The sequence below is a fragment of the Haladaptatus salinisoli genome (assembly GCF_020614375.1).
Taxonomy (GTDB): Archaea; Halobacteriota; Halobacteria; order Halobacteriales; family Haladaptataceae; genus Haladaptatus; species Haladaptatus salinisoli.
Window position 1 is genome coordinate 2791478 of sequence record NZ_CP085327.1, and the last position, 53483, is coordinate 2844960.

The window sequence follows — 53483 nt, forward strand, 5'->3', positions numbered from 1 at the left end:
TCGATTATATACAATTAGAAAAATCAGACAGTTTCGGCGTCGTCGAACCGTCGAGGTTATCGATGTGGCGGAAAGGACCTCCGTGGACCGATATCACGGCTGATAATTGGATACGTAGTTTTAATACAGTCCTTCGATTCGTTCCCGATAACGTCCGAGTCATGATACGTAACGATTCGGACATGATGTGAGAAATCATGAAAGACGCACTCAAAGAACGCCTCGACGCCGTTTTCCGCTTCGTCCGCTATCTCGAAGTTCTCCTCCAGAATCTCGCGCAGCAGATTCCGCATAAACTCCGAATCGTCGACAATTAGTACGTCATTAGCCATTCATATTTCACCTGATAGGGGTTTTGAAAGGGGGTGAAATAAATGCTCCCCCGCGATTATCACAGTTGATGATTGTTCGGTGACGCTAGTGCAAGCTGTCGATCATCATGTCGACGTCGACCCAGATGACGAGGTCGAGTCCGTCGTCGCCGGGTTTCCGGATGATACCGCGGGCGACTCTGTCGCGGATACTCCGCGTATCGAGGTTGTCCAATCGGTCGCCCGAATCGACCTGCGCTTCCGTGTGCGCGGTCACGTCGAGCACCTCGTCCACGCGGATGCCGATCTTCTGTTTATCGTCGGGTCTGTCCAACACGAGGACGCTCTCGCCCCCGTCGCCCGACGCGACCGAGAGGAACTCCTTCGGGTCGATGATGGCCGTCGTCTCTCCGCGGAGGTCCATCACGCCCTCGATGGAGTCGGGCGTGCGCGGAATCCGCGTGACCTTCCTCACCTCGACGATGCTGTCCACCTGGTCGATGTCGATGGCGCACACGTCGTCGCCGAGTCGGAACTCCACGACTTGCGTCTCCTCGCCCCCTTCTTCGGCCGATTCCTGTTTCTGAACGCTCATGGTCAGCTATCGGATACATCGACTCACGGAACATAAAACCCCACTCTCGCCTATCGCGACGGATAATTCGCGGCGGCTACGGGGTGGGAGGACTCACCGGTCGGTCTCAGGCGGAAAGACCAGTCCGTTCGCGCCTCGCATCGCCTCGAAGAGGTCGGCGATGGAGTCGTCGGGAGAGAGGTCGTGGGTTTCGAGGACGCCGCGGAAGCAGCGCGGCGAGTAGCGCACGCGGACGTTCGACTCCATCAGGAGGATTCCGAGCACGTCCTCGACGGGCGTGCTCCCGTCGACCTGCTGGGCGTACCACATGAGCAGGCCGTCGAAGACGGTTCCCACGTCGTCGGAGAACAACCGCTGGTGGCCGACGGCGTCTTCGGACTTCGCGGAGATGTGAAAGCCGTACCGGGACTCCACGTCGTCGAGATCGTCTTCGAGCCATCGGCGAACGTCCTCGGAGTCGATTCGGGGTCGCTCGTCGGTCGAATCCGACCCCTCGCTCGTCTCGTCGGCCGTCGATGCGAGGGCCGGTTCCTTCGGAACCGACGGTTTCTCCCCGGCACCGATGACGTACCGCCCTTCGTCCAGCGGAACGACGCTGTCGCTGTCCTCGATGTCGAGTTCGTCGGGCGAGAGGACCGTTCCGGTCTCCGCCTCGGAGTCGTCCCGCGCTGGGCTCATAACCGACCGCTACCACGGGTCGTCACATAAAATCTCCGGCGATTCACCTCGGTGAGAACACGTCTCTAGAAAACTACCCATCCGCGCAATCTTCGACAATCGTCGTTAGGTGGATTTATTATCGTCGAATGTCTGGGTCGGAGCACCGACATGAGTATCAGAACTACGTCCGTTTCGTCGCTTCCCGACGAACTGGTTTCGCCGCGCGCCAAACTCGTTTACCTCTACCTCGCGACCGCACAAGGCGCGACGCTCGACGAACTACAGGCCGGTCTCGACCTGCCGAAGATAGCGCTCTACACCATCGTTCGCACGCTCAGGGAGCGCGGACTCGTCGAAAAAGAGGGGAACGCGCTGACGGTAACCGGCTAATCGGATTCCTCGTCCTCGGAGGGACAGAGCTGGTCTGGAGTACGTTTGTATCGCGGCGTGTTCGCAAACCGTTTTATTCGCTCGCGGTCGTCACTGGATAACTTGCCACCCATGAAAAGTCGCTACGACCTCGACAGTAAAAAAACAGCGGTTAAGGGTCTTCAGGCTGGTACTACCACAATTCGGTCATCTTCTGGAGTCGATTACCGGCCGTTCGAGAACTCCCTACGCCGATTCGGTCGGCGGTACGCTCACCCTCGAAACGAGGTGGAGCGCTTCTCGTCCCCGCTGTCGGCCACTTTCACTTTCACCCCGCTAGGATCGGATTCATTATCTGACGGGACAACGTTCGAACATGAACGTCGAGATAGCCCCGGAGCGCGCCGAATCGCGGTCGTGGAACTCTGCGGACGTATCTCGCCTGTCAGCGAGCGAAGTCGCGGATTTCGTCCGAAGTTCCGCCGAGGACGGCGAGGTTCACCTGGAACGGAAGGGCGGACGAACGTTCGTCGTGGCGGGCGACTGACTCCGTAACGCAGTTCGTCGCGCGATGCGAAGCGATGGACATGCTCGAACCCGGCCGACAGGCACCATCGTTCGAACTCCCGAATCACGCGGGCGAAACCGTCTCGCTCGAAGATTTCGAGGGTCGAGTCGTCGTCTACTTCTACCCGCGCGCCGACACCCCCGGCTGTACCGCCGAAGCGTGCGGCTTCCGCGATTCGTGGGACGAGTTCGCGGCGCGCGGCGTACCCGTCCTCGGAATCAGCGACGATTCGGTCTCCGACCTCGCCGACTTCCGCGAGAAGCACGACCTCCCGTTCGAACTGCTGAGCGACGAGTCCGGCGAGGTCGCCGCCTCCTACGACTCCTACGGCGAGAAGAAGATGTTCGGTCGAACCTTCGACGGCGTCTTCAGGAACACGTTCGTCGTCGCTCCCGACGGCACCGTCGAACGCGTCTTCGAGAACGTCTCGCCGGACGGTCACGCCGCGGAGGTGCTCTCGGCGCTCGAATGACGTACGTCTCGCGTCCGGTTCGCGCGATCCGGGACGAACCCGACCCGGGCGAGTCGGTGACCCTTCTGCTTCGACTCGCCGACGCGGACGCCGAGCGGGTCGGCGCGAGCGTCGAATCGCTCGGCGGCGAAGTGGACGCGGAACTGGCGTTCGAGACGCTCCGAGCGATCGTCCCCGAGGAGTCCGTCGCCGACCTCTGCGAACTCGACGGGCTCGACGCCGTCGAAACCGCCGGCACGCTCGATGCGGGCGACGCGGGCGAGGACGTGGAGTTAAACGACTCCTAAGGCCGGCGATAGTCCGCCTCCGCCGACGGTCTTCGGAATCGGTCGTCGGTTCTTTCGGGCGGTCGGTTCTTTCGCACGGAGAGTTGGACGAAGTAGCCGGTGCTACGGTTTCTTCATTCGATTTCGGCGGCTGTGTTGAGACCCTCAATCGGTGGTAGGTTCCAACGACCGTGGCGAATAGACGGCGCGTAGCTACCGTGCGTTCTGCATCAGTTGTCGCGGTCACGGGATTTTGGAGCCGTGATAAGTGTGGAAACCGTCCGCGGTAGAACTCCCGAACGTCCCGGACTCTCCCCGAAAATCGAATTTGTAGCGCAGTACGGGAATTTCGGTGTGTAAAATGCCAAATATCGCTCCCTGTGTTGAGTTAATAAATGTTTGGACCGTGGGATGCCGGTTAACCCATCACGATTTGGAACACGACGAACCCGGTGACGAAGAAGAGGACGATGCCGACGAGCGCGTGCAGCGATGGGTGCATATCGATATTGGCCAGCAACAGGTAGTGTGCTCCGGTGGCCAGAACGATCGAGATGAGAACGGCGAGGCCGATCTTTCCCCATTCTGCGTCCTCGCCCGTCGTGGATTCGGTGGGTGCTTCTCCGCTAGCGGTGTTAGCTGACATGATCAGTCCTCCACCTGACCGGCGAGTTTTTCGAGGGAGTCTTCCCAGGCCTCCGCGACCCCGTATTTCTCGGCGACGTCCTCGGGGATCCCTTCTAAGCGGAGAGTGACCTCGGTCCCGTCGGCGATCGTATCTAAGGTGACCGTTACGGTACTGTGGTCATCACCTTCCCCGGACTCGTCGGTCCAGACTATCTTCTCGCCGCGTTTCAGTTCCTGGTAGGTGCCTTGGAACGTGTGGGAGTATTGTTCCGTCTCCTCAGTTTCACCAATGTTCTCGATTCGGAAGGACCCGCCCTCTTCGGACTCGACCTCCTGAACATCAGCGCGGAATCCTTCCGGGGGAGCCCACACCGCGATATCAGCAGGATTGAGAAACGCCTCGTAAACTCGCTCGGGCGGCGCTTCGACCACGCGAGTTACTGTTACGCTCCGCTCCTTGTCAGCCGTTTTCTCTGCCGTTGACGCATCGCCTTCGTTGGGTTTGTCGCTCATTGGTCTTCGTTCTCCAGATGGTTGGCCAGCGCCGCTAACCGGTCCTCCCAGAAGACGCGGTACTGGGTCAGCCATCCGAACGCCGCGGAAAGCGGTACGGCGTCGAGGTGGCAGCGGCGAACGAGACCGTCCTTCTCGACGTTGATTAAACCGGCATCCTCCAGCACGCGCAGGTGCTTGGATACGGCCGGCAGGGAAACGTCGTGGGGTTCGGCCAGTTCGCTCACACTCTCCGGACCGTCGGTCAACTGTTCGAGGAGCGACCGGCGTATCGGGTGAGAGAGCGCCTGGAAGACTGCGTCGAGGTCCAGGTCGTCCGGCTTCTGTTCAACCATCCGACTGAGTATACGCTCCCCTACTATTTAACCTTCTAGTTAAATAGTCGTTCGAGGCCTTGTAAGGCGGGTGTGACGACAGAATTTCGAGGGAGCGACCGTGTTCACCCTCGGGGCGGTTAGGTATCGGAGGTTCACATTCGGATACTTTTCCCGTGAATACCATCGACGGTGGCTGAAACCGGCGTTCTACGAACCGCGAAAATATTGATGTTCCTACACCACGTCTTAGCGGGTATGAGCGTGTCCACCCCGATTACGACCCGGCAGGTCTCCGAACTCGTGATGGCGAATCGAGCGATCAGAGCGCCCTACTATCGCGCCGACCACGACGAGGGGGTTCGTTTCACGGATGAGGAAAGGGGGCTCCAGTGGGGCGCCGACGTCATTCCAGCCTTGGCGGGTCTGTTCCGGGTTGAGCGAGACGCCCGGGACGACCATCCCGACGGCTGGGTGGGCTTTGCCCGCCACTGGCGAGGAGGGACGTTGCGGCTGGATTTCGACCTGTTTTCCGAATCCGAAGAGCCGGATTCGGTCTTGGTCGTGACCGCGATATCGGGCCGAGAAGGGGAGGATACTATCGCGGACGAAGACTTCGGAGAAATCGAGCTACCGGATCGGGTTCCGACGCGGGAGGAATGGGAGGAACGGAGTAAGCGATACCAGGCGGCGCGGAGGAACGACGATACCGATGGATCGGCAGCGGTGAAGGCGTACATTGCAGCGCTGCCGGGTTGGAAGAGCGAGGTTGCGACACGATTCGACAAGATCATTCGAGACGAAGTGCCCCACGTGCGCCGCGCCGTGAGGTATCACCAACCGTTCTACGGCGTCGAGGACCGAGGATGGTTCGCATCATTCAGCGCGTTCTCGAAGCACGTGAAACTGAGCTTCGTGTGCGAAACGTACCTCGATCCGGAGCCGCCGAGCGCGACGGCTCCGGAGAGACAGGCCCTGGACCTGAAGGAGACGGACGCGCTGGACGAGGAGCAGGTCGCTTCCTGGGTCCGACAAGCCGCCGACGATCCGGGGATGAACTGGTGAGGAAGCCCGCGCACGTGTGGTGGCCGTGAGGCGGCTAAGCAACCCTCACCGCGGGATCGTCTGATAGCCGTCAACTCTGTCGTCAGCAGTCCGTTCATCTGAGAATCTTGACGCTATCCACTCATCGTGTGGAATAGCGAAGCTTCGTTCCAGGTCGCGAACGACGCACTTGCTGACGAGTTCGCGGAACGCTCCCTCCACCGGCGTGACCGCGCGAACACGCCGATATAGCGACGCGCGTATCGGTCGAAGTCGGGTTTGAGCCTCCGGAAAGTGTTTAACGTCCTCCACCTTGGGGAGAGCTGTGACCGCTGAATCGCGCCGCGGCAGGATTCTGGTCGGAGGTGGTGCGATAGCCGTTTCGGTCGGGACGTACCTCTCGTGGTTGAGGACGAACCCGAACCTCCCTCCGGACGCGGAGATACCGACGATCCTCCTCCCCGGGATGAACGCGGGATTCGAGGCGTTCGACTTCGCCCTACTGGGCTCGGTCGGACTCGTCCTGCTCCTCCGCGGGGTCGGTTCGCGGAAGCGGTTACGGTCCCTAGCAACGCTCCTGACGGGTGCTGGAATCGTGATGTTCTGCGTGTCGTATCTCTCTCGCTCGTCGCTCGCCGGATTCGGCGCCACGTTCGTTCCCGCGCTCGGCTGATATCTCACCGTTCTCGGCGGAGTCCTGCTATCTATCGCCGGGGGACTTCGACCACCGTCGACGGTTCGGCGGTCCGAAACGACGGTGGTTCCGAAAGACTAACCCTCTGTCTCGGCCGGTTCAGGGCTCGTTACGGGGTGAATAAATCGTATCACCGAGTACCGATAACCCGCCGACGCGGTCCGCCCGCGCGTTCGTGAAACCGCGGACCGCCGGTAATTCATCGCGCTCGTCGGCCTCGTTTTTCGAACGAACCTGACTGCCGCTGGGACAATTAGACAATCAGCCAACATTTTTATTGCGAATTCAGTCGCGCCTACAGTCGCAATGTCCAGCCAACGACAGCAGCGAATGACCGGTGAATCGACGATGGAAGCCTCCGACGAGGCGATGATGAATCCGGCGGTGCTCGCCGCGGCCGCCTCGGTCGGACTCTCGTGGTACCAGTTCTTCATCCGCGGGGAGAAAGAGCGGGGTATCTTCATCGGCCTGTGGCCTCCGACCTTCCTCGCGTTCGCGAGCTACTTCAACCAGAAGCGGATGGAAGAGCGGATGAACTCGATGCTCCCCGGCGGATTGATGAAGTCGGTGAACCGGATGATGCCGAGCCGATAGGGGTCGATGGGACGACCTCGAACCGGTTTTCGACTCACGCTTTTCGAACGTCCTCGGCCGCGTCGCGGACGGTCTCGTACTCCTCGTCGTCGTAGGCGATGACCCGAACGTCGGCGAGCGATTCGGCGTCGTACCGCGCCACCTCTCCGCAGACGATTCGCGCACCCTCGCGCAGGTCGAATCCCGCGACGCCGCAGCCCAACGCCGGAATCACCATCGACTCCGCGCCCAACTCGTCGGCCCGTCGGAGCGCGCTCCGCGTGGCGTCGCGGATGCTCTTCCGCGTCGCCCGCCCGTCCCCGGAGTGGGGCATGGCCGCGGCGTGGACGACGTACTCGGCGTCGAGTTCGTAGGCGTCCGTCACGGCGACCCCGCCGAGTTCGACCGGCCCCTTCGATATCGCGTCGTCGTTTATCGGACCGTTCGCCCCGCGGCGGAGCGCGCCAGCGACGCCGCTGCCCATCCGAAGGCTCGTTCCCGCGGCGTTGACGAGCACGTCCGCTCGCTGCGCTGCGATGTCGCCCCGTACGACGGTGAACTCCATGTCCGACGCCACGGCGCCGGGGAACAAAACTCTCGGGTTGAAGCGCGTTCGACCGGGGATTTCGGCTCAGTCGCCCCGTTTCTCCAGTTGCGTCACCTCGACCATCAGGTCGGGGTGGTCGGCGTCGGGGTACCGGAAGGTCCACGAGCGGTCGAACTCGATACCCCGTCGGTACCCCTTCAACAGGAGGTCGCCGAGCACGTCGCGGAAATCGTCGACCACGGCTTTTTCCGGCGGTTTCGTCGGGCGGGGAGGGTTCAGCAGTTCTTCGGTCCCACCTTTTTCGAGATGGGTTATCTCGACCATTAGGTCGGGTACATCTTCGTCTGGATAGCGAAACGTCCACGAGCGGTCGAATCGGCGGTCGTTTTTGTACGCCGTACTCAGCACCATCTTGAGGGTGCTTCGAAACTCCTCGGGCGCGGCCATCCAGAGGGGGACGCTCTGGGCGCGGCTCATGAAAGACGGACAGGGGCGGAATTAGTATAAAACCGAACGATAGTTGTCCTCGTTCGGAGGCCGAGCAACAGTTTACAACACGGAACCCAGCGTTAGGGGGCGATTAATCCTGTCTCCGGGCGGTCGTGTTCGCGGGTGTTGTTTTTCGGACGTCAGAAGCGGCGTCGGACGAGGACGACCGCTCGTGACCGACGTTCGACTGCGCCAAAAAACGTCGAGGGTGGGGTTTGGGCAACGCTCGGAAGGTTTCGCTCGCGAACTGCGCCCGGTCTACTTCGAAACCCGACGCGTACGACGAAAAAACGCTAAGCCAAGGGTGGGATTTGAACCCACGAATTCTCGATTACAAATCGAGTGCTTGAACCACCCAAGCTCCCTTGGCGCATCCCTCGGTAATCGCTACTCCTTTGAGTGGTTATCGTTTTCGACCGATTTTTCCAGCTCGATTCGGTACGGTTCGTACCCCCGTTCCCGGTACAGCCGCCGGGCGTCCTCGTTCGCCGCCAGCACCTCCAGCGCCAGCACCTCCGCACCGCGTTCGACGAGCGCGCTCTCGGCGGCGTCGAGGAGTTCCGATCCGATTCCCTCGCCCCGGCGCTCGGGTTCGACGTAGACGTTCTGGACGATTCCGCGGGTCGCCGACTGCTCGTAGACCCCCGACTGGAGTTCGAACATCACGAAGCCGACGATACCCTCGTCGCGGGCGACGAGCAGGCTCCCCTCGACGACGTGCCGGGCGACGGCCTCGCGGACGTTCGCGCGATTCTCGTCGGCGAGGAGGTGCGACCCGTGAGCGCGCTGACCGCGGGCGAGTTCCACCCAGCGGTCCGCGACGCGGTCGATGTCCGCGCTGGTCGCCGCCTCGACGGAGACCATCTACCGGGAGAGCGCCTCCACCGCCGGGAGTGATTCGCCGGTGAGCATCCGCAGGCAAGCACCGCCGCCGGTGCTCACGTGGTCGAATCCGGCGAGGTCGAACTTTCGAATCGCGGCGGCCGTGTCGCCGCCGCCGACGATGCTGTACTCCGCGTCCGCCGCTTCGGAGTAGAGTTCCCGGGTTCCCTCGGCGAAGGCGTCGTCCTCGAACACGCCCGCCGGTCCGTTGAGGATGACCGTCCCGGCCTCTCGGAGCATCTCGGAGTAGGCGTCGATGGTGGCGCTCCCGACGTCCATCGCGGGTTCGTCCTCCCCGGGCGGGAACTCGTCGCGTGCGAGTTCGGCCCGGTCCCCGTCGCGCTCGACCGCCGCGTCCTTCGGCAAGTAGATTCGGTCGCGGTAGGTTTCGAGCAGGGCCACGGCGTCGTCGATGTAGTCCCAGTACCCCTGCTCGTGGATGAAGTCCGCGCTGGCGTCGCCGAGGTCCGCGCCGTCGGCGAACAGGAAGACGTTGCCGACGACGCCCGCCGTCAGCACGTAGTCCGCGAGGTCCCGCTCCAGCACGTTCTTTGCGACCGCGATGGAGTCGGAGACCTTCGCGCCGCCGAGCACGTACACGCGCGGGCGCGGCGTCCCCTCGATATCGCCGAGCACGTCGAGTTCGCGCTCCATGACGCGCCCCGCGTAGCCGGGGAGTCGGGTCGGAAACCCGACGAGGGAGGGTTGCGAGCGGTGGGCCGCCGCGAAGGCGTCGTTGACGTAGGCGTCGAGTTCGGGCACCAGACGGTCGACGAGGTGCGTTCGGGCGGCTTTCTCCGCCGGGAACTCCATGTACTCCTCGCTGTAGAAGCGCGTGTTCTCCAGCACGACCGCCTCCCCGTCGCGGAGATTCCTGACCGCCGTTCGCGCGTCCTCCGAGAACGTGGCGTCGCAGTGCGAGACGGGGAACGAGAGCAGTTCGTTCAACCGCTCCGCGTGCGGGGAGAGCCCCGAAAAGTCGTCGCCGCCGGGGCGACCCTGGTGAGCGAGGACGGCGACCTTCCCGCCTCGCTCCAACAGTTCCGACACCGTATCGACGTGCGCCCGCAGTCGCGCGTCGTCGGCGAGGTCACCCGACTCGGTCAACGGACTGTTGATGTCGATACGCACGCCGAGGGTCGTCCCTTGGACGGCGAGGTCGTCCAGGGTCTGGATAGACATACGTGTGCCTGCAACATCGCCCGGCATATGTGTGTCGGTAATCCTCACTCGAAATAAACCCGCGATCGAGTAAACAACCAAAGAACACGTTTTCCCGACACGTCTCTCGAAAACCCGCGAGTATACCGCCAGTATTGAAATTCGACCGACGGGTCTCTCGGAAAGGTTTAATACTGTGACGGGAACCGATATCGTGTGGAGAGTTATCAATGGACGGCGTAACTGAAACCTACTCACGAGGGCGACGCCTCGTAGTCGAACGACCCTTCCTCGTTGTCGTCGGCTTCTTCGCGGCGCTCTTGGTCGTAGATTTCCTCAACCGCCTGCTGTTCGGTGACCTACTCGTGTCCAACGTGGGGTCGCTCGTCTGGAGCGGCCTCATGCGAGGACTCGTAATCGGTCTCGCCGGAATCGGGCTTTCGATGACGTACAGCATTCTGAATTTCGCTAACTTCTCGCACGGCGACTACATCACGAGCGGGGCGTTCACGGGGTGGGCGGTCACGTACCTCGTCGCCGGACTCGGGCAAGGAAATCTCGCCGGACTGCTGTTAGTCGGCGCCGGCGGAACGGTGTACGCGAGTTCCCTCGGCATCACGATAGCGACGACGCCGATCGCCGTCGTCGCCGGACTGGTGCTCGCCGGGGCGGGAACGATAGCGCTCGCCCTGTTCATCGACCGAGTCGTCTACCGGCCGATGCGCGACGCGGGCGGTATCACCCTGCTCATCACGAGCGTCGGCGTCGCGTTCGCGCTCCGGTATCTCATCGTGTTCGTCTTCTCGACGGCGAACCGCGGAACCACGGCGTCGCAGGAGATTCCGACGTGGGACCTCCTGCTCTGGGACGGAACCGTTCCCGTGACGGCCCACGACCTGACGCTCCTCGTCTCGACGGCGGGGCTGATGCTCGGCGTTCACCTCCTGCTCCAGCGGACGAAGCTGGGGAAGGCGATGCGCGCGATGTCCGACAACGAAGACCTCGCGCGTATCACGGGGATACCGACCGAGCGCGTCATCCGCTGGACGTGGATAATCGGCGGCGGGCTAACCGGCGTCGCGGGCTACCTGATGGTGCTCTGGACGGGCACCATCGACTTCCAGTTCGGCTGGCTCCTCCTGCTTCCCATCTTCGCCGCGGTCATCCTCGGCGGCATCGGCTCGATATACGGCGCGATTCTCGGCGGTCTGGTCATCGGGCTGACGTGGGACCTCGCCATCATCTGGATTCCGGGCGAGTTCGGCAGGGCCGCCGCGTTCGCCATGATGATCCTCATCCTGCTGTTCAAACCGCAGGGGCTGTTCGCGGGGAGGACGACCGCATGAGCGCGAAGATGCGCGACTTCGAGGTGAACGACACCGTGCTCATCCTCGCCGCGCTCGTCGGAATCTACGCGCTGTACCTCATCGCGGGGTCGGCGCTCGGCTACTCGTTCCGCGGCCAGTTGAACTCGCTCGCGCGCCTCACGTTCCTCATCGGCGTCTACGGGATGTTGGCGCTCGCGCTGAACCTCCACTGGGGGTACACCGGGCTGTTCAACATCGGCATCGCGGGGTTCATGGCGGTCGGCCTCTACACGATGGCCATCGTCTCGAAACCCGCCGCGAGCGCCTCCGCGGGAGCCGCGACCGTCTCCGGCCTCGGGCTTCCGCTCTGGGTCGGCGTCATCGCCGGGATGCTCGCGGCGGCGCTCCTCGGGTTGCTCGTGGCGCTTCCGGCGCTTCGGTTGCGGGCCGACTACCTCGCCATCGTGACCATCGCGATGTCCGAAATCGTCCGGTTCACCGTGATGTCGAACAAGTTCCAGGAGGTCAACGTGTTCGGCAAGAACCTCGGCACCGGCGGCGGTCGGGGTCTGCTGTTGAACTACGAGGACCCACTCCAACCGGTGTTCGACAGCGCGCCGTACGGCGCGCTCGAAGACGCGCTGAACCCGCTCGTCGGGGGCTCCATCGGGCCGGTGCTCGATTCGATCACCTACGCGGTCGTCCTGCTCGGTTTCGTGGCGGCGTTCTACTGGCTCCTGAAGCGAACCGGCGAGTCGCCCTTCGGTCGGGTGCTCAAAGCCATCCGCGAGGACGAACAGATGGCGAACTCGCTCGGGAAGGACACCGACCGCTTCAAGATCAAATCGTTCATGCTCGGCTGCGCGCTGATGGGACTGGCCGGTATCCTCTGGCAACTCCGACAGGGCGCCATCACCCCGACGTCGTTCAGACCGCAGGTGACGTTCTTCGTGTGGCTGGCGCTCATCATCGGCGGCGCGGGCTCGAACACCGGGAGCGTCCTCGGCGCGGCGGTGTTCGCCGGCCTGCTGTTCCAGGGGCCGCTGTACCTGAAGAACATCATCAGGCAGGTGTACGACGTCTCCGGAGCGCCGAACACGTTCGCCGACGCGATCGGCCCGCTGTTCGCCGGCCAGATACAGCCGTTCGTCGCCTACGCAATAAACAACATCAATGCCTTGCAGTTGGTCACCATGGGCGTCGTGCTCATCTGGATAATGCAGCACAGGCCGGAGGGCGTGCTCGGCCACCGCAAGGAGGAGGCCGCGAGCATAGCGCTCTCGCGGCCGCGCGGCCGCGAGAGCGCGCCGCGAGCCGCGGCGGACGGAGGTGAGCGGGAATGACCGCCAGCGAGAGCGAGACGACCCGGACGGAGTCGATCGGCGTCGAAAGCGAGGGGACCGTCTCGGAGACCGACCCGAGCGACACTCCCCTTCGCGTCGATGACCTCCGGAAGACGTTCGGCGGAATCACCGCGGTGGACGGGGCGACGTTCTCCGTGGAACAGGGGTCGCTCACGGGACTCATCGGTCCGAACGGGGCCGGCAAATCGACGACGTTCAACCTCATCACCGGCGTCCACACCCCCGACGGCGGTTCCGTGCGCTTCGACGGCGAAGATATCACGGGGCTGCGTCCCTATCAGATCGCCAACCGCGGGCTGGTTCGAACGTTCCAGATCGCCCGCGAACTGTCGGAGATGACGGTGTTGGAGAACATGATGCTCGCGCCGGCCGGCCAGAGCGGCGAGAAACTCTGGCGGTCGGTGACCCCCGGCTTCCGGGGCGACGTGCGGCGGGAGGAGGAGGCCGTCCTCGAACGCGCGTGGGAGATGCTGGAGTTCTTCGAGATCGACCACCTCGCCGAAGAGTACTCGGGCAACCTCTCCGGCGGCCAGCGAAAACTGCTGGAGATGGCGCGGGCGCTCATGACCGACCCGAAGATGGTGTTGCTGGACGAACCGCTGGCGGGCGTCAACCCGTCGCTGGAGAAGAAGCTCCTCGCGCACGTCCACGAACTCCGCGAGAACGGCTACACGTTCCTGCTCGTGGAACACGACATGGACGTGATAATGAACAACTGCGAGCGCGTCATCGTCATGCACCAGGGCAAAGTGCTCGCGGAGGGACGACCCGAGGCGATTCGCGCGAACGACCGGGTCATCGACGCCTACCTGGGGGAGGAGATTTAATGGCGCTCCTCGAAATCGACTCCCTCGACGCGGGCTACGGCGACGACCTCCAGATTCTCGACGACGTGGACATGAACGTCGAAGAAGGGGAGTACGTCACCATCGTCGGCCCGAACGGGGCGGGGAAATCGACCGTGATGAAATCCGTCTTCGGGCTGACGACCTACATGGGCGGGACGGTCACCTACGACGGGGCGGAGATACACGGGAAGAAGCCGGAGGACATCATCCACCTCGGCCTCGGTTACGTCCCGCAGAACGACAACGTGTTCGGGATGCTCTCCGTCGAGGAGAACCTGGAGATGGGCGCGTACATCCTCGACGAAGTGCCGGCGGACGCGCTCGCGGAGGTGTACGAACGCTTCCCGATTCTGGACGAGCGCAGGGACCAGAAGGCGGAGACGATGTCCGGCGGGCAACGGCAGATGCTCGCCATGGGCCGGGCGCTCATGTTGGACCCCGACCTGCTGATGTTGGACGAACCCAGCGCGGGCCTCGCGCCCGACCTCGTGGACGAGATGTTCGACAAGGTGGACGAGATAAACGACAGCGGGACGGCCATCCTGATGGTCGAACAGAACGCGAAGGAGGCGCTGCGGCGCTGCGACCGCGGCTACGTCCTCGTGCAGGGGCAGAACCGGTTCGTGGACTCCGGCGACGCGCTGCTGGCCGACGAGGAGGTCAGACAGGAGTTCCTCGGCGGATAGCCCCCTCCTTTCGGCAGTAATCCACAAGCGATTGGCGACCGTGGCTCGTCCATGGCGCTCGCTCGCTGGGCCGCGGTCGTTCTCGCGGTCGCTGTCGTCTGTTCGGCCACTTCCGCGGTCGACGGCGGGAAACCGCTCGCCACCGACGCCGCGGAACCGCCATCGTCCCTCGCCGAACCGATCCGTCTCGACTCCTGCACGACCATCTCCGAACCGGGGCGGTACGTTCTCGCGAGCGATATCGAATCCCGCGCGGAAACCTGCATCCGAATCGCGGCGGACGACGCGATTCTCGACGGCGCCGGTCGAGCCGTCGACGGCGGTACGGTGCGGGAGAACGCGACCGGTGTTGCGGTGACGGGCGCGAACGTCACGGTGCGGAACCTCTCGCTCTCCCGGTGGACGTTCGGCATTCGGTACGAGAACGCGCCGGACGGCGTCGTCCGGAACGTGACCGTGCGGCGAACCGTCGACGGCGTGACCCTCGCGTCGTCGCCCCGTTCGAGGGTAGATGGAGCGACCGTGACGAGCGGTTTCACGGGCGTTTCGGTCGTCGAGTCGGACGCGAGCGCCGTGACGGACAGCGTGACGAGTCGTTTGCTCTCCTCCGGCGTCCTGGTCGCCGACTCCCGGCGCGTCGTCGCGTCGAACGTCACGGTCGTCCGGAGCGAGACGGGTATCGCGCTCCTCGGCAGTCGTCGGGGGCGGGTGGAGGACGCGGTCGTCCGTTCGACCCGAACGGCCCTCCTGCTCGTCGACTCGCGCGCCAACTCGGTCGCGAACGTCTCGCTCTCGAATCCGGGCGGGACGGCGACGGTAGCGCTCTCGAACGCCACCGAGAATCGAATCGTCGCTACGAACGGTGACTGGACTCTGCTCCGCGAAAGATCGCGCGAAAATCGGGTGACGAACGCGACTACCCGAGCGCCCGGTCGATGACCGACGTGTACGACGATTCGCCGTTGTTGAACGCGATTTGGTTAATGACCCGCCGGTCGTGGTCCTGCCGGAACGCCTGCGAGAACTGATTCGACAGCTGTTGCCCGTAGTCGTTGTTCACGAACAGCGTCGAGGCGGACCGCGCGCCGATTCGCTCGGCGGCGACCTGCGCCATCACCTCGCCTTGCAGGAGGTCGCTCGGGGCCGTCCGGAAGACGTAGTCGTCGTCCTGTAGGCGCGAGACGGTGATCGCGGTGCTCGACGGCGAACAGCCGACGACTTCGTTCGGGATGAACACCTCGGTGCAGACCGGAATGTTGTTCCCCGAGGACGCGGGGCCGGAGACGGCGGGGTATCCCGCGTTGACGAGCGCGTTCGCCCCGCTAATCGCCGCTTGTCGAGCGGTTCGAGTGTCTTCGACCTGCGTTGCGACGGTCAGGTTCAGATCGCTCTCGTTCACCTGCTGAATCGGGATTCTGGAGGCCTGAACCATCGGGCCGCCGACCGACCCGAGATCGCCGGTCTGCGGAAGCAGGATGCCGACCCTGACGGTTCGTTCCGTTCCGCCGGGAGCGTCGTTCGCGCTCGGACCACCCGCGTCGCCGGTGAACCGCCGGGTGTTGACGGTTTCGATTCCGTCCCGCGTCTGCGGCGCGAACTTCCACACGTCGTAGGCCGCGGACGCGGGGCCTCCCCGTCGGTCGAAGTTGGTCGCGCTGGACGCACCCTGATAGTTGACGTCTCCGCCGTTCGCGGCGGCTTTGACCGCCTCGACGAAGTTCTCCGGTCCGTACTCCCGCCCCGGCGGATTGGCGACTCGGCGCATCTGCCGCCGGATGGCCGAACCGGTGTTCTCGCCGGCGGCGGCGTTCGCCAGGACGAGGATGGCGACCGAGTCGTAGGAGTGCGACGTGAACACGCCCGGCGATTGGTTGTAGCGGTTTCGGAACAGTCGAACGAACGCCCGTCGGTTCGGACCGGCGGCGGCCGGCGCCGTCCCGGTGACGTTCTGCATGTCGTTGCCGACCTGCCGTGGCAGGGAGGAGTCCTGTAAGCCGTCCGGCACGAGCACGTCGATGTTTCGGCCGGTCGCGTAGAGGTCGCGGAACAACTGAATACCGCTCTGCGGATATCCGATGACGGTGAGCATATCCGGCCCGCCGTCCTGTCGGAGGGTTCCCATCAGCCCCACGGTCGTCGCTCCCCCCACTCCCCGAAGGTAGTCGCGACGGTCGATTTTTGAACTCATACCCGGGGAAATCGTCGCCGTTCTGTAAGAAAAGTCTATTCCAAACTATAGTTATATATTCGAATCGGTTAATCGCGTCGGCGTCGATACACCAGTCGCCGAAACTGTTGATGTATCCGAAGCATCACGTCGCACGGCGTTACGGCGCGGGCCGCGCGGTGGACGGCCGGACGCGGCGCGCGACGCGAACCTCTCGTCGTCGGTATCCCTTCAATCGCCAGTATCGTCGCCGGTGGCGCACCCGGCGCGTCGCCGATGGAAACCTCCCTCGTTTTCGTCCCTTCGCGGAGAAAAACGCGTTCGAACGGCGCTCCGCCCTACTTCGAACTCGTCGCTTTGCCGATGACGGACGTGTACGACGATTCGCCCTTGTTGAACGAGACCGTCTGTAGGACCTCGCCGCCGTGCGAATCCGTGAAGGCGCTCGCGAACTTGTCCGATAGCTGTTGCCCGTAGCTGTTGTTCACGTAGAGCGTGGATGCCGTCTTGCCGCCGAGTCGTTTGGCGGCGACCTGCGCCATCACCTTGCCTTGCAGGAGGTCGCTCGGGGCCGTCCGGAAGACGTAGTCGTCGTCCTGCAGCTGCGTGACCGTGAGCGCCGTGCTCGACGGCGAACAGCCGACGATGCCCTGTTTCATGTACACCTGCTTGCTCACGGGCAGATTGTTACCGGACGAAGCCGGTCCGCAGATGGCCGGGTAACCGGCGTTGACGAGCGCGTTCGCACCGGAGAGCGACGCCTGCTTCGCGGTCTGGGTGTCCTCCACTTGGGAGTCCACCGTCACGTTGATTCCCGCGTCGTTCACCTGTTTGATGGGGAGTTTCCCCGCCTGAATCATCGCGCTTCCGGTGGAGCCGAGGTCGCCGGTCTGCGGAAGCAGGATGCCGACCTTGATGGTTCGTCCCGTCCCGCCGGGCGAACTATCGGCCATGCTCCCGCCGGAACTGCCCTCGAAGTTGATCGTATCGACGGTCTTTATCCCGCCGTCCGCGCTCTTGTCGAACTTCCACACGTCGTAAGCCGCGGACGCCGGGTCGCCCTTCTTGTCGAAGTCGACGACGCTCGACGCGCCCTGATAGTTGACGTCTTCGCCGCGCGCGGCGGCTTTGACCGCCTCGACGAAGTTCTCCGGTCCGTACTTCTGCCCGCCGGGGTTGGCGACCCGGCGCATCTGGTCGCGAATCTTCGTCCCGTCGTTCGCACCGGCCGCCGCGTTGGCGAGGATGAGGATGGCCACCGCGTCGTAGGTGTGTGAGGTGAACACGCCGGGTTCCTCGCCGTACTCGTCTTTGAACATCTGCGTGAACGCCTCCTGGTTCGGGCCGGACGCCGCCGGGGCCGTCCCGGTGACGTTCTTCATATCGTTTCCGACGTCCTTCGGCAGATTCGCGTCGCGCAACCCGTCGGGAACGATAATCTCGTGGTTCCCGTCGGTGCTCCCGTAGTAGTCCCGAAAGAGCTGCGTACCGGTCTGCGGGTAGCCGATGACGTTGATAACGTCCGGTCCGCCGCTCCCGCCCTTGTCGCCGTTACCGTCGCCGTTGCCGTTACCGTTTCCGGCGCCGCCACCGCCGATACAGCCGGCGAGACCTGCGATTCCGGTCGCTCCGAGTCCCTTCAGTACGTCACGTCGGTCGATATCATATCCCATGGACACGGATGGGTATCGACCGAGTGACTATAAATCTACCTTTCGGGTGGCTTAGAATTCGGGCGCTACGCGCCAATTTCCGAATCGCGTACCGATTCTATCTAAAAGTCCCGACAGTCGGCACAAACGAGCTGACCGTTGACGTTCGTGAGGTCGCGGGTGAGGGTACCACAGACTTCGCAGATGCTCTGCCCCGCGTACTCGGCGTCGCCGCTGCCGTTCGCCTCGACCGTCCCGCTCAGTTCGGTCTCGTCGGGTTCCCGTTCGCGCCCGCGGACGATGCTCGACGGCGACGCGGAGGCCGAGATGACGTCGCGTTCGGTGAGGATTCCGGCCAGTTCGCCGCCGCGGGTGACGACGATTCGGCGGATGTCTTGCCGGGCCATCGTCCCCGCCGCGTCCGCGAGACTGCGGTCGGCGTTCATCGAGACGACGGGACTCGTCATCACCTCCGAGACGGCCGTGTCTGCGGGGTCGCCCTCCTCCGCGACGAGGTTGAGAACGTCGGACTCGGTCATGATTCCGACGGGGTCGCTCCCCCGGAGGACGACCACGCTTCCCACCCCTTCGGAGCGCATGAGTTGTACCGCACCCAGCACCGAATCGGACTCGCTAACCCCCACGTATTCCCGGGTCATCACATCCCGGATAGTGACTTCGGCTTCCATGTGTCATGGTTTGGCACAGCTGTCCTAAAAGCTATCCCCGGCACCTTTATTCCCGCTTCCCTCCAACGTAGCTAGTCGGTTACTGGAACTCGACTCTGCTTCCCGTCGCCCGACACGTCTCCAGCGCGTGTTTGGCGGCCATCCCTGCGTCCTGCGCGACCCTGCCGCGACCGACGCCGACCTTCAGCTCGACTTCCGTCGCCTCCTCGACGTGTCGAATCGCGTCCTCGTACGCCGCCTCGTCCAGTTCCGGGCAGACCGCGATGACGTTGTCGCCGCCGACGAAAAAGGAGAGCGAGTCGTGCGCCGTCCGCATGTACTTCATCAGTTCTGCGTACCCCTGCTCGATGTGAATGAACGAGTCGAACGCGTTCACCTCGTCGGTGTAGTTGCCGGTCATGTCGTTCACGTCGAAGTGCGCTATCTGCACGTCGTCGTCCGTCCGGAACTCCTCGTCGACGACTCGCCCGCGGAGAATCGCTCGGCGCGAGCGGTCCTGTGCGCTCCCTGCGTCCTGCAACTGCTCGGTGGCGTCTTCGAGCGCCTTCACCGGGCTCGTCCCGGTGGCGACGCTGAGACTGACGGTCACCGGATAGCGGTTTCCGACCGACTCCTGGACGAGCGCGTGGTCGTCCATCGAGAGCCCGTTCGTGACCGCGATCATGTTGTCGAAGCGGGTGAAAAAGACGTAGCCCTCGCGGTTGCCGACGAGTTGGGAGAGGTCGGCGTACAGCCGCGACTGGAGCGTCTGGAGATCTACTTCTCGGCGCGGTTCCGGCGTCACGGTCCACGGACCGTAGTTGTCGATCTGTATCAGCGTTATCTGGGCGTTCGTCACTGTTAGCCGAGCGTTTGCGCTTCTGGTGCATAAGTTGCCCTAATCGTGATTCGCGTCTCAAAAATGAGACGCCGGGCGGGCGGTCGGCGGTCCCTTCGCGGCGCTTCGCGCCGTTTCGGGAGATTGAAGCGCCCGCCCGAGAGTGACACCGACGATGACCATCCCGTCGTTCGTCATCGGAATCGCCGGGGGTACCGGCGCGGGGAAGACGACGGTCGCCCGCGAGATAACCGCGGACGTGAGCGACTCCGTCACCCGAATCCCGATGGACAACTACTACGAAGACCTGTCGCACCTCGATTTCGAGGAGCGCGCGGAGGTCAACTACGACCACCCGTCGGCGTTCGAGTGGGAACTGCTCCGCGACCACCTCGACTCGCTGCTCTCCGGACAGGCCATCGAGATGCCCCAGTACGATTTCTCGATACACAACCGGAAAGACGAGTTCGTGACCGTCGAACCCACGGACGTGGTCATCGTCGAAGGAATCTTCGCCCTCTACGACGCCGAGGTCAACGAGATGCTCGACCTGCAGGTGTACGTCGAGACGGACGCCGACGTTCGCATCCTCCGGCGTATCGAGCGCGACGTGGTGAACCGGGGTCGGGGCCTCGAAGGCGTCATGGAGCAGTACCTCTCGACGGTGAAGCCGATGCACGAACAGTTCGTCGAACCGACGAAGAAACACGCCGACATCATCATCCCCGAGGGTGCGAACCGAGTCGCGGTCGGTCTCCTCGAGGAGAAGGTTCGGGCGGAAATTCGAGCGCACTCGATGCGGGAGGCGGACGAGGAACTCCGTCTCGCCCCGCGCGAGCGGAGCGACCCGCCGACCGCGACGCCGGGCGCTGGCGACGACCGGTGGCGCTCGACGGAGAAACGGGAGTGATCAGGCGCGCTTCGTCTCGGGGTTCGCCCCGACCGGGTGGTAGTCCCAAAAACCGCCCGACCGCATCGCCTCGCCGACGGCGCGGTGGAAGTCCAAGATGGTCTCGAACTCCGCGGGTTCGACGTGTTCGAAGATATCGTCCACGCTGACCACTCGTTCGTAGTTAATGCGTATCGGTTCGTCGCCGTGTTCCGCGACGAACTCGTCGCGCGAGAGCGGGAAGTCCTCCTCTTCGTCCAGTTTTTTCGCCAGAATGGCGAGACCGTACTTCCGCCCGCCCTCGCTTCCTTCCTCGCCGTCGGGGTCGTGAGGCCAGTCCATGCCCGCACGTCGGTTCGGGGGGACGAAAAGGATTACCTTCCGCGGACGTTCCCCCCTCCGTCGCGGGCCGGAGACGCGAGGGTGCGCTCGACCAGATTTCGGTGTCCGCGCCGGAGGCGTTCGGAGACGGCCTGATGCGAGATTCCCAGTTCGTCGGCGATGTCCTCGGTCGTCGCCCCCCGCGGAACGTCGTAGTACCCTCGCTCGGCGGCGAAGCAGAGCGTCTCGTACTGTCGATGCGTCGGTTTCCGCGCGGTGCTTCGTGGCGTCTTCCGCTCGTTGATGGTTCGAACGTCGGCGGAGAGGTCGGCGTCGCGGCACGACTCGTACACGTCCGCGAGGCGCTTTCGATCCGCGAACCGGACGCGAAAACGCCACTCGTCGTTCACCGCGTTCGCGGTGAGGACGGTGGCGTCTCCTTTCACGAGCAGGGAGACCGCTTCGCGGACGCCGTCTTCCCACACCATCTCGAACAGCTCTCGGTCGCCGAAGTCGGTGAGCAGACGGGCGTCGGTGACGGTCGGATCGTCGGCCAACGTCGACCGCAGCGAACCGACCGCCGGCGCCGTCGCTCGCATCTGCGGCATCGTGCGGTGGTCCTCGTGCGCGACGACCCCGACGATCTCGAATCGGGTTTCGGGGGCCCGTAGAAACGTCTCCCCGAGCGCGAACTCGCGGGCCGGAAGAACGATCTCGGCGATCGTGGTCACCCGTGTGAAAAGCGACCGCGGTTCGTTTCTCCTTTCGCTTGTTATCTCCGGGCGTTTTAAATACGGACGTCGACCGGGGAGGTACGTTTCGCCCGGATTGCAGTTTAGCCACTCTATAATTAACTCCGTGGGGTGGCGAAGCCGGACATAATGCTGCACGCGCGGGGTCTATAGAGAAATGTCGGGAACGTCATCCACAGCGTCCAGCGGTTTCGTCCAAGGGATACTCATCGGCGGTGGCGTCGTCTTCTTCGTCGCCGGGATGGTGATCCTCGGCGGGATACCCGGCGGCATCTTCGGCCCGTCGGCCGGCGGCGTGGACAACCGGACGACCACGGTGTCGACCACGACGCAGTCGATGCAGACCAGCACGTCGGCGGCGCCGACGTCCGAGGCCACGACGTCGAAGCAACGGACGACCGAACCGTCGAAGACGACTCGAACGACCGCAACGACCACGACGACCACGACGACTTCGCAGTCGCGGAAAACCGTGCTGTACCGCGTCAACGTCGGCGGACCGAGGCTGTCGATGGTGGGCGGACCCGACTGGACGCGCGACACGGAGAACCGCCCGTCCCGGTTCGGCAACGCGCGCCGGAGCGGAAGTCACACGAACAGTACGAACGACGCCATCTCGATGACCAACGCCGTCCCGGCGGGCACGCCGGAGCGAGTCTTCCAGAGCCGTCGGTACGACGCCGACAATCCCGGGACCGCGAGCGACGACACCGAGATGCAGTACCGGTTCCCCGTCGAGCAGGGGACGTACGAGGTTCGAATCTACCTCGCCGAGACGTACTTCGACCACTCCGGATGGAACGACTACCAGGAAAACGGTCCGCGGACGTTCGACATTCAAGTCGAGGGGCGGGTCGTCCTCAACGACTACGACATGTACGCCGAACTCGGTCCCGACAGAGGAACCGTGAAGTCGTACACCGTGACCGTCCGCGACGGCGCCCTTAACGTGCGCTTCCTCCACGAGCAGGAAGACCCGATGATATCGGGTATCGAGGTGGTCCGCGTCGACGGCAACCGGCAGAACGACCGAAGCGAGAACGGCTGGCTAGGCGCGGGGAACGGCGAGAAGAACGGGAAGGAAGAGCGCGACGAAAAGGGCGGAAACGACGAGCGTGACGACTCGCGTCGGGGCGACGTCCTGTTCGGTTCGACGCCCGCCGACCTGCTCGCGCCGAGCGGCGGCCGGAACGGGATTTGAACTCCGCCCGGGTTCTCACACGTCGAGCGAGAGCCGACCCGTCCGCTCTCCGGCGTCGCCGTCGTTCCCCTCTTCGGTGCAACGCCTTTCGCTCTCGGTGGCTGGTTGATACGGTATCTCGGATAAATCAGGCCGCGAACTCCGTACTGGACTCAAAAAGAACGGAGCGCGTTTTACCGCGACTCCACCGATTCGACGGGACGTGCGCGCGTCGTTTCGTCCACGTAGCAGACGCCGTCGAAGGCCTCGGCGTAGACGTACTCGGTGAGGTACTCCTCGGGATTCTCGGGGTCGTACGTCGCCCCGACGGAGAAGTGACGTTGGGGGTCGGCGAGCCACTCCGCCGCCCTGTCGTCCTCCATCGCCGACTCGATGTCCACGATGGCGAGCGGATGACCGAGGTCGGCCAGGGTCGCATCGATGGTGTCGGGCAACGGCGACTCGACGGTCCGCTCTCGGAGCGAGTACGCCGGTTCGTCGCCCTCGGCGTCCGGGACTTCGCTGATCGCCTGGAAGGAGCCGCGACCGAACGAGAAGCCGAGCGCGTAGTAGTCGTCCCCGTGACGCGCGGCGAGGTGCCCCCCGAGCGAGGTCGCGGACACGCCGGTCTTCCGCACCGTCTGCTCGACGCGATTGAGGTGGGCGTCGTGGGCCCAGATGACCATGCGGTCGGCGTTCTCGTGCGCCAGAATCCAGTCGACGTTGTCCGCCATCGCGCGGTCGCGGATGCGAAGGCATCGTTCCGTGGCGGTGTCCTCGTCGACCGTACCTTCCTGACGGTCGTGCACAGCGCGTTTGTGCTCGCAGGCCTGCTCGACGATGCGGACGTGCTGAAGCGCCAGTTCCCACGCCGATTCGGAACGCCGTTCGACGTAGAATTCCCGGTTCTCGTGCAGGCGGTCTCTGAGCTTCGGAATCACGCGCTCGGCCGCCTCGAAATGAGCCTTCCGGGCTTCGTCCTGATGGGGTGGGGTTCCCTCGTCGTCGGCCGCGTTCAAATCGTCGCGAACCGTCGAGAGGTACTCGGCGTCCGCGCTCTCGAAGAATTCGACGAGTTCGTCGACCGCACCGTGACTGTACTGCGCGTCGAAGCCGTAGAACCGGACGCGGTCGTCCACGGGACGGTCGGCGTTGAACGACCGGAGCCAGTCGACCATCTCCAGGATCGAATCGACGTTCCACGTCCAGAAGTAGATACCGTCGAGGGCGCTGCGGGGATCGCCTTCTCCGTAGACCACGTAATCGTCGAGCGCCAGCGTTTCCGAGAAGTTCGCTTCGAGTCCGAACACCCGGACGTCGTGTTCGGTGACGAGGTATCGGAGGAGGCGATGTTTCAGCCGGAAGAACTCGCGGGTTCCGTGGGTGGCCTCCCCGAGACCGACGATGCGGTCGTCCGCGAGGACGTCGGAGAGCGGAGCGAGGTCGTCGAAATCGGCCGTCGGGTCGACCGCGTCGAGCGGAATCGCGTGGTCGTCGAGGGCGTCGACGACGGTTCGGTCTATCGGGTTCGTTTTTCGTCTCGTGTCCGTGCTGTCGTCCGTCGATGATGCGTCGTTCGTCATTGGTTGCTGCGTTTGAGGGATAGTTCGCGAGCGATGGCGGCTCCGTCACGCCAGCCGTGCGATAGCCGTCGCTGAAGGAGGCGGAAACGCGGGACTACGTCGAGATGCGGAGACGGGAGGCGCTAGTCGCTACCGACGGTCGTGCCACCGCTCGGCAACGGCCAACGCCGCCAAACTCTCAGGAGACGAGTCCCGAAACTAGAAACGAAGCGCTTTCATCGCCGTTTCAATCAAATGACCGATAGAAAAGTCCTTCGGTCGCGGTTGGAAGTTAGTTCCCACCACGCCCGATGACCGCTGGGGACCATCCGATAGTAGACGAACGCACGCGATGCCTGCCACATGGTCGTCGGAAGAGCGGTAGGAGCGGGATTTGAACGACGCCCAGGCATTCTCGCTCGCTTCCTCGCGATCACTCGGTCGCTGTGCGGGCCGTGACCGGTTTACTTCGAATCCGGTCGCCTTACTCGACGCTCACGGGATCGTTCGCGTCGAGAACGGTGGGAATGGGATTTGAACCCATGAGGCTTGACGCCACCTGCTTTCAAGGCAGGCGCAATAGGCCGCTCTGCCATCCCACCTCGCCCGGAACTTCTCGACAGCGGGCCTAAGAACTGTCGGTCTCGGATCGGCGACGTGTCCGTCAGAATAGATTGGACCGCCGAGATATTACCTAAGAGCATGAAATCATAACCGTTTAATTCCCGAAGTGCATTTCCCGTCGTACGATGCCAACGCTGGATTTCGAACCGCTCACGTACGACGAACTACCGCCGAACCGGCGGCCGTCGCTTGGACTGGCGCTGCTGCCGGTTATCGCGACGGTCGTCTTCCTCGGAGTCGGATCGGCGTGGCTGAAGATGGATCCCCACATCCCGCTGCTGTGGGCCATCGCGTTCACGGGACTGGTCGGCTACTACGGCCTCGACCTCTCGTGGGACGACCTCTACGACGGAATCGCCGACAGCCTGCTGATGGGGTTGCAGGCCATCCTCATCCTGTTCACCATCTACGCCCTCATCGCCACGTGGGTCAGTTCCGGGACGATTCCGGGACTGATGTACTACGGGCTGAAACTGCTCTCGCCGACCGTCTTCCTCCCCGTGACCGCGGCGCTGGCCGGCCTCGTCGCGTTCTCCATCGGGTCGTCGTGGACGACCGTCGGGACGCTCGGCGTGGCGTTCATCGGTATCGGCTCCGGTCTCGGCGTCCCCGCGCCGATGACCGCGGGCGCGGTCCTCTCTGGCGCGTACGCAGGTGACAAGCAGTCGCCGCTCTCCGACACCACGAATCTCGCCGCGGCGGTGACCAACACCGACCTCTACGACCACATCCGCGGCATGCGCGCCGGGACGCTCCTCGCGTTCGGTCTCGCGCTCGTCGGCTACGCCGTCCTCGGTTTGCGAGCGACGGGGTCGATTCCGACGAACCGCGTCGCCGACATCCAGGCAGCGCTGGTGAACACGTACCACATCTCGTCGCTGGTGTTCCTCCCGCTCGTCGTCACGTTCGGACTCGCGCTCTGGGGGTATCCCGCGCTTCCCTCGCTCATCGCCGGCGTCTTCTCCGGCGTCGGGACGACGCTGCTGGTGCAGGGACGGTCGTTCACCGCCGCGTGGCAGGTGTTCCTGAGCGGAACGAGTCCGAAGACGGGGATGCAGATGGTCAACAGTCTCCTCCAGAGCAGCGGCGTCGAGGGCTCCGCGTGGACCGTCAGCATCGTCGTCGCGGCGCTCACCCTCGGCGGACTGTTGGAGACGACCGGCGTCCTCGCGGTGCTCGCGCGCGAACTCTCCCGACCGATCGGCAGCGCGGGCGGTCTCGTCGCCGGAACCGGCGCGTCCGCCATACTCACGAACGTGCTCACCGCTCAGCAGTACATGAGTATCGTCGTCCCCGGCATGACGCTCCGAAACCTCTACGAGGAGTACGGCCTCGACAGCCGCGACCTCTCGCGGGCCGTCGAGGCCGCCGGAACGCCCACCGGCGCGCTCATCCCGTGGCACGCGGGGGCCGTCTACATGGCGACCGCGCTCGGGGTTCCGACGCTCGAGTACGCGCCGTTCTACTTCTTCGGCGTGCTCTCGCCGGCCATCCTCTTCGTCATCGCGGCGACCGGCTGGCAACTGGACACCGAATCGACGAAAAAGCAGTCCGTCTCGCCCGCCGACTAGCGCACCAACTCGCGCTCGCCGTCCCGCTCTTCGACGCGCAGGCCGAGTTCGTGGAGGTACGTCGCGGTGTGAACCGGCACGATTCGTCCCGCCTCGATTCGCGCGTTCAGTAGGGGGACGAGCGATCGCAGGTCAGCCCCCGTCTCGACCGCCGTCATCGCGGGTAGGAAGTCCACGTCGTACCCGGCGTCGGTCGCTTTCCGCGTCACCGTCTCCACCTCCGGCGGGGTGTAAACGTCCGTGAAGTCGATGGCGTCGGTCAGTCCGAGGTAGTAAATTCGCCCGTCGTCCGCGGGGCCGACGACCGTCTCGCTCCGCCGGAGCTTCATCGCCGCGCTGTCTATCTCCGTGCGCGTCAGCATCGGCGCGGTTCCGTCCACGACGGCGACCGAGTTCGTGCCTTCCGCGTCGAGGAGGTGCGTCGCCGTGTTTCCGGCGCGCGCGGAGAACGTCGAGCCGACCTGCACCTCGAACCGCACGTCCTCGGTGTCGTCCAACGCTTCGTCGGCGAGCGCCCGCAGTTCGTCCTCCGAACTCTCGCCGCCGCGGAGCTCGTCCGGGAGGTCGTCGTCGGCCCGGTAGTTGACGAGCAGGTCGCCGCCGCTGTTCGCGGCGGCGACGAACGTGTCCTTCAGCATCTCCGCGTACAGCTCGGTCGCCTCGGTCTCGGAGAGCGGCGACGTCGCCGCGAGTTCCGGAAGAACGAGTCCCTCGCGCGGCGGGTCGGCCAGCACGGCGATGGTGGTCATACTCGCCCATGGGTCCGGAAGCGCCTTGAAGGCCATCATTTTATGCCCGTCCCCCGCTTCGATTCGGGTATGCACTGGACGAAACCGCTCGCGCTGCTCGGCGTCGTCCTCCTCGCGCTGCTGGCGCTCGGAGGGTTCGCACTGCTCGCGACGACGACGTTCTCGACGGCGGCGCTCTCGCCGCTGGCGGTCGTCGTCGCGCTGGCGGTCGTCGTCGTTCTCGTCGCGGGGATGACCGCGCTCGGCGCGAAATCGAGGCGGTGGCGCGCGAACCCCTACTGGTGAACCGGTCGAAAAGTCGCGGCTCGTTCTCGGATATCGGTTCGTCTCCGATTACCGCCCCTGCCGGCCCTTCGTCTGGCGGTAATCCTTCCCCATCAGGTCGGAGAAGTGTCGGACGAACGCCTCGGTCTGTTCTTCGGTCTGCTCCGCTGGGTGCACCATCGGGACGAGTTCGAACCCCCGCCCGCGAACCGTCGTCGCGTGGTCGGCCGCCGCGTCGAACTCCCCGGCGGGCGTCGTGGTGTACTCCCCCGCGATTTCGGCGAGCGCACGCTGGCCGACGGGTACCAGAATCTCGGGGTTTATCATCCGAATCTCGGCGTTCAGATACGGTTCGCAGGTCCCCACCTCCTCGTCGGCGGGCGGGCGCTCCGGGTGGCGACACCGGGTCAGGTAGGTGAGGAAGGCGTTGTCGAGTTCGGGTTCGGCGGCGTCGGGCGGCGATTCGCTCAGTTCGAGTCGCCCGAGCACGTCCTGTAGGCGCTCCCCCGCGGCGTCGCCGGTGAACGGAACGCCGGTCTCCTCGGCCCCCGCGCTCGGCATCTCGCCGACGAACAGGAAGTCCGCGCCGACGTCGCCGTAGCCGTGGACGACCCGCTCTCGGGGTTCGCACAGCGCGCAGTTCGTACACGTTTCGTCCATCCCGAAGGGGTTCGAGAGTTCGTCCTGATTCGCGTCCATGCCTGCCGGTAGCCGCGCGAGAGTAAAAGGGGCTACTCCTCGGAGAGGGCGAGAAACGGTTCGACCCACCGCGCCGCCTCGCAGGCCGAGACCTGACGCTTCGTTTCGTCGTGTCGGACGAGCCCCGCGTCGACCAGTTTCGGCAGGTGGAGCTGGTACAGCGCCGTGTAGTAGCGGCGATGTCGGTTCCGCGTCGCCTCGCCGTCATCGGACCCTAGACGGGCGACGACGGACGCCAGTTCGTCCACGTCCACCGGTTCGGCGGAGCGGAGCAGGTATCGCAGCGCGTCCCGCCGGAGCCGTACGCGGAGCGAGTCGAACAGGACGTCGAGCGACGGGCAGTCGCCGGTTCGGTTCGCCAGCGAACGCGTGCACCACTCGACCCCGTCGTTGATGAGTTCGAGGGTGCCGTCGGCGAGCACTCGAAGCGTCGCTACCGTCGGCGGGTCGTGCGCGCGGGTTTCGAGGTAGAAGTATCCCGTCGCGTCGGCGTCCGCGAGGCGGGCCGAGACGCCGTCGAGGAACGCCACCATCTCGGCGAGCGAGGCGTGTTCGAACGGCGCGGTCAGCGAGTCGAAGACCAACACCGTCTCGTCGGTCGCCTCCGCTAACGCCGACGTGATCGCGTCCCGTACCGCGGTCAGGTCGTCCGGCCGCTGGACGGTTCGAACGACGTTTCGAACGCCGGACCCTCGCGCCGGTGCGCTCGCCGCCGAACGCATCGTCTGGTGGACGTCGACGATTCGAACGTACTCCGGAACCGTCCCGACGCGGGAGCGCCACGTTCGAAGGAACGAGTCGGCCGACTGGTCGTACGTGACCGCGATGACGGAGTCCGCTTCGTCGACGGGGAGGAGGTCGAGACCCGCTTCTCGCACCTCGGCGTGGAGCGACCGAACCGTGACGAGGAAGCTGCTTCCGGAATCGGTGGAAAGACCTCGGTCACTCATAGTTGTCCGTCGGTTCTCCTGCCCGTCGAGCGGATTTCGTGCATCTTGTCGAGTTCGGGGTTCTCATTGTTTCACCTATCGTGTGTCCGTTGATCCGATTCGTTCGCGGATGAAGATGTGACCGTTCGCGTGGGCGAACACCTCGAGACCGACGACGGTGAACACGACGTACCCTTCGCTTCGCTCCTTCCCGCCGTGGGTGTCGGCGAAGAGCAGGTCGAGCGAGTCCGGGTCGATCGCGTCGGCCAGCGGTATCGACTCCACCGTCGGGTCGATGTTTCGGATGACGGCGAGAGCGGTGATGAGGGTTTCACTCAGTGGGCGAGGGCTCGTCGCGTCGTGATAGACGTGGTATCCGGCTTCGTCGGCGACGGGGGTCGGCACCGGTTCACCTCCGTCAGACCCCATGTTCGCTCCACTCATCTGCGGACTGTAACTCCTACGTCGGGGTGGTTCGTAATAAAGATGCATCCGACCGAAAACGGGATTACGAGTTCATCGACGGCCGGGTAACCGACCGTTGACGTGCTCGAACGACGCGTTTCTCGGAGCAGGCCGCCCTTACGAGTCGCGTAGGACTCGTTTACGCCGATTCAAGCGGCTCATATCGAAGTAACCGATGCTCGTTACGGTTCTCCGTACCGATGACAGACGACACGTTCCAATCGTACCTCGCAGAGAACCCGAGAATGATCGGCGTCCTGTTCGTGACGATGCTCCTGCTCTCTCAGGCGGGCACGGCCGCGGCGGGTGTCGGAACGATAGCGGTGTACGGTCCGTAACGAGGACCATCGAGGGGTTAGAGCGGATCTTCGTCCCACACCAACTCGCCGTCTTTTCTCACAGGGGATTGGTGCCAGACGAGATACTGCCGAAGCTCGGCTTCCGAGAGTCGAAACGTTCGAAGCGCGCCCGGAACGAGATAGTGGTGCTCGTTGGATTCCACCAGCGGGAAGGCCATCGTCCCTATCTTCCCCTCGCGCGACGGGTGGGTGACGGGCGTCACGTCGTAGCCCTCGTCGCGGGTGCGGACGTCACAGAGCGTCGGCACGCCGTCCTCGACCTGCACCGCGTCCGCGCTCCCGTCGCCGACGACCAGGTAGTGCCCGCCGACGATGCTCTCGGTGCGGGCGAGGCCGAGCGCCGAACCGAGGGGGAATCCGAGGTTCAGGAGGCGCGCCATCGCGTACCCCATGCGCGCCGCTCCGTCGCTCACCACGTCGCTGAAGGTGACGACGCCGCCGACCGAACCCCCCTCGACGAGAGCCAACCCCTGTTCGTAGGACTGGCACGCGTTGAGCAGGAAGGTGGGGACGCCGACGTCCGTCACCGTCGTCGCGTCGAGCGACCCGTCTCGGCACCGGAACCCCGCGTCGTCGATGTGCCCGACGTAGTGGAGGAAGTCCACGTCGGATTCGAGGACGGTTCGTAACTCGGCCGTCGAGAGGTCGGCGTGTATCGTCACGTCGAACGAAAGTTCGTCGCGGCAGCCGTACACGTCCTTGACGCCCTCGTCCGTCGCCATCTTCGGCTCGTTGCAGACGACGGCGATGTCGATGAAACCGGACTTCGGTTCGCATTCGAGTTTGTTTCGGAACGCCTGCGGAATCGCCTTGGTGGCGCGGAGCGGCAGGTCGTCGGCGAACCACGCCTGTTCGAGCGAGGCGCCCGGTTCCGGTCGGACGAACGCGTAGTCGCCTTCCGACTCCCCCCTGACGTCGTCGAGAAACGACTCCACCACGGTCGAGCGAACGTCGTCCGCCGACACGGGGGTCGCGCTGGGCGTGCGCACGACGCCGAGGTCGTTGACGACGAACGGAATCGCGCCGACGTGCTCCGGCGTGGGCGCGACGTGCGCGGTGAGCGGCCACCGCGGCACGTGCGGCGCTAATCGGTCGAACGGAACGGAGAAGTACGCCGGCAGTTGCTCCGCGATCGGGAGGTCGTACAGCGCCGAGAAATCGACGTCCAAGTCGGCCCGCTCGCGTTCGTAGAGGTCGACTCGATAGTACCCTTCCGTGCGGGTGAGGCAATCGAGGAAGAACACCCGCTTCAGCGCGCGTTCGACCCCGCGCTCGAACCGCGCGCTCGGAAGCGAGTGCTCGAAGTCCCCGGCGACCAGGCGCGCTTCGTCGCCGGGAACCATCTCCGCCCCGAGGTAGTACGCGAGCGGCGCGGCGACGTACGCCGCGTCGAGCGTCGGCGGGAGTTCGAGACGAACGCCGGTCTCCGGGCGCTCCAGTTCGGCGGGGACGCGCAGTTCGTCGCCGAGTTCGACCGTCGGCGGGTGCCCCCGAAGCGTCGGGTACGACCGTTCGCACGTCGTCGTCTTCAGGGCGGACGAGAGCGCGGACAGCGCCGTCAGCACGTCCTCGGGGTCGTCGGTCGTCGTCACCGTCGCTTGGGGGTGGTGGTGGTAGGAGCGCGCCCCGACGAGGATCTCCGCGGGGTCGAACCGGAAGCCGATGCGGTTCACGCTCGCTCGAACCGACAGCGCCCCGTCGACGCGGAGGTACACCTTGACGGGTGCGTTCAGTTCGACGCAGTACTCCCCCGGCGGCAGTTTCTCGGCGGTGTCCGAACCCACCTCGAAGAGCAGTTCGCCGGTCGCGCCGCGGACGAACGCGTCGACGCGCTGGTCGAGGGTCAGTTCGTCGGTCGAAATGCGGACGGCGCGGTCGACTGGGAAGTAGAACCGGTCGGCGCTCGCCGGTTCGGGAGCGACCGACTTCGGCGTGCCGAGCGTGTATCGGCGGCGTTCGATGGGGTCGACGACGGCGAGGCCGGAATCGGGGAGTGGTTCGAACGAGAGCACGGGGAGACACGACCCGGGTAGCGGATCTCGGTATTCGATAGCGTTCGAATCACCGTGGAGCGACGGTAAATATTTACCGCGAGCTATCACTCGTCGGGGGCCGTCGGGTGATACTCGGTGTCGTACTTCCCCGGCCTACCGTCGAGTCGGTCGGGGTTGATGCGCCCGCCGAGGAGCATGAAGTCCACGAGCGTCAGCGCCAGCACGGCTTCGACCACCGGCACGCCGCGCGGCGGAAGGACGGGGTCGTGTCGCCCGATGACCTGCACCTCCTTCTCCTCGCCCGTCTCCCAGTCGACCGTGGTCTGGGTCTTCGGAATCGAGGTGGGAGCGTGGAGCGTGACCTCGCCGTATATCGGTTCGCCCGTGGTGATGCCGCCCTGCAGTCCGCCGTGGCGGTTCGAGGCGGGTTTCGGGTCGCCGCGTCCTCGCGGTTCGTCACCGCTCGCTTCCGAGTCGCCACGCGACTCGCCGTCGAACTCCCACTCATCGTTCCTGTCGGACCCCGCCCACTCGCGGGCCTCCCTTCCGAGTCCGAACTCGAAGGCGGTCGTCGCCGGAATCGCCATCATCGCCTGTCCGAGGCGCGCTTCGACCGAGTCGAACCGGGGTGCGCCGAGTCCGCGCGGGACGCCGCGCGCTTCGAAGTATATCGACCCGCCGATGGAGTCGCCCTCGCGCTGGTACTCGTCTATCGACGCCAGCATTTCGTCAGCGGCGTCGGGGTCGGCGCAGCGGACTTCGTTCTCCTCGCTCCGCTCGACCAGCTCCTCGAAGCTCACCTCGTCGGCCCGCACGTCGCCGATCTGATTGACGTGGGCTTTCAGTTCGACCCCTTCTTCCGCGAGGATCTTCTTGGCGATGGCTCCGGCGGCGACCCAGTTCACGGTCTCGCGGGCGGACGACCGCCCGCCGCCGCCCCAGTTTCGCGTTCCGAACTTCGCGGAGTAGGTGAAATCGCCGTGGCTCGGGCGCGGCGCGGTGACGAACGGCTCGTACTTTCCGGAGCGGGCGTCCTTGTTCTGGATGACCATCCCGATGGGCGTTCCGGTCGTGTAGCCGTCCTGTATCCCGCTGTTGATGGCGACCGCGTCGGGTTCGTTCCGGCTCGTCGTTATCATCGACTGGCCGGGCTTTCGCCGGTCTAAGTCGCGCTGTACGTCCTCCTCCGAGAGCTCCAGTCCCGCCGGACAGCCGCTCACGGTGACGCCCATCGCCTCGCCGTGGCTCTCGCCGTAGGTCGTCACCTGAAAGAGCCGTCCGAACCGATTTCCGTTCATTACCCGTCACTGTGGGTGCAGACCATTTAGATGTTGTAGGAGGCGGAACGTTTCGCCGACCCGCTGAAAGCACATAAATACCTCGACCGAGAACGTCGATTCGATGAATCGGCGCCGCTTCGCCGCCCTGCTGGGTCTCGGGGGTTTCGGGGTCCTCGGAGGGTGCGTCGACCGACTCCCGCTCGACGACGGAGGGACGCCCGCCAAACCGGTGAGCGTGCGCGTCCGCAGTTACTTCGACGAGCGGCGCGTCGTCTCGGTCGACGTCGAGGGGACGAGGGCGGAGGAGGGCTTCGAGGACGTGTTTCACCTCTGGCCGGGGCGCGTCGTCACCCAGGAGAACGTCCTCGAAGCGGGAACGTACCACGTCCGGGTCGAGGTGGACAACGACATGTGGCGGGCGGCGGAGTGGCGGATGTACGGCTGTCCGACGAACACGATTCTGGTCGACGTCGGCAAGGACGGCGTGGGAATCGCCGCGACCTGTCGGGGTACGGACGGAGGGTCGACGGCTTAGCGCAGGTCGGCCGCGCGCGCCGCCGCGAACGGGACGAGCATCTCCTCGCGCGCGAGCCCGCCGTGCATCCCGACGAGGTCGAGTTCCGACCGGTCCCACCACATCCCCTTCTCGCGGTGGACGACCACGAGGTCGGGACACTGGCGTTCGAAACGCTCGCTCGGCGCGCCGGGGCCGAACAGGTTCCGGGACAGCGCCTCCTCGCGCGTGAACGTCCTCGCGTCGAACGACGCTTCGACCGCGTTCGCGACGCGCTCGACGGTGCCGGGTCGCAGGTGAAGTTGGAGATTTCGCGGACTGCCGACGGGCGGAATCGGCTCCCCGTCGGCGTCTCGCCGGAGAGCGTCCCGAATAGGGCCGAACTCGCCGACGTCGACGTTGTCGCTCGTGTCGACGTGGCCGTGGTCCGCCGTGACGAGCAGGAGCGTCTCCTCGGCCACGGCGGGGTCGAGTTTCTCGATCATCTCCCGGCGCACGCACTCGGTGACCATCGCCAACTGCGTCCGGTACGCTTCGGACTCGGTTCCGGCGGCGTGCGAGACGGAGTCGATGGTGGGGACGTAGGCGTAGACGTAGCTCGGACCGTCGGCGGCTTCGAGCGCCTCTCTGACCCTCAATCCCATCTCCGCGACGTTGCGGTACGGAAGCGGCTCCGCGTCCCCGACCGTCGCTCGGGAGTAGTCCGAGTCGAGCGACCCGGCGGGTTGCGCGGCGTAGGTGTCGATTCCGGCGTCTTCGGCCCGGCGGTAGAGCGGTTCGCCCTCGAACAGCAGGTCGGGGTCGGCCGACTCGCCGAACGCCTCCTCGGCGGGGACGTCGTCCAGCGACGCGAACGGGAGCGTCTGGACGACGCCGTCGAACTCGCGGTAGCGCTGGAACCAGCCGAGCAGTCCGTGTTCGACCGGCGTGCGACCGGTGTGAACCGTCGTGATGGCGGCCGCCGTCTCGGAGGGGTAGACGGAGGTCAGCGGCGTGACGGCTCCGCGCTCGGTCAGCGTCGAGAGGAGCGGATGGGCGTCGCGCTCGCGCTTCCAGTGCTCGTAGCCGAAGCCGTCCACGAGCAGGACGACGACGTTCTCCGCGTCGCCGCGCTCGACCCCCGCGAACGCGTCGTCAGGGAGTCGCCGGTCGAACGACGAGTCGAGCACCGAAAGGGCGGTTTCGGGGACGTTGGCGAAGCAGTAATCGTCGTAGGCGGGGAAGACGTACCCTCCCTCGCGGTGCGCTTCGAGCAGTTCGCGCTCGACTCGTCTCCGTAGCATACCCGAGAATCGGCGGTTCGTGATAAATAGCTGACGCTACCGCTGCACCTCCGCCCCGAGGTCGTAGAGCACCTCGAAGAAGTCCGGGAACGACACGTCCACGTGTTCCGCGCCGGTTATCGTCGTCGTCCCGTCGGCGGCGAGCCCGGCGACGGCGAGCGCCATCACGATTCGGTGATCGCCGTGGCCGCCCACGACCGTCCCCCGGAGATTCGACTCCCCGCCGCGAACCGTGAGGGCGTCTTCTTCCTCCTCGACCTCCGCGCCGAGGTTCGAGAGTTCGTCCGCCATCACCGCCACGCGGTCGGTCTCCTTGTACCGGACGTGCTCGCAGTTGACGATTCGCGTCTCGCCGTCCGCGGCCGCGCCGAGCGCCGCGACGGTCGGGAGCAGGTCGGGGGTGTCGCCCACGTCGACCTCGACGCCCGAGAGCGACGACTTCTCCACGACGAGCGCGCCGTCCTTCCGGTTCCAGTCCACGTCCGCGCCCATCCGCGAGAGCACGTCGACGATGCGGGTGTCGCCCTGCGCGCCGGGGTACGCGCCCTCGATCCGCACGTTCTCGCCCCCTTTCGCGGCGAGCGCGCCCGCGGCGAGCAGGTAGGAGATGGAGGAGAAGTCGCCGGGAACGTGGTACTCGCCGTCGGTCGGTTCGTAGAACTGCCCGCCCGCGACGCGGCAGGTCCGTCCGTCGCGCTCGGCCTCGACGCCGAAATCGGCCAGCAGTTCCAGCGTGATATCGACGTAGGGGGCCGACTTGAGCTCCGTTTCGAGTTCCACGGCGACGCCGTCCTCCGTCAGCGCGCCCGCCATCAGCAGCGAGGAGACGTACTGCGAGGAGACGTCGCCCGGAATCGACACCGTTCCGCCCGCGATGGGACCTTTCAGGACGAGCGGAGCTTTGCCGTTTCCGCGGGTGCTCTCCGCCCGCCCGCCCAACTGCTCGACGGCGTCGAGCATCGGCCCCTGCGGGCGCGAGCGAAGCGAGGAGTCCCCCGTCAGGACGCTGATGCCGTCCGCGAGCGCCGCCGCGCCGGAGACGAGTCGCATGGTCGTCCCGCTGTTCGCGCAGTCGATGACGTCCCCCGGAGCCTGCGGTTCGCCGTCGAAGCCGTCGATTTCGATGGCCTCGCCGGTATCGATGACGTCGCCGCCGAAGGCGTCCACCGCCCGCATCGTGGCTTTCGTGTCGGCGCTGACGAGCGGGTCGTACACCAGCGCGCCGCCCGAGTAGCCGGCGGCGAGGACGGCGCGGTGAGTGTAGCTCTTCGACGGCGGTGCCCGCGCCGTTCCCGAGAGTTCGGAGCGCGATATCTCTACGTCCATGCGCGACCCGTCGTAACGGAGAACCAATAGAATACCGCCTACCGGCCGATACTGCCTAGCGGACGACGCTATCTCGCGCGGGTCGCTCTCCTACCGGACGACCGTGACGGGAATCGTCGCCCGCCCGGCGATCTCCTTCGCGGTGCTCCCGAACAGCCCCTGGTACCGCTCCGAGGTTCCGCGGTGACCGACGAAGATGGCGTCGAAGTCGTTCTCCTCGGCGAACTCCGTGACTCGCTCGACCGGTTCGCCGTACAGCAAGCCCGTCTCGATGGACGTCCCCTCGTCGTCCGCGGCGGCGCTCGCTTCGTCCAGTAGCTCCTGTCCGCGGGTTTCGGCGTCCTCGATGCTCGACATGACGAGTTCCCTGTCGGCGTCCGCGAAGTTCACCGGCGGCACGTCGCCCCCCGTGAAGAACTGTTCGGGAACGACGACGTGAACCGCGGTGACCGACGTGCCGGTGTCCTCCGCGAGGTCGATGGCGTACTTCAGCGCGTCTCTGCTCGCGGGCGACCCGTCTATCGCGACCAAGTATCCTCCCATGACTCGTCCTCGTACGCCGCGAGGCGGGATGTGGATTTCGGCTGTGGGACGAACCGGCGGCGCTCGGCGACGAGGCGCCTGTGAAATAGTAGTGACACAGGAACGCTTTCGTCACCGGGGGTGATACTCCCTCGCATGATCGACCCCGAGTCCGTCGACATCGACTCCGTCGCCGTCGACCCCGACCACTGTCACCGGTGCGGAGCCGAGTTAGGGACCCGAACGTTCGAGGGGCGCGAGTACCCGTGGTGCGCGGGGTGCGAACTCGTGCTCTCCCGAAACCCGGTTCCGGGCGTCCACGTCGTCGTCCACGACGACGACAGCGTCCTCCTGCTCGACGAGCCGATCCCCCAGCACGAGGGCGTTTGGAGCCTCCCCGGCGGCCACGCCAAGTACGACGAGGGGCCGAAACGGGCGGTCGTCCGGGAACTCGAAGAGGAGACCGGTCTCCGCGCGGACCCTTCGAACCTTCGATTCCTCACCATCCTCCACGCGGAGTTTCCGCGCGTCGCGCTCTGCCTCATCACGTACGCGCTGGAACGCTCCGAGGTCTCGGGCGAGCTAACCCCGGAAGCCGAGGGATTCGAAGCCGCGTTCCGGCCGCTCCGGGAGGTACGAGCGTCGCCCGACCGGATACGGGAGTCGGACCTGGAGCGCATCGAGATGGCGTTCGAGGGGTAGGCGCTCGACACCGGCGGTTCCGTTCGAGACTTCTCGGGGGACGACCCTCCGCTCGCCGGTCGCCTCTCCGACATCGTTTTGTCGCTCGCATCTGTCGGGGAGCACATGGCGAAAGACCTCTCCGCGCTGGATTCCGCGCTCGATTCGATGGCGGTGGACGGCTACCTCATCGATGCGGCCTCGACCGACTCCGACCAACTGTACCTCTCCGGATTCGACGCGCCCGACCCCTTCGTCACGCTGTACGCCGACGGCGTGCACCTGCTCGTCTCCGGTCTCGAGTACGGTCGCGCGAAAAAGGAGAGCGGCGCGGCGAGCGTCGCCCGGAAGTCGGAGTACGACTTCCACGAGAAGGTGGCGGAGTACGGGCTGGATGCGGCGGACAATCGCGTCGTCGCCGAGTTCCTCGACGACCGCGGGATCGAGTCCGTGGCGGTGCCCGCGCGCTTCCCGGTCGGAACCGCGGACGGACTGCGCGAGCGGGGCGTGACGGTGAAACCCGACCGAAGCTCGGTCGTCACCGACATCCGGGCGACGAAGACCGCCGAGGAGATAGACCACGTCCGGACGGCGCAGGAGGCCAACGAGGCGGCGATGCGGGCCGCCGAGAACCTGCTCTCGGCGGCGACCGTCGAGGACGGCCTGCTCCGCTACGAGGGCGAGGCGCTGACGAGCGAGCGCGTGAAAGAGGAGATAGAGGTGACGCTGCTGCGCCACGGGACCGCGCTGGACGAGACCATCGTGGCCTGCGGTGCCGACGCGGCGGACCCCCACGACCGCGGCAGCGGTCCGCTCGTCGCCGGCGAGGCCATCATCATCGACATCTTCCCCCGCGACAAGGCGTCGAAGTACCACGCCGACATGACTCGCACCTTCGTCCGCGGCGAACCGTCGGAGGAGATACGCGCCCGCCACGACCTGACGCGCGAGGCGTTCGAGGCGGCGCTCGATGCCCTCGAACCGGGCGCGACCGGCGAGGAGGTCCACGACGCGGTCTGCGACGTGTACGAGGGGGCGGGCTACGCCACCCTCCGGAGCGACCCGGACACCGAGACGGGCTTCATCCACAGCACCGGTCACGGCGTCGGCCTCGACGTGCACGAACTCCCGCGCATCAGCCCCGACGGCGGGGAACTGAAGCCCGGCCACGTCGTCACGATAGAGCCCGGCCTGTACGACCCCGCGGTCGGCGGCGTCCGCATCGAGGACCTCGTGGTCGTGACGGAAGACGGGTACGAGAATCTCACCGACTACCCGATAGAACTCGTGGTGGACTGACCGCCACAACCGAAAAGTAACCCTCGGGCGAACTGAGCGCCATGGCCGACCAGAAAACGAACGACGAGGAGTCACGAGTGGAGGAGACGGCGCGAGGGGGGAAGACGGGGAAACGTTCGAATCGCCTCCTGCGCGCGCTCGCCGCGGGGACGGCCTTCGCGGTCGGATTTCTGCTCGGTAAGCGCTCGGAGAAGGGCGGGCTATCGCTCGGAACGGGCGACGACGAAACCGAGGTTCGGCCGACGCCCGGCACCCCCGAACGGGGCGGCCCGTCCGACCGAGAGGCGGAGCGCGGCGACACCGCCGACGAGGGCGCGACGGCCGCCGAACAACCGAGTTCGATGGGCAGCGTCGCGGGCGAGGAGGAGCGAGAACGCGAGCGCGAAGGAGAAGCCGCCGGTACCGGGGGAGCGGAAAGCGAGGGTGAGGCCGAGGACGTCGGTGAAGGCGAGGGCGAGGAAACGGCCGAGGCGACCGAATCCGACGAGGACGTGGCCGCGCTCTCGGCGCCGACGACGCGCGGGATGCCGATGTTCGGTCTCGGCACCTACCGGATGGACGACCACGACGAGTGCGTGGAGAGCGTCAAAACTGCGCTGGAGATGGGTTATCGACACGTCGACACCGCCGAGATGTACGAGAACGAGTCGGCGGTGGGCGACGCCATCGCCGAGTCGGACGTGCCCCGCGATGACCTCTTCGTGGCGACGAAGGTCAGCCCCGACAACCTCGACTACGACCACGTCCTCACGAGCGCCGAGGAGAGCCTCGACCGACTCGGACTCGACTACGTCGACCTGCTCTACGTCCACTGGCCGACCGGCGAGTACGAGGCCTCGGACACCCTCCAAGCGTTCGCGGAACTGCGCGAGGAGGGACTGATCGAGGAGATCGGCGTGAGCAACTTCACGGTCGACCTGCTGGAGGAGGCGATAGACGTCGCCGAGGAACCCATCTTCGCCAATCAGGTGGAGATGCACCCCCTGCTCCCGCAGGAGGAACTCCGCGAGTTCTGCGCGCAGGAGGACGTCGACGTGGAACTCGTCGCCTACTCGCCGATAGCGCGCGGCGACGTGGACGACGTGGACGAACTTCGGGAGGTCGCCGAGAAGCACGACGCGACGCCCGCGCAGGTCAGCCTCGCGTGGTGCCGCGAGAAGGGCGTGACCGCCATCCCGAAGGCCACCGACCGAGACCACCTCCGGGAGAACTGGCTGAGCCTCGGCGTCGAACTCGACGACGAAGACGTGGCGAAGATAGACGACATCGACCGGAAGGAGCGGTTGGTCGACCCCGACCGCGCCCCGTGGAACGGGTGACGGCCGACGAACGCCGACCGTCGCCGTATCGAGCCGCATCGGGTCCCGCTACCGCGAATTTCGGAGGGCGTCGGCCAGCGCCCGCCGCTTCACTAGCGCGAATCCGGCGACGATGACGACGAACCCCGCGACCGTGCTCCCGGCGACCGATTCTCCGAGAACGACCCACCCCGAGAGCGCGGCGAAGACGGGGGCGACGTAGCCGACGAGGTTGATTTCGACGGGGCCGAGTCGGTCGAGGAGGTCGAAGTAGAGCAGGTAGCCGACGCCGCCCGCGACGAACGCGAGGTAGCCGAGCGCGAGCAGGGTCTCGGTCGTCCACGCCATCGCCGCCGGCGATTCGCCCGGCAGCGCGAGGCTGACCGCGTGGAGGAGGAGCGCGCCGACCAGCATCATCCACGCCTGCATCGACGCGGCGGGGAGGTCGGTCCGCAGTCGCCGGGTCAGCACCGCGCCGAGCGCGAACGCGGCGGCGGCGAGGAACACCAGGACGACGCCGCGGAAGTCGGCTTCGAGGAGGACTCCCGAATTCGGGTTCGCCACGACGGCCGTCCCGAGCAGGCCGAGCAGAAGTCCCGCGACGCCGACCGCGGAGAGCCGTTCTTCGGGGAGCAAGAGCGCGGCGAATCCGGCCGCCAGCAGGGGGTCGAGACCGATGACGACTCCCGCGACCGCGCTCGTGACGTACTGCTCGCCGACGAAGAGGAAGGCGTGGTGGGCGGCGACGAACAGCGCCGCGCCGACCCCGACCGATCTCCAGTCCTCGCCGCGCGGTCGCCACCGCGGTTGGGTGACCGCCGCGTACGCCAGCATCGCCGCGCCGGCGAGGTAGAACCGGAGCGCCGCGAACAGCACCGGCGGCGCGTCGGCGACGCCGACGCGAATCGCGGCGAACGAACTCCCCCAGAGGGCGGCGAGCAGGAGGAACGCCGCGACGGTGCGAGTTCGTGACACGGTAACGCGAACGCGGTGGCGGAGCATAACTGCGTTCATCGTGTTGACAGTTCTCGACACGATTTCGGCTCCGAGATACCGGAGGTTCTCGCCCGGTCGGATAGCCTTTAGCCGCGCTTCGAGAAGGGCGATACATGGCCGACCAATTTCGCTCGTTCGACGGTCTCCGCGAGGCGGTGGCGGAGACGACCTTCGAGAAGCCGCCGGCGATAGTTTGCAACGCACACGTAACCGGTCTGAGCGTCGCTCGCGCGCTCTCAGCGCACGACGTTCCGGTCATCGCAGTCGACCGCAACGGGAAGGGCGTCGGGCCGTACTCCGACGCCGTCGACTTCGCGGGGCGGGTGACCTACCCCTTGGACGACCGCGAGGGGTTCCGCGAGGACGTGGAAGCGCTCGCGGCCGAACTGGGTCACGAACCGGTCGCGTTCCCCTGCATGGACGAGTGGGTGCACGCCTTCGCCGGAACCGAACCCGAGGGCGTCCGACTCCCCTTCGCCGGACGGGAGACCGTCGACGCCGTCCTCAACAAGGAGTCGCTGTACGCGAAGGCCGAGGAACTGGGCGTCCCGTACCCCGAGACGTACCGCCTCTCGGAGACCGACCCGGACGAGGCGGCGGACGCGTTGGGCTTCCCGCTGGTCGTCAAACCCGCGCTCAAGCGGGAGTTCGAGGAGGCGGTCGGGACGAACGTCATCGAGGTCGAGGACAGGGAGGAGCTCTCGGACGTGGCGGCGATGGCCGAGGACGCCGGCATCGACGTCATGGCGCAGGAGAAGGTGGACATCGCGGTCGGGCGGGACTGCTCGCTCGCCTCCTACGTCCCGCGGGAGGGGAACCCGGTCACCTTCGTCGGGAACGCCCGGGTCCGGTATCCGCGGGCGTTCGGCACGTCCTGTCTCGTCCGCGGAACCGACCGGCCGGAGGTGGAAGACCGCGCCCTGTCGATTCTGGAGGAGGCGGGCTACCACGGCATCAGCGAATCCGAGTTCGTCTACGACGAGTCGCGCGGGGAGTACGTCCTGTTGGACATCAACACCCGCCCGTGGAAGTGGATCAGCCTCCCCGTGCGGGCGGGTGCCGACCTGCCGGGGGCCGCCTACGCCGAGGCGGTCGGCGAGGCGTTCGAGGCGGGCGACGTCGGCGACGCGACGTGGGTCTACCTCGCGGATTACGTGAAACTCCTCGCAAGCGACGCCGGTTTCTCGGACGCGCTCTCGGCGGGGCAGTGGGAGTCGCTGCTGTCCGGCGGATTCGAGGATTCGGACAGCCTGACGACCGGAGTGTATCGGCCGAGCGATCCGAACCCGACGTACCGACTCATGAAGACCGAGTTCGGGACGAGCGAGTACTACTGCTCCTGCTAGGTCGGAGTTCGGCCTTCGGGTCGTCCGAAAAGCCCCCGCACTTCCTCCCGACCGCTTCGGCGGCGGCGACCGCTACGGCTTCTGCGACCCGGAGGGATGACGGACAAGCCTGCCGCCTCCGGACCACCTTTCCCCGCTCGAACGCGTCTCACGTTCAACGAGCACGATGACCGACGAGACCATTCACTTCAACCTGTTCACGATGAACGCGGTCGAGCACGTGACGGCGGGCAACTGGCGCACGCCGGGCGACCAGTCCCACCGGTACACCGAACTGGACTACTGGCAGGAGGTCGCCCGCCTCGCGGAGCGCGGGGGGTTCGACGCCGTGTTCTTCGCCGACGTGCGGGGCATCTACGACGTGTTCGGCGGGAGCCGCGACACCGCCATCGAGAAGGCCGTCCAGACCCCGGCGAACGATCCGGAACTGCTCGTTCCGGCGATGGCGAGCGTCACCGACCACCTCGGCTTCGCGGTCACGCGCTCGACCACGTACGTCCACCCCTACCAACTCGCCCGCGAACTCTCGACGCTCGACCACCTCACCGACGGGCGACTCGCGTTCAACGTCGTCACCTCGTACCTCGAGAGCGCCGCCGAAAATCTGGGATTGGACGAGCGGATGGAACACGACGCGCGCTACGACCGCGCCGAGGAGTTCCTGCGGGTCTGCTACCGGCTGTGGGAGGATAGCTGGGAGGACGACGCCGTGGTTCGGGACGCGGAGGCGGGGCGCTACACCGACCCCGAGAAGGTGCACGCCGTCGACTTCGAGGGCGACCACTTCTCGGTGCCGGGCCCGCACTCCTGCGAACCGTCGCCGCAGCGCACGCCCGTCCTCTACCAGGCCGGGTCGTCCGACCGCGGGCGGAACTTCGCCGCCCGAAACGCGGAGGCGCTGTTCGTCAGCCAGCCCACGAAGGAGGCCGTCCGGAGCTACGTCGAGGACGTGCGGGAGCGCGCCGAGGAGCGCGGACGGGACGGCGACGACCTCGCTTTCTTCGCCGGAATCGCGCCCGTCGTCGGCGAGACGGAGGAAGTCGCGCGGGCGAAGTACGAGACGTACCGCGAGAACGTCGATTACGAGGCGACCCTCGCGCTCCTCGGCGGGTTCATGGATTTGGACTTCTCGGAACTCGCGCCCGACCAGCGCGTCGAGCACATCGAGACCGAGGCGATACAGGGCGCGGTCAACGCCCTGACGAAGCACGCCCCGGAGCGCGACTGGACGGTGCGGGACGTGGCGGAGTTCTGCGGCCTCGGCTCCACCTCGCCGGTCGTGGTGGGGTCGCCCGAACAGGTGGCGGACGAACTCGAACGCTGGCACGACGAGACGGGAATCGCCGGCTTCAACGTGAAAGAGATCGTCCGCCCCGGAACGCTCCGCGACTTCGTGGACCTGGTGGTGCCTGAACTGCGCGAGCGCGGTCTCGTGCGCGAGGAGTACGAGGGCGAGACGCTCCGGGAGAATATGCTCGGGCGGCGGTACCTCGCGGACGACCATCCGGCGAAGCGCTGAAACGCACCGGAGTTCGACCGAGAGGATGTCGCGCTGTCGGCGGAGGCGTCGCTCCGACGGACTGCGAGACCAGCCACTACGACGAATCGAACTTCGAAAAAAGGCCCGTTTTCGCGTCCGGCGAGCGCTCTACGACGAGGAGTCGTTTCCGCCCGAGGAGTTACCGCCGTTCGTCGCGTTTCCGGACGAGTCGCCTCCGCCGGAACCGTCTTCGGTCGCCGTTTGTTCGGCTTGGGCGGTCGCCCATATCTCGTACGTTTTGACGTTGTTGAGTATGACGTTCGGGTCGGTGTCCTCGAAGACGAGTTCACCGTTCCACTTCTCGTTGGGGGCGAGGTCGTCGATGGATTCTTCCTCGGAAAGCGCCGTCTCGAACGTGTCGATCGGTTCTTCGTTCTTGTTCAGTAGCCGAGCGTGAACCGTCACGTCGCTCAGCGGTGCGCCCGACTTGTTCTTCACCGTGAACGAGACGCCGAAGTTCTCCGACGTTCGGAACAGCGCCGACCGGGTAATCGTCACTTCCTTCCCCATCTTCTCTTCGAGCACGTTCGAGTCGATGTCGAACCAGCCGGGGTTCTCGGTATCGACGGTTTCGTCCCCCTTGTCTTGTCCGCCCGACCCGCCGGATAGGTTATCGAGGCATCCGGCCATCGAGAGACTTGCCGCCGCTACGCCCGTCGACTTGAGGAGCTTTCGTCGGTTCATGCTACATCCGAACGAAAGACCCGGAAAAGGATTAACCCATCAGCGCGGCCTCATTCTTTGCAGCCGAAGCCAAGATATAAGTGAGTTCGAAGTCTCCGCCAGCGGCGCTCCACCGGGCATCTACCCGCGGAAGACGCGTGGCGATGCGAACCGGGTGCGACGGCGAATCCGCCTCGAAATCGCGTTTGCGAACGTCGCGGCGGCCGCCCGTCGTTCGAACGGCGTCAGCGTTTACTTATCGAGTAGAACAGGAGGACGAATCCGACGACGAGAAAGAGACCTTCGATGAGTTGTAGGCGGACGACTTCCGCTTCCGTGAGGAAGAAGCTGCCTTTGACACCGATTTCGTACGCGAGTTCGATTATTAGACCGACGGATATCATCCCGAAGCCGAAGATGGCTCCGAGGAGGGAGCGGGCTCGTTCCCGCCGGTAGGCGAGGTAACTGACGACGGCGAATCCCCCGGCGAGTCCGACCAGGAGGATCCGGATGAGCGTCAGCACCCAAATCTCCGACGAGGTTGCGAGGAGCATACGCGTTACCACCGTAGTTCTATCCCGGACCGCTCCAACTCGCTCCAGAAATTACTGAATTTATCGATGAAGTCCTGGCGAACGTGAATGTCCGCACCGACCAACCCGTCCTCGAACGTGAGACAGACGCGCTCGAGGGTCGTCTCGTACGCCTTCCGATGGTCGCCGGACCGGTCGATTCGGATCGTCTCTTCGAGAAACCCGTGTTCTTGCAGGACGTCGACGTGGCGATAGACGGTCGGCGTCGAGACGTCGCATTCGTCGGCGAGTTCTTCGGCGGTACACGACCGGCCGCTCGCCGCCGCGAGGATACAGCGCGGAGCCTCTCGCGAAACGAGTTCGATGATCTCTTCCGGCTCGACCGATGAATCGTCGGGGTCGTCATCGCTCATGTGGGTTTTCGGAGGGTGGCGGAGGGGGGGTAGTCGCCCGTTCGCGCTCGGTCCGACGCCGCCGCGGACGGAGATCCGCGACGCGCCGTTCTCGCGCCGCTGGGGGGAGGCACCCGGCCGTCGAGAGACGCGACCGCTGAGAACGGTGGTCGATACGGACGGTCGTTCGAAGGTCGCGTTCGACGCGTCTGGTGAACCGACCGCCGGTTCCGATTGGCGGTCGGTGTTCGATTTCGAACGAGTCGCGGCGCTTCGTAGCGGCGTTTTGTTCGTCTCCCGAGTGCTAATCACAGTACCGCTCCGACATAGGGGGAACTACTGAAGCGACGTACATAACACCACTGGTGGAACGCTACGCTCGGCCTCGCGCTCGAGGAGTACGAGGGCGAGACGCTCCGAGAGAATACGCTCGGACGGCGGTACCTCGCGGACGGCTATCCGGCGAAGCGCTGACGAGGCGGTAACGAACCGTCCGTCGCGGCAACGCTCCGTTTCTCGGCGGTCGATACGGTTTCCGTCGGCGCCGTTTCGGACGAACGGCTCGTCGCACCCCGCCGTCCGTTCTCGAGTCGCCCCCCGTCGCCGATTCCCGTTTCCCCGGTTTCGGTTTCGTTTCTAGGGGTGAACAGTCGTCTTCGTTTATTGCCGCGCTCGGCGTACTTCGTCGCGGGGGATACGATGAGCACAACGACGACGGACAACGAAGCGGTCGTGCGCCGGGACGCAGAAGCAGTGTGGAACAGCGACGGCGACCTCGACGCGATAGACGACCTCGTCGCCGACGATTTCGTCTACCACAATCCGATGGTGTCCCGAGAAGTTCGGGGGGCGGACGAGTACCGGGCGATGGCGGAACGGCTTCGATCGGCGTTCTCGAACCTGGATATGGAGATCGACGAGCTGGTCGCCGAGGGAGACGCGGTGGCGACTCGGTACACGACGCGAGGGACTCACACCGGCGAGATTGTTGGCGTCGAGCCGACGAACAAGGACATCGAGGTGACGGGGATCCTCATCGACCACTTCGAAGACGGTAAAATAAAAGAACGCCGGGTGAACGACGACGCGCTCGGACTGTTCACGCAGATCGGCGCGGTCGACCCGCCGGAAGGATCGATGCTTCCGCGCTAACTCGTACAAACGAACCCCTTTTCAGAGAACCCCGAGTAGTTCGACGCGATGAACGTACTCGTCGTGGGTGCGGGCGCGATGGGTCGCTGGTTCGCCGAGTCGATAGACCGCGACCTCGCGTTCGCCGACGCGGACCCGGCGGTCGCGGAGGACGCCGCGCGGGAACTCGGCGGGCGAGCGGTCGCGCTGGACACCGAGGACTCCTTCGACGCGGTCTGTCTCGCCGTACCGATGCCCGCCCTCGGGGCGGCCGTCGAGCGACACGCGCCGAAAGCCGAGCGCGCGCTGCTGGACGTCTCGGGCGTGATGGCGGACGCCGTGGCCGCGATGGCGGAGCACGCCCCCGACCGCGAGCGCGCCAGCCTCCACCCCCTGTTCGGCCCGGAGAACGCGCCGGGCAACGTGGCGGTCGTCGCGGACGAACCCGGGCCGGTCACCGACGACCTGCTCGCCGACCTCGAATCGCGCGGCAACGCGCTGGTCGAGACGACGCCCGAGGAGCACGACGAGGCGATGTCGACCGTGCAGGCGGGTGCGCACGCCGCGGTGCTCGCGTTCGCGCTGGCGGCCGACCCCGTGCCCGAGGGACTACGGACGCCGGTCTACGACGACCTCGCCGACCTCGTTGCGCAGGTGACCGACGGCGACCCCCGAGTCTACGCCGACATTCAGGCGACCTTCGACGGGGCCGAGGGAGTCGCGACCGCGGCGCGACGGCTCGCTGACGCCGACCCGACCGAGTTCGAACGACTGTACCGGGAGGCGGGAGAATGAACGCGGAGCGACGCGAGCAGGTGCGCTCGAACGCGCTCTACCTCCGCGGCGTGCGCCCCATCGACCCGGACGAGGTAGCCGAGTACGTCGAAGGGCGACCGCATCCCGCTGTCGTTCGACAACTGCTCCGGGAGGAGGCGTTCTCGCTCGGCCTCGTCGAGCGCGACGACGGCACCTTCGAACCGGTGTCCGAGGAGCCGATAGCGCCCGACTTCCGGGGCGTCGAGTCGTTCCCGGAGGAGTACGGGCGGAAGCTGGAGGACCTGCTCGTCGCGGAGTTCGGGGCGGGGTGGCCCGACGGCGAGTCGGGCGAGGAGCTGCGCGAGACGATTCGCCGCCTCAAGGAGGACTACTTCGCGCAGAATCCGGTCGAGTACGACTACGGGGTGGCCCTCGGCTACGCGATCTACCACCTGCCGGACTACTACGCGGTCGTCCAGTACGTGCTGGCGGAAATCGCGGAGCGCGGCCTGCTCCCCCGAAAACTACGCGTGCTGGACGTGGGTGCCGGGGTCGGCGGCCCCGCCCTCGGCCTCCACGACTTCCTGCCGGACGACGCCCTCGCGGAGTACCACGCCGTCGAACCCGGCGACGCCGCGGACGTGCTCGCCGCGATGCTCGAAGAGACGCGGGCGAACTTCCGCGCGACGGTACATCGGGAGACGGCCGAGGCGTTCGAACCCGAAGGGGAGTACGACCTCGCGCTGTTCGCCAACGTTCTGAACGAACTCGACGACCCGGAAGCGGTGGTCCGAAAGTACCTCGACGCCCTCGCGCCGGACGGGTCGCTGGTCGCCGTCGCCCCGGCGGACAAGAACGCCAGCATCGGCCTGCGGGAGGTCGAACGGAGCGTCGCGGACCGGACGACGGTGTACTCGCCGACCCTCCGACTCTGGCCCGGCGAGGAGCCGAGCGACAGGGGCTGGTCGTTCGACGTGAAACCCGACCTCGACGTTCCGGCGTTCCAGCGCCGGTTGGACGAGGGCGCTCGACCGGCGGGCGAAGGCGGGGAGGAACGGAATCGAACCGCCGGAGACGGCGAGTTCGTCAACGTCGACGTGCAGTTCTCGCACGCCGTCCTCCGAACGGACGGCGTCCGGAGGCGGGAGTTCACCGCCGACCCCGAACGGTCGGCGAAGATGGCGGAGATGGAGCGACACGTCACGGAACGGGTGAACCTCGTGGCGGTGAAACTCAGTCGCTCGCTGTCGGAGGGCGAGACGCGGAACGACGTGTTCAAGGTCGGCGACGGGAGCGAACAGGTCGGACACTTCGCGGTGCTGACGAACGAGACGTCGCTCAACCGCGCGCTCCGCGACGCCGAGTACGGGAGCCTCCTGTCGTTCGAGGACGCGCTCGTGCTCTGGAACGAGGACGAGGGAGCCTACAATCTCGTGGTGGACGAAAAGACGGTGGTCGACCGCCTCTAGTTCGCCTCGGCGCACTCCCGAATGAACTCGTAGTACGAACCGAATTTGCCCGCGTCGTTCGGCGACAGCGGGATGTCGTTCTCCGCCAGCAGTTCGACCGTTCTCCGTGGCTCACACTCGAACCAGATGGATAGCACGTCCACGTTACGCTGGGCGTACTCGTAGTTGAGTTCGAGCGTCCGAGCGTCGATGACGTTTCCCTCCGCCATGTCCATCTGTATACAACGAACGACGAAGCATAAATCCGTGTGATACGTTAATTAACAATCTTGATTTTCAACATAGGTCACAACCGGTGGTACCAACGTCGGACGGATGCAAGACGATTCGTCGCACGGGAGAACGATTCGTCGTCCCGCACCGCCCGAAAGCGCAGAACGGAGCACTTTTGCGCCCCCGTTCCGACCCCCCGTGCATGGGTGATTCGCTGGAAATACTCCTGACCAACGACGACGGCATCGACAGCCCCGGCATCCGAGCGCTGTACGATGCCCTCCAGGAGGTCGGGAACGTCACCACCGTCGCGCCCGCCACCGACCAGAGCGCGGTCGGCCGGGCGATGTCCTACGAGGCGGAAGTGGAGGAACACGAACTCGGCTACGCCGTCGCCGGGACGCCGACGGACTGCGTCGTCGCCGGACTCGCCGAACTCGGCCCGTATCCCGACATCGTCGTCTCGGGGTGTAACAACGGCGCGAACCTCGGCGCGTACGTCCTCGGACGTTCGGGAACCGTCAGCGCCGCCGTCGAAGCCGCCTTCTTCGAGGTGCCCGCCGTCGCGGTCTCGCTCCACGTCCCGAATCACCTCTGGCCCCACGACACGACGAAAGAGGAGTACGCCGAGGCGGCGCGCGCGACGAACTACCTCGTCGAGCGCGCCCTCGACGCGGGCGTCTTCGAGCAGGCGGAGTATCTGAACGTCAACGCGCCCATGCCGGGCGACGAACCCGCCTCGATGGAGGTGACCCGACCCTCTCGCGTCTACGACATGGACGCGACGAACGAGGGCGGCGTCGTCACCCTCCACGACCTGACGTGGGAGCAGATGGACGAGGGGACGATTCCCGACCCCGACGGAACCGACCGCCGCGCGGTGCACGAGGGACGAGTCAGCGTCTCCCCGCTCACCGCGCCGCACACCACCGAACACCACGAATCGCTGGACGAACTCGTCACGGCGTACCGGGAGTAGCGCTACCGTTTTACCCGCTCGAAGCTAATCCGCTTTGATGAGTGGGGGGAAGGAGGAGAGTCGGAGCCGGAGTGACATCGGACGGTTCGCGCTCGGGGGGTCTCGGATGAACGTCGCCATCCTCGATACGGACGGCACCATCGTGGCGACGAATCGCGAGTGGGAGGAGTTCGGCCGAGCGAACGGTCTCGCGACCCCGACGCTCGGCGTCAACTACCTCGACGCGTGCGACGGAGCGGACGACCCGGAGGTGCGACGAACCGCGACCGGACTCCGGGACGTGCTCGCCGGAGAGCGATCGGAGTTCACGCTCGAGTACCCCTGCCACTCGCCCGACGAGCGGCGCTGGTTCGTGATGCACGCGGTTCGCGCGTCGGGCGCCGAACAGTACGTGGTCGTCACGCACGCGAACGTGACCGACCGCAGGGAACACGAGTTCTACCTCGAACGCTACCTGACGACCATCAGGAACGTCCCGCTCGTCCTCTTCGCCTTCGACGCGGACGGCACGTTCACGCTCTCCGAGGGTCGCGGACTGGAGGCGCTCGGCCTGGTCGACGGGGAGGTCGTCGGCGACTCGGTGTTCGACCGCTACGCGGACTACCCCGGCGTCGTCGCCGACTGCCGCCGCGCCCTCTCCGGCGAGCGAGTTCACGCGACGCGCGAGGTCGACGACGCCATCTTCGAAGTCGTCTATCAGCCGATGGTGGACGGTTCGGACGAGGTCGACCACGTCGTCGGCGTGGCGAGGGACGTGACGAAGCGCGAGCGACACGAGCGGGTCTTCGCCGCCCTGTCGGACCTGACGCGGGTGCTGATGGAAGCGGAGACGGCGGACGAGGTGTGCGAACTCGCGGTCGAAGGGGCCGAGAAGGTGCTCGACCTCCCCGACACGCTCCTCGCGCTGTTCGACGAGTCGTCGGGGACGCTCCTCCCGCGGGCGCGGACGCGACGCGCGGACCCGCACCCGAACGAACTGTTGGCCGACGAGGGCGTCGCGTGGGTCTCGTTCACCGAGAACGAACCGCGGTTCGTCGGCGACACCGCCATCCTGCCGCTCGGCAACCACGGCGTTTTCGTCACCACCGTGACGGACGATACCGCGCTCGACGTCGCGGAACTCTGCACCGCCGCCGTCGAATCCGCGCTCGGCCGAGCGAAGCGCGAACGAATGCTGCGGGAGCAGGAGGCGACGCTCCGTCGGCAGAACGCGGCGCTGGAGCGACTCAACGAACTGAACGAGGGTATCCGGCGCATCGACCGCGCCCTCGTCGAGGCGCGAACCCGCGAGGAGATAGAACGGGCGGTCTGTCGCCGCCTGACGAGCGGCGGTTCCTACCGGTTCGCGTGGATCGGGGAGGACGACCCCGCGTCGGGGGTCGTCCTTCCGCGCGAGTGGGCGGGCGTCGAGCGCGGTTTCCTCGACGCCATCGCCGTCGAAACCGACGCCGAGGCGAGCGACCCGACGGCCATCACGCTCGGGACGGGGCGGGCGCACGTGGTTCAGGACGTGCTCCGCGACCCGGCGTCGGAAACGTGGCGGCGCGAGGCGCTGAAACGCGGCTATCGGTCGGCCTGCTCGCTTCCGCTGTCCTACGGGGACGCGGTCTACGGCGTGCTCACCGTCTACTCGGACCGGGCAGGAACCTTCGATAAACTGGAACGCTCCGTCCTCGAGGACGTGAGCCAGACCGTCGCGTACGCCATCAACGCCGTCGAGAGCAAGAAGGCGCTCGCCGGCGGCGAGGTTATCGAACTGGAGTTCGACGTGAGCGACCCGACGGTGGTGTTCGTGGCCGTCGCCCGCGAGACGGGCGGTTACGTCGAGTTCGTGGGCGTCGTCTCGAAACCGAACGGAACGCTGCAATCGATATTCACGGTTCGAAACGCCGAGACCGACGCGGTGCGGGAGGTCGCGGCGCGCTCGCTCGAAGCCATCGGCGTCGAACTCGTGAGCGACCGAGACGACGTCGCCGTGTTCGCGGCGACGCTGACGGAGTCGAGTTTCGTCGCGACGCTCATCGACCACGGCGCGGTTCCGGAGACGTTCGTCGCCGACGGGTCGTCCGGGCGGGTCATCGTTCGTCTGTCGGCGAACGCGGACGTTCGGACGTTCGTCGAAGTGCTCCGAACGCGCTTTCCCGACGTGAAACTCCGGAGTCGTCGCCAACGGGAACGACCGTGGGCGTCCGGCGACTTCGAACCGATGCTCGCCGAAATGCTGACAGACCGCCAACGGGAGGTGTTGGAGATGGCCTACTACGGCGGATTCTTCGACTCGCCGCGAAAGAGCACCGGGGCGGAGTTGGGTCGGTCGCTCGGCATCTCCCAGCCCACGTTCCAACACCACCTGCGGGCCGCGGAACGAAAGCTACTCAGACGATTGATAGCCGAGGGTGACGTCTAGATAGATAGCCCCCGTCGTTTTCGGGTACGTTCAACCTAGCTGGAAGCGACTTGGCCGGTCGTCGTCTCTCGGTGAGTATGGAGACAAAGACAGGAAACAGAACCGACGGTCGGGGTGACGACCGTTTGACGCTCGCCGTCCTCACCGCCGTGATGGACGCGGCAGGCTACGAGGACGCGGGCGAGTTCGATACGTGTTTGTACGACGCCATCGACCCGGACGCCCTCGACTCGCTCTTCCACCGTCGGACGGTCGACGGGCGCGTCGAGTTCTCGTGGGCCGGATACGAGATACGCGTCCACAGCGACGGGAGGGTGTCGGTATTCGACGCGTGACGATGACCCGACGTAGTCCGGGTTCGGACGACGCGTCCGACGAGCGAACCTGCGCCAGCTGCGGAGAACGCATCGAACTCACCGCGTGGCACCCCGTGCTCGCCGAACCCGACGCGAGCGAGGCGCTCCATCTGTATCCGTTCTGTAGCGCAGACTGTCGAACCGCGTGGAACCAACGAAACACCGAGAATGACTAACAGGGAAAACAACGAGATAGAGTACGACGAGTACGAGAACGAACACGGCGTCGTGGCGATGTTCTACGACCCGAAAAACGACCGAGCGTGGATTCGGTCGAGCCTGACCGTGACGGTGCGTCGGTAGCGACCGGAAAAACGACGCTCGCCCGACCGCACTCCCCGACGCGTCGGGCCGCAAGATTAACTGCCGTCGTCGTGTTTCTCATCGACGCGTGGGTGGTGGAAACGATGGCTACCGTGGCAGTCGCACACACGAACTTGATGGCGAAGGGCGGCGGCGAAGGCGTCTGTATGAACGTCCTGGAGGCGCTGGAGGACGACCACGACGTGACGCTTCTCACCCTCTT

Annotated in this window: 63 protein-coding genes, 2 tRNA genes and 1 pseudogene (2 of these 66 running past the window's edge); 33 read left to right on the top strand and 33 right to left on the bottom strand. The window is 65.6% G+C overall.

The features are described from left to right. Positions 1–18, top strand: the 3' end of a protein-coding gene (locus LIX00_RS15290; protein ID WP_227354053.1) for a DUF7521 family protein. The gene continues 261 nt to the left of window position 1, outside the view; 18 of the gene's 279 nt are visible here — the last part of the coding sequence; the start codon falls outside the window, past its left edge; it ends in the stop codon at positions 16–18. Positions 19–218: 200 nt separating this feature from the next. On the opposite strand, the pseudogene LIX00_RS15295 reads toward LIX00_RS15290, so the two are convergent. The 3 genes and pseudogenes from LIX00_RS15295 to LIX00_RS15305 all read right to left on the bottom strand — a co-directional run. Then, a pseudogene (locus tag LIX00_RS15295) lies at positions 219–332 on the bottom strand (response regulator); the annotation flags it as partial. A gap of 85 nt (positions 333–417) precedes the next feature. After that, positions 418–906 carry a chemotaxis protein CheW gene (locus tag LIX00_RS15300; RefSeq protein WP_227354054.1) on the bottom strand — a complete coding sequence of 163 codons (489 nt, stop codon included), beginning with the start codon at positions 904–906 and terminating at the stop codon, positions 418–420. Positions 907–999: 93 nt separating this feature from the next. Next, positions 1000–1584, bottom strand: a complete 585-nt coding sequence (locus LIX00_RS15305) for a DUF7500 family protein (protein ID WP_227354055.1) — start codon at positions 1582–1584, stop codon at positions 1000–1002. Positions 1585–1734: 150 nt separating this feature from the next. Between LIX00_RS15305 and LIX00_RS15310 the strand changes: the two genes are divergently transcribed. From LIX00_RS15310 to LIX00_RS15325, 4 genes are all read left to right on the top strand, one after another. Further along, positions 1735–1956, top strand: coding sequence for a helix-turn-helix domain-containing protein (locus LIX00_RS15310; RefSeq protein WP_227354056.1), 222 nt, complete (start codon positions 1735–1737; stop codon positions 1954–1956). Positions 1957–2311: 355 nt separating this feature from the next. Further along, complete coding sequence (locus LIX00_RS15315) at positions 2312–2482, top strand: hypothetical protein (protein ID WP_227354057.1); 171 nt, start codon at positions 2312–2314, stop codon at positions 2480–2482. A gap of 40 nt (positions 2483–2522) precedes the next feature. Then, positions 2523–2975, top strand: a complete 453-nt coding sequence (bcp, locus tag LIX00_RS15320) for a thioredoxin-dependent thiol peroxidase (RefSeq protein ID WP_227355710.1) — start codon at positions 2523–2525, stop codon at positions 2973–2975. Next, positions 2972–3262 (top strand): hypothetical protein, encoded by a 291-nt coding sequence (locus LIX00_RS15325; protein ID WP_227354058.1) that lies wholly within the window; start codon positions 2972–2974, stop codon positions 3260–3262. Before bcp ends, LIX00_RS15325 begins: the two co-directional genes overlap by 4 nt. A gap of 397 nt (positions 3263–3659) precedes the next feature. On the opposite strand, the gene LIX00_RS15330 is transcribed toward LIX00_RS15325, so the two are convergent. From LIX00_RS15330 to LIX00_RS15340, 3 genes are read right to left on the bottom strand one after another with little or no spacing between them, the layout of a single operon-like run. Then, on the bottom strand, positions 3660–3887 hold the full coding sequence (locus LIX00_RS15330) for a hypothetical protein (RefSeq protein WP_227354059.1): 228 nt from the start codon (positions 3885–3887) through the stop codon (positions 3660–3662). Between the two features lie 2 nt (positions 3888–3889). Then, a complete protein-coding gene (locus tag LIX00_RS15335; protein ID WP_227354060.1) occupies positions 3890–4381 on the bottom strand; it encodes an SRPBCC domain-containing protein in 492 nt (163 codons plus the stop codon). Next, positions 4378–4716 carry an ArsR/SmtB family transcription factor gene (locus LIX00_RS15340; RefSeq protein WP_227354061.1) on the bottom strand — a complete coding sequence of 113 codons (339 nt, stop codon included), beginning with the start codon at positions 4714–4716 and terminating at the stop codon, positions 4378–4380. Before LIX00_RS15340 ends, LIX00_RS15335 begins: the two co-directional genes overlap by 4 nt. Before the next feature lie 237 nt (positions 4717–4953). Between LIX00_RS15340 and LIX00_RS15345 the strand changes: the two genes are divergently transcribed. The 3 genes from LIX00_RS15345 to LIX00_RS15355 all read left to right on the top strand — a co-directional run bounded on the left by LIX00_RS15345 (position 4954) and on the right by LIX00_RS15355 (position 7027). After that, positions 4954–5760, top strand: coding sequence for a DUF1801 domain-containing protein (locus LIX00_RS15345; RefSeq protein WP_227354062.1), 807 nt, complete (start codon positions 4954–4956; stop codon positions 5758–5760). A gap of 304 nt (positions 5761–6064) precedes the next feature. Then, positions 6065–6412, top strand: a complete 348-nt coding sequence (locus LIX00_RS15350) for a hypothetical protein (RefSeq protein WP_227354063.1) — start codon at positions 6065–6067, stop codon at positions 6410–6412. A 327-nt stretch (positions 6413–6739) separates the two neighbouring features. After that, on the top strand, positions 6740–7027 hold the full coding sequence (locus LIX00_RS15355; protein ID WP_227354064.1) for a hypothetical protein: 288 nt from the start codon (positions 6740–6742) through the stop codon (positions 7025–7027). 34 nt (positions 7028–7061) lie between these two features. On the opposite strand, the gene LIX00_RS15360 is transcribed toward LIX00_RS15355, so the two are convergent. The 5 genes from LIX00_RS15360 to LIX00_RS15380 form a co-directional block, all read right to left on the bottom strand. Further along, positions 7062–7571 carry a macro domain-containing protein gene (locus LIX00_RS15360; protein ID WP_227354065.1) on the bottom strand — a complete coding sequence of 170 codons (510 nt, stop codon included), beginning with the start codon at positions 7569–7571 and terminating at the stop codon, positions 7062–7064. Between the two features lie 66 nt (positions 7572–7637). Then, a complete protein-coding gene (locus LIX00_RS15365; RefSeq protein WP_227354066.1) occupies positions 7638–8030 on the bottom strand; it encodes a hypothetical protein in 393 nt (130 codons plus the stop codon). A 308-nt stretch (positions 8031–8338) separates the two neighbouring features. Further along, positions 8339–8412, bottom strand: a tRNA-Thr gene (locus LIX00_RS15370). A 17-nt stretch (positions 8413–8429) separates the two neighbouring features. Continuing rightward, a complete protein-coding gene (locus tag LIX00_RS15375; protein ID WP_227354067.1) occupies positions 8430–8906 on the bottom strand; it encodes a GNAT family N-acetyltransferase in 477 nt (158 codons plus the stop codon). Then, positions 8907–10106, bottom strand: coding sequence for a phosphoglycerate kinase (locus LIX00_RS15380; protein WP_227354068.1), 1200 nt, complete (start codon positions 10104–10106; stop codon positions 8907–8909). Positions 10107–10315: 209 nt separating this feature from the next. Between LIX00_RS15380 and LIX00_RS15385 the strand changes: the two genes are divergently transcribed. From LIX00_RS15385 to LIX00_RS15405, 5 genes are read left to right on the top strand one after another with little or no spacing between them, the layout of a single operon-like run. Beyond that, on the top strand, positions 10316–11431 hold the full coding sequence (locus tag LIX00_RS15385; RefSeq protein ID WP_227354069.1) for a branched-chain amino acid ABC transporter permease: 1116 nt from the start codon (positions 10316–10318) through the stop codon (positions 11429–11431). After that, positions 11428–12735, top strand: a complete 1308-nt coding sequence (locus tag LIX00_RS15390; RefSeq protein WP_227354070.1) for a branched-chain amino acid ABC transporter permease — start codon at positions 11428–11430, stop codon at positions 12733–12735. The genes LIX00_RS15385 and LIX00_RS15390 overlap by 4 nt, the downstream gene beginning before the upstream one ends. Further along, positions 12732–13583, top strand: a complete 852-nt coding sequence (locus tag LIX00_RS15395; RefSeq protein WP_227354071.1) for an ABC transporter ATP-binding protein — start codon at positions 12732–12734, stop codon at positions 13581–13583. The genes LIX00_RS15390 and LIX00_RS15395 overlap by 4 nt, the downstream gene beginning before the upstream one ends. Then, the gene (locus LIX00_RS15400) at positions 13583–14290 is read left to right on the top strand and encodes an ABC transporter ATP-binding protein (RefSeq protein WP_227354072.1); all 708 of its coding nucleotides are present in this window, start codon (positions 13583–13585) and stop codon (positions 14288–14290) included. The genes LIX00_RS15395 and LIX00_RS15400 overlap by 1 nt, the downstream gene beginning before the upstream one ends. A gap of 51 nt (positions 14291–14341) precedes the next feature. After that, positions 14342–15229, top strand: a complete 888-nt coding sequence (locus LIX00_RS15405) for a NosD domain-containing protein (protein ID WP_227354073.1) — start codon at positions 14342–14344, stop codon at positions 15227–15229. Here the strand turns inward: LIX00_RS15405 and LIX00_RS15410 are convergent. The 4 genes from LIX00_RS15410 to LIX00_RS15425 all read right to left on the bottom strand — a co-directional run bounded on the left by LIX00_RS15410 (position 15207) and on the right by LIX00_RS15425 (position 19636). After that, positions 15207–16478 carry an ABC transporter substrate-binding protein gene (locus LIX00_RS15410; protein ID WP_227354074.1) on the bottom strand — a complete coding sequence of 424 codons (1272 nt, stop codon included), beginning with the start codon at positions 16476–16478 and terminating at the stop codon, positions 15207–15209. The genes LIX00_RS15405 and LIX00_RS15410 overlap by 23 nt on opposite strands. Before the next feature lie 317 nt (positions 16479–16795). Further along, a complete protein-coding gene (locus LIX00_RS15415) occupies positions 16796–18130 on the bottom strand; it encodes an ABC transporter substrate-binding protein (RefSeq protein WP_227354075.1) in 1335 nt (444 codons plus the stop codon). 101 nt (positions 18131–18231) lie between these two features. Beyond that, complete coding sequence (locus tag LIX00_RS15420) at positions 18232–18798, bottom strand: CBS domain-containing protein (protein WP_227354076.1); 567 nt, start codon at positions 18796–18798, stop codon at positions 18232–18234. 79 nt (positions 18799–18877) lie between these two features. Then, complete coding sequence (locus LIX00_RS15425) at positions 18878–19636, bottom strand: GTP cyclohydrolase III (RefSeq protein WP_227354077.1); 759 nt, start codon at positions 19634–19636, stop codon at positions 18878–18880. A gap of 154 nt (positions 19637–19790) precedes the next feature. On the opposite strand from LIX00_RS15425, the gene udk reads away from it, so the two are divergent. Continuing rightward, entirely contained in the window at positions 19791–20525 is a 735-nt protein-coding gene (gene udk / locus LIX00_RS15430; RefSeq protein WP_227354078.1) for a uridine kinase, read from the top strand. Here udk and LIX00_RS15435 read toward each other — a convergent pair whose 3' ends face one another. Then, positions 20526–20846 (bottom strand): DUF5785 family protein, encoded by a 321-nt coding sequence (locus tag LIX00_RS15435; protein WP_227354079.1) that lies wholly within the window; start codon positions 20844–20846, stop codon positions 20526–20528. A gap of 32 nt (positions 20847–20878) precedes the next feature. Beyond that, on the bottom strand, positions 20879–21556 hold the full coding sequence (locus tag LIX00_RS15440; protein WP_227354080.1) for a helix-turn-helix domain-containing protein: 678 nt from the start codon (positions 21554–21556) through the stop codon (positions 20879–20881). A gap of 178 nt (positions 21557–21734) precedes the next feature. On the opposite strand from LIX00_RS15440, the gene LIX00_RS15445 reads away from it, so the two are divergent. Then, positions 21735–22778 carry a malectin domain-containing carbohydrate-binding protein gene (locus LIX00_RS15445; protein WP_227354081.1) on the top strand — a complete coding sequence of 348 codons (1044 nt, stop codon included), beginning with the start codon at positions 21735–21737 and terminating at the stop codon, positions 22776–22778. 173 nt (positions 22779–22951) lie between these two features. Here LIX00_RS15445 and LIX00_RS15450 read toward each other — a convergent pair whose 3' ends face one another. Further along, entirely contained in the window at positions 22952–24340 is a 1389-nt protein-coding gene (locus tag LIX00_RS15450; RefSeq protein WP_227354082.1) for an erythromycin esterase family protein, read from the bottom strand. A 498-nt stretch (positions 24341–24838) separates the two neighbouring features. Next, positions 24839–24921, bottom strand: a tRNA-Ser gene (locus LIX00_RS15455). 147 nt (positions 24922–25068) lie between these two features. On the opposite strand from LIX00_RS15455, the gene arcD reads away from it, so the two are divergent. Further along, positions 25069–26514 (top strand): arginine/ornithine antiporter ArcD, encoded by a 1446-nt coding sequence (gene arcD, locus LIX00_RS15460; RefSeq protein WP_227354083.1) that lies wholly within the window; start codon positions 25069–25071, stop codon positions 26512–26514. Here the strand turns inward: arcD and LIX00_RS15465 are convergent. Next, on the bottom strand, positions 26511–27263 hold the full coding sequence (locus LIX00_RS15465) for a TIGR04282 family arsenosugar biosynthesis glycosyltransferase (protein WP_227354084.1): 753 nt from the start codon (positions 27261–27263) through the stop codon (positions 26511–26513). The two genes, arcD and LIX00_RS15465, sit on opposite strands and share 4 nt — an antisense overlap. 69 nt (positions 27264–27332) lie before the next feature. On the opposite strand from LIX00_RS15465, the gene LIX00_RS15470 reads away from it, so the two are divergent. Further along, positions 27333–27548, top strand: coding sequence for a hypothetical protein (locus LIX00_RS15470; RefSeq protein WP_227354085.1), 216 nt, complete (start codon positions 27333–27335; stop codon positions 27546–27548). A gap of 48 nt (positions 27549–27596) precedes the next feature. Here the strand turns inward: LIX00_RS15470 and LIX00_RS15475 are convergent, their stop codons facing one another. The 3 genes from LIX00_RS15475 to LIX00_RS15485 all read right to left on the bottom strand — a co-directional run bounded on the left by LIX00_RS15475 (position 27597) and on the right by LIX00_RS15485 (position 29584). Continuing rightward, positions 27597–28226, bottom strand: coding sequence for a uracil-DNA glycosylase (locus LIX00_RS15475; RefSeq protein WP_227354086.1), 630 nt, complete (start codon positions 28224–28226; stop codon positions 27597–27599). Positions 28227–28258: 32 nt separating this feature from the next. Next, entirely contained in the window at positions 28259–29176 is a 918-nt protein-coding gene (locus tag LIX00_RS15480) for a DUF7504 family protein (RefSeq protein WP_227354087.1), read from the bottom strand. Positions 29177–29251: 75 nt separating this feature from the next. Beyond that, a complete protein-coding gene (locus tag LIX00_RS15485) occupies positions 29252–29584 on the bottom strand; it encodes a HalOD1 output domain-containing protein (RefSeq protein WP_227354088.1) in 333 nt (110 codons plus the stop codon). Between the two features lie 236 nt (positions 29585–29820). On the opposite strand from LIX00_RS15485, the gene LIX00_RS15490 reads away from it, so the two are divergent. Continuing rightward, positions 29821–29958 (top strand): DUF7503 family protein, encoded by a 138-nt coding sequence (locus LIX00_RS15490; protein WP_227354089.1) that lies wholly within the window; start codon positions 29821–29823, stop codon positions 29956–29958. Between the two features lie 17 nt (positions 29959–29975). Here the strand turns inward: LIX00_RS15490 and LIX00_RS15495 are convergent, their stop codons facing one another. Both LIX00_RS15495 and aroC read right to left on the bottom strand, forming a co-directional pair. After that, a complete protein-coding gene (locus LIX00_RS15495) occupies positions 29976–31991 on the bottom strand; it encodes a hypothetical protein (RefSeq protein ID WP_227354090.1) in 2016 nt (671 codons plus the stop codon). Positions 31992–32077: 86 nt separating this feature from the next. Beyond that, positions 32078–33271, bottom strand: a complete 1194-nt coding sequence (gene aroC, locus LIX00_RS15500) for a chorismate synthase (RefSeq protein WP_227354091.1) — start codon at positions 33269–33271, stop codon at positions 32078–32080. A 103-nt stretch (positions 33272–33374) separates the two neighbouring features. On the opposite strand from aroC, the gene LIX00_RS15505 reads away from it, so the two are divergent. Further along, entirely contained in the window at positions 33375–33788 is a 414-nt protein-coding gene (locus LIX00_RS15505; RefSeq protein ID WP_227354092.1) for an Ig-like domain-containing protein, read from the top strand. On the opposite strand, the gene LIX00_RS15510 is transcribed toward LIX00_RS15505, so the two are convergent. The 3 genes from LIX00_RS15510 to LIX00_RS15520 form a co-directional block, all read right to left on the bottom strand. Continuing rightward, positions 33785–35050: an alkaline phosphatase family protein gene (locus tag LIX00_RS15510; RefSeq protein ID WP_227354093.1), complete on the bottom strand. Its 1266-nt coding sequence runs from the start codon at positions 35048–35050 to the stop codon at positions 33785–33787. The genes LIX00_RS15505 and LIX00_RS15510 overlap by 4 nt on opposite strands. Before the next feature lie 36 nt (positions 35051–35086). Continuing rightward, positions 35087–36376, bottom strand: a complete 1290-nt coding sequence (gene aroA / locus LIX00_RS15515; RefSeq protein ID WP_227354094.1) for a 3-phosphoshikimate 1-carboxyvinyltransferase — start codon at positions 36374–36376, stop codon at positions 35087–35089. A gap of 90 nt (positions 36377–36466) precedes the next feature. Continuing rightward, positions 36467–36919: a universal stress protein gene (locus tag LIX00_RS15520; protein WP_227354095.1), complete on the bottom strand. Its 453-nt coding sequence runs from the start codon at positions 36917–36919 to the stop codon at positions 36467–36469. Positions 36920–37054: 135 nt separating this feature from the next. Here LIX00_RS15520 and LIX00_RS15525 point away from each other — a divergent pair, with 135 nt between their 5' ends. From LIX00_RS15525 to LIX00_RS15535, 3 genes are all read left to right on the top strand, one after another. Beyond that, positions 37055–37600: an NUDIX hydrolase gene (locus LIX00_RS15525; protein WP_227354096.1), complete on the top strand. Its 546-nt coding sequence runs from the start codon at positions 37055–37057 to the stop codon at positions 37598–37600. 105 nt (positions 37601–37705) lie between these two features. After that, on the top strand, positions 37706–38878 hold the full coding sequence (locus LIX00_RS15530) for a M24 family metallopeptidase (RefSeq protein ID WP_227354097.1): 1173 nt from the start codon (positions 37706–37708) through the stop codon (positions 38876–38878). A 524-nt stretch (positions 38879–39402) separates the two neighbouring features. Next, positions 39403–40197 (top strand): aldo/keto reductase, encoded by a 795-nt coding sequence (locus LIX00_RS15535; protein ID WP_227355711.1) that lies wholly within the window; start codon positions 39403–39405, stop codon positions 40195–40197. A 48-nt stretch (positions 40198–40245) separates the two neighbouring features. On the opposite strand, the gene LIX00_RS15540 is transcribed toward LIX00_RS15535, so the two are convergent. Next, on the bottom strand, positions 40246–41151 hold the full coding sequence (locus LIX00_RS15540; protein ID WP_227354098.1) for a DMT family transporter: 906 nt from the start codon (positions 41149–41151) through the stop codon (positions 40246–40248). 134 nt (positions 41152–41285) lie between these two features. Between LIX00_RS15540 and LIX00_RS15545 the strand changes: the two genes are divergently transcribed. Beyond that, positions 41286–42518 carry a carboxylate--amine ligase gene (locus tag LIX00_RS15545; protein ID WP_227354099.1) on the top strand — a complete coding sequence of 411 codons (1233 nt, stop codon included), beginning with the start codon at positions 41286–41288 and terminating at the stop codon, positions 42516–42518. A gap of 166 nt (positions 42519–42684) precedes the next feature. After that, the gene (locus LIX00_RS15550; RefSeq protein ID WP_227354100.1) at positions 42685–44037 is read left to right on the top strand and encodes an LLM class flavin-dependent oxidoreductase; all 1353 of its coding nucleotides are present in this window, start codon (positions 42685–42687) and stop codon (positions 44035–44037) included. Between the two features lie 129 nt (positions 44038–44166). Here LIX00_RS15550 and LIX00_RS15555 read toward each other — a convergent pair whose 3' ends face one another. From LIX00_RS15555 to LIX00_RS15565, 3 genes are all read right to left on the bottom strand, one after another. Next, positions 44167–44742 carry a twin-arginine translocation signal domain-containing protein gene (locus LIX00_RS15555; RefSeq protein ID WP_227354101.1) on the bottom strand — a complete coding sequence of 192 codons (576 nt, stop codon included), beginning with the start codon at positions 44740–44742 and terminating at the stop codon, positions 44167–44169. A 224-nt stretch (positions 44743–44966) separates the two neighbouring features. Then, entirely contained in the window at positions 44967–45275 is a 309-nt protein-coding gene (locus LIX00_RS15560) for a DUF7521 family protein (protein ID WP_227354102.1), read from the bottom strand. Between the two features lie 5 nt (positions 45276–45280). Next, the gene (locus LIX00_RS15565; RefSeq protein WP_227354103.1) at positions 45281–45958 is read right to left on the bottom strand and encodes an ArsR/SmtB family transcription factor; all 678 of its coding nucleotides are present in this window, start codon (positions 45956–45958) and stop codon (positions 45281–45283) included. Positions 45959–46345: 387 nt separating this feature from the next. Here LIX00_RS15565 and LIX00_RS15570 point away from each other — a divergent pair, with 387 nt between their 5' ends. The 3 genes from LIX00_RS15570 to LIX00_RS15580 are packed head-to-tail and all read left to right on the top strand — an operon-like array spanning position 46346 to position 49002. Further along, positions 46346–46798, top strand: coding sequence for an ester cyclase (locus LIX00_RS15570; protein WP_227354104.1), 453 nt, complete (start codon positions 46346–46348; stop codon positions 46796–46798). A 48-nt stretch (positions 46799–46846) separates the two neighbouring features. Then, on the top strand, positions 46847–47572 hold the full coding sequence (locus tag LIX00_RS15575) for a prephenate dehydrogenase/arogenate dehydrogenase family protein (RefSeq protein ID WP_227354105.1): 726 nt from the start codon (positions 46847–46849) through the stop codon (positions 47570–47572). Further along, positions 47569–49002 (top strand): small ribosomal subunit Rsm22 family protein, encoded by a 1434-nt coding sequence (locus LIX00_RS15580; RefSeq protein WP_227354106.1) that lies wholly within the window; start codon positions 47569–47571, stop codon positions 49000–49002. The genes LIX00_RS15575 and LIX00_RS15580 overlap by 4 nt, the downstream gene beginning before the upstream one ends. Here LIX00_RS15580 and LIX00_RS15585 read toward each other — a convergent pair. Further along, entirely contained in the window at positions 48999–49211 is a 213-nt protein-coding gene (locus tag LIX00_RS15585) for a hypothetical protein (RefSeq protein ID WP_368410754.1), read from the bottom strand. The two genes, LIX00_RS15580 and LIX00_RS15585, sit on opposite strands and share 4 nt — an antisense overlap. Positions 49212–49417: 206 nt before the next feature. Between LIX00_RS15585 and surE the strand changes: the two genes are divergently transcribed. The 6 genes from surE to LIX00_RS15610 all read left to right on the top strand — a co-directional run. Beyond that, complete coding sequence (gene surE, locus LIX00_RS15590; protein WP_227354108.1) at positions 49418–50194, top strand: 5'/3'-nucleotidase SurE; 777 nt, start codon at positions 49418–49420, stop codon at positions 50192–50194. A gap of 37 nt (positions 50195–50231) precedes the next feature. Beyond that, positions 50232–52601: a bacterio-opsin activator domain-containing protein gene (locus LIX00_RS15595; protein ID WP_227354109.1), complete on the top strand. Its 2370-nt coding sequence runs from the start codon at positions 50232–50234 to the stop codon at positions 52599–52601. A 77-nt stretch (positions 52602–52678) separates the two neighbouring features. Continuing rightward, on the top strand, positions 52679–52936 hold the full coding sequence (locus LIX00_RS15600) for a HalOD1 output domain-containing protein (RefSeq protein WP_227354110.1): 258 nt from the start codon (positions 52679–52681) through the stop codon (positions 52934–52936). A gap of 2 nt (positions 52937–52938) precedes the next feature. Beyond that, positions 52939–53133 carry a DUF7576 family protein gene (locus LIX00_RS15605; protein ID WP_227354111.1) on the top strand — a complete coding sequence of 65 codons (195 nt, stop codon included), beginning with the start codon at positions 52939–52941 and terminating at the stop codon, positions 53131–53133. Further along, entirely contained in the window at positions 53126–53260 is a 135-nt protein-coding gene (locus LIX00_RS25980; protein ID WP_255679306.1) for a DUF7331 family protein, read from the top strand. The genes LIX00_RS15605 and LIX00_RS25980 overlap by 8 nt, the downstream gene beginning before the upstream one ends. Before the next feature lie 104 nt (positions 53261–53364). Next, positions 53365–53483, top strand: partial view of a glycosyltransferase family 4 protein gene (locus LIX00_RS15610; RefSeq protein ID WP_227354112.1) — the beginning only. 1009 nt of this gene lie beyond the right edge of the window; 119 of the gene's 1128 nt are visible here — the first part of the coding sequence; its start codon is at positions 53365–53367; its stop codon lies off the right edge, out of view.

Excerpts from the sequence above, each read along its gene's own strand:
- LIX00_RS15300 (WP_227354054.1), bottom strand. The coding sequence starts at position 906 with ATGAGCGTTCAGAAACAGGAATCGGCCGAAGAAGGGGGCGAGGAGACG.
- LIX00_RS15305 (WP_227354055.1), bottom strand. The coding sequence starts at position 1,584 with ATGAGCCCAGCGCGGGACGACTCCGAGGCGGAGACCGGAACGGTCCTC.
- LIX00_RS15310 (WP_227354056.1), top strand. The coding sequence starts at position 1,735 with ATGAGTATCAGAACTACGTCCGTTTCGTCGCTTCCCGACGAACTGGTT.
- LIX00_RS15315 (WP_227354057.1), top strand. The coding sequence starts at position 2,312 with ATGAACGTCGAGATAGCCCCGGAGCGCGCCGAATCGCGGTCGTGGAAC.
- bcp (WP_227355710.1), top strand. The coding sequence starts at position 2,523 with ATGCTCGAACCCGGCCGACAGGCACCATCGTTCGAACTCCCGAATCAC.
- LIX00_RS15325 (WP_227354058.1), top strand. The coding sequence starts at position 2,972 with ATGACGTACGTCTCGCGTCCGGTTCGCGCGATCCGGGACGAACCCGAC.
- LIX00_RS15330 (WP_227354059.1), bottom strand. The coding sequence starts at position 3,887 with ATGTCAGCTAACACCGCTAGCGGAGAAGCACCCACCGAATCCACGACG.
- LIX00_RS15335 (WP_227354060.1), bottom strand. The coding sequence starts at position 4,381 with ATGAGCGACAAACCCAACGAAGGCGATGCGTCAACGGCAGAGAAAACG.
- LIX00_RS15340 (WP_227354061.1), bottom strand. The coding sequence starts at position 4,716 with ATGGTTGAACAGAAGCCGGACGACCTGGACCTCGACGCAGTCTTCCAG.
- LIX00_RS15345 (WP_227354062.1), top strand. The coding sequence starts at position 4,954 with ATGAGCGTGTCCACCCCGATTACGACCCGGCAGGTCTCCGAACTCGTG.
- LIX00_RS15355 (WP_227354064.1), top strand. The coding sequence starts at position 6,740 with ATGTCCAGCCAACGACAGCAGCGAATGACCGGTGAATCGACGATGGAA.
- LIX00_RS15360 (WP_227354065.1), bottom strand. The coding sequence starts at position 7,571 with ATGGAGTTCACCGTCGTACGGGGCGACATCGCAGCGCAGCGAGCGGAC.
- LIX00_RS15365 (WP_227354066.1), bottom strand. The coding sequence starts at position 8,030 with ATGAGCCGCGCCCAGAGCGTCCCCCTCTGGATGGCCGCGCCCGAGGAG.
- LIX00_RS15375 (WP_227354067.1), bottom strand. The coding sequence starts at position 8,906 with ATGGTCTCCGTCGAGGCGGCGACCAGCGCGGACATCGACCGCGTCGCG.
- LIX00_RS15380 (WP_227354068.1), bottom strand. The coding sequence starts at position 10,106 with ATGTCTATCCAGACCCTGGACGACCTCGCCGTCCAAGGGACGACCCTC.
- LIX00_RS15385 (WP_227354069.1), top strand. The coding sequence starts at position 10,316 with ATGGACGGCGTAACTGAAACCTACTCACGAGGGCGACGCCTCGTAGTC.
- LIX00_RS15390 (WP_227354070.1), top strand. The coding sequence starts at position 11,428 with ATGAGCGCGAAGATGCGCGACTTCGAGGTGAACGACACCGTGCTCATC.
- LIX00_RS15395 (WP_227354071.1), top strand. The coding sequence starts at position 12,732 with ATGACCGCCAGCGAGAGCGAGACGACCCGGACGGAGTCGATCGGCGTC.
- LIX00_RS15400 (WP_227354072.1), top strand. The coding sequence starts at position 13,583 with ATGGCGCTCCTCGAAATCGACTCCCTCGACGCGGGCTACGGCGACGAC.
- LIX00_RS15405 (WP_227354073.1), top strand. The coding sequence starts at position 14,342 with ATGGCGCTCGCTCGCTGGGCCGCGGTCGTTCTCGCGGTCGCTGTCGTC.
- LIX00_RS15410 (WP_227354074.1), bottom strand. The coding sequence starts at position 16,478 with ATGAGTTCAAAAATCGACCGTCGCGACTACCTTCGGGGAGTGGGGGGA.
- LIX00_RS15415 (WP_227354075.1), bottom strand. The coding sequence starts at position 18,130 with ATGGGATATGATATCGACCGACGTGACGTACTGAAGGGACTCGGAGCG.
- LIX00_RS15420 (WP_227354076.1), bottom strand. The coding sequence starts at position 18,798 with ATGGAAGCCGAAGTCACTATCCGGGATGTGATGACCCGGGAATACGTG.
- udk (WP_227354078.1), top strand. The coding sequence starts at position 19,791 with ATGACCATCCCGTCGTTCGTCATCGGAATCGCCGGGGGTACCGGCGCG.
- LIX00_RS15435 (WP_227354079.1), bottom strand. The coding sequence starts at position 20,846 with ATGGACTGGCCTCACGACCCCGACGGCGAGGAAGGAAGCGAGGGCGGG.
- LIX00_RS15445 (WP_227354081.1), top strand. The coding sequence starts at position 21,735 with ATGTCGGGAACGTCATCCACAGCGTCCAGCGGTTTCGTCCAAGGGATA.
- LIX00_RS15450 (WP_227354082.1), bottom strand. The coding sequence starts at position 24,340 with ATGACGAACGACGCATCATCGACGGACGACAGCACGGACACGAGACGA.
- arcD (WP_227354083.1), top strand. The coding sequence starts at position 25,069 with ATGCCAACGCTGGATTTCGAACCGCTCACGTACGACGAACTACCGCCG.
- LIX00_RS15465 (WP_227354084.1), bottom strand. The coding sequence starts at position 27,263 with ATGACCACCATCGCCGTGCTGGCCGACCCGCCGCGCGAGGGACTCGTT.
- LIX00_RS15470 (WP_227354085.1), top strand. The coding sequence starts at position 27,333 with ATGCACTGGACGAAACCGCTCGCGCTGCTCGGCGTCGTCCTCCTCGCG.
- LIX00_RS15475 (WP_227354086.1), bottom strand. The coding sequence starts at position 28,226 with ATGGACGCGAATCAGGACGAACTCTCGAACCCCTTCGGGATGGACGAA.
- LIX00_RS15480 (WP_227354087.1), bottom strand. The coding sequence starts at position 29,176 with ATGAGTGACCGAGGTCTTTCCACCGATTCCGGAAGCAGCTTCCTCGTC.
- LIX00_RS15485 (WP_227354088.1), bottom strand. The coding sequence starts at position 29,584 with ATGGGGTCTGACGGAGGTGAACCGGTGCCGACCCCCGTCGCCGACGAA.
- LIX00_RS15490 (WP_227354089.1), top strand. The coding sequence starts at position 29,821 with ATGACAGACGACACGTTCCAATCGTACCTCGCAGAGAACCCGAGAATG.
- aroC (WP_227354091.1), bottom strand. The coding sequence starts at position 33,271 with ATGAACGGAAATCGGTTCGGACGGCTCTTTCAGGTGACGACCTACGGC.
- LIX00_RS15505 (WP_227354092.1), top strand. The coding sequence starts at position 33,375 with ATGAATCGGCGCCGCTTCGCCGCCCTGCTGGGTCTCGGGGGTTTCGGG.
- LIX00_RS15510 (WP_227354093.1), bottom strand. The coding sequence starts at position 35,050 with ATGCTACGGAGACGAGTCGAGCGCGAACTGCTCGAAGCGCACCGCGAG.
- aroA (WP_227354094.1), bottom strand. The coding sequence starts at position 36,376 with ATGGACGTAGAGATATCGCGCTCCGAACTCTCGGGAACGGCGCGGGCA.
- LIX00_RS15520 (WP_227354095.1), bottom strand. The coding sequence starts at position 36,919 with ATGGGAGGATACTTGGTCGCGATAGACGGGTCGCCCGCGAGCAGAGAC.
- LIX00_RS15525 (WP_227354096.1), top strand. The coding sequence starts at position 37,055 with ATGATCGACCCCGAGTCCGTCGACATCGACTCCGTCGCCGTCGACCCC.
- LIX00_RS15530 (WP_227354097.1), top strand. The coding sequence starts at position 37,706 with ATGGCGAAAGACCTCTCCGCGCTGGATTCCGCGCTCGATTCGATGGCG.
- LIX00_RS15535 (WP_227355711.1), top strand. The coding sequence starts at position 39,403 with ATGCCGATGTTCGGTCTCGGCACCTACCGGATGGACGACCACGACGAG.
- LIX00_RS15545 (WP_227354099.1), top strand. The coding sequence starts at position 41,286 with ATGGCCGACCAATTTCGCTCGTTCGACGGTCTCCGCGAGGCGGTGGCG.
- LIX00_RS15550 (WP_227354100.1), top strand. The coding sequence starts at position 42,685 with ATGACCGACGAGACCATTCACTTCAACCTGTTCACGATGAACGCGGTC.
- LIX00_RS15555 (WP_227354101.1), bottom strand. The coding sequence starts at position 44,742 with ATGAACCGACGAAAGCTCCTCAAGTCGACGGGCGTAGCGGCGGCAAGT.
- LIX00_RS15560 (WP_227354102.1), bottom strand. The coding sequence starts at position 45,275 with ATGCTCCTCGCAACCTCGTCGGAGATTTGGGTGCTGACGCTCATCCGG.
- LIX00_RS15570 (WP_227354104.1), top strand. The coding sequence starts at position 46,346 with ATGAGCACAACGACGACGGACAACGAAGCGGTCGTGCGCCGGGACGCA.
- LIX00_RS15575 (WP_227354105.1), top strand. The coding sequence starts at position 46,847 with ATGAACGTACTCGTCGTGGGTGCGGGCGCGATGGGTCGCTGGTTCGCC.
- LIX00_RS15580 (WP_227354106.1), top strand. The coding sequence starts at position 47,569 with ATGAACGCGGAGCGACGCGAGCAGGTGCGCTCGAACGCGCTCTACCTC.
- LIX00_RS15585 (WP_368410754.1), bottom strand. The coding sequence starts at position 49,211 with ATGGCGGAGGGAAACGTCATCGACGCTCGGACGCTCGAACTCAACTAC.
- surE (WP_227354108.1), top strand. The coding sequence starts at position 49,418 with ATGGGTGATTCGCTGGAAATACTCCTGACCAACGACGACGGCATCGAC.
- LIX00_RS15595 (WP_227354109.1), top strand. The coding sequence starts at position 50,232 with ATGAGTGGGGGGAAGGAGGAGAGTCGGAGCCGGAGTGACATCGGACGG.
- LIX00_RS15600 (WP_227354110.1), top strand. The coding sequence starts at position 52,679 with ATGGAGACAAAGACAGGAAACAGAACCGACGGTCGGGGTGACGACCGT.
- LIX00_RS15605 (WP_227354111.1), top strand. The coding sequence starts at position 52,939 with ATGACCCGACGTAGTCCGGGTTCGGACGACGCGTCCGACGAGCGAACC.
- LIX00_RS25980 (WP_255679306.1), top strand. The coding sequence starts at position 53,126 with ATGACTAACAGGGAAAACAACGAGATAGAGTACGACGAGTACGAGAAC.